This window comes from Litorivivens sp. (genome assembly GCF_041624475.1).
In the GTDB taxonomy this organism is placed as follows: domain Bacteria; phylum Pseudomonadota; class Gammaproteobacteria; order Pseudomonadales; family Spongiibacteraceae; genus Litorivivens.
Map to the genome: position 1 here is coordinate 343,131 of NZ_JBFJUX010000002.1, position 57,671 is coordinate 400,801.

Annotated in this window: 51 protein-coding genes and 3 tRNA genes (2 of these 54 cut by a window edge); 17 read left to right on the forward strand and 37 right to left on the reverse strand. The window is 54.7% G+C overall.

Going from position 1 to position 57,671, the window contains the following annotated elements; all coding sequences use genetic code 11:
* Nucleotides 1-439: the 3' portion of a hypothetical protein gene (locus ABY734_RS04340; RefSeq protein WP_372777769.1), read on the forward strand. Its footprint begins 2 nt before the window's first position; only the last 439 of its 441 coding nucleotides appear in the window; its start codon straddles the left edge of the window (only 1 of its three bases is visible, at nt 1); its stop codon occupies nt 437-439.
* Between the two features lie 10 nt (nt 440-449).
* Here the strand turns inward: ABY734_RS04340 and ABY734_RS04345 are convergent, their stop codons facing one another.
* The 3 genes from ABY734_RS04345 to modA all read right to left on the reverse strand — a co-directional run bounded on the left by ABY734_RS04345 (nt 450) and on the right by modA (nt 2,992).
* On the reverse strand, nt 450-728 hold the full coding sequence (locus ABY734_RS04345) for an EscU/YscU/HrcU family type III secretion system export apparatus switch protein (RefSeq protein ID WP_372777770.1): 279 nt from the start codon (nt 726-728) through the stop codon (nt 450-452).
* Nucleotides 725-2,176 (reverse strand): hypothetical protein, encoded by a 1,452-nt coding sequence (locus ABY734_RS04350; RefSeq protein ID WP_372777771.1) that lies wholly within the window; start codon nt 2,174-2,176, stop codon nt 725-727. Before ABY734_RS04350 ends, ABY734_RS04345 begins: the two co-directional genes overlap by 4 nt.
* 72 nt (nt 2,177-2,248) lie before the next feature.
* A complete protein-coding gene (modA, locus tag ABY734_RS04355) occupies nt 2,249-2,992 on the reverse strand; it encodes a molybdate ABC transporter substrate-binding protein (protein WP_372777772.1) in 744 nt (247 codons plus the stop codon).
* A gap of 376 nt (nt 2,993-3,368) precedes the next feature.
* On the opposite strand from modA, the gene ABY734_RS04360 reads away from it, so the two are divergent.
* The gene (locus tag ABY734_RS04360) at nt 3,369-3,854 is read left to right on the forward strand and encodes a hypothetical protein (protein WP_372777773.1); all 486 of its coding nucleotides are present in this window, start codon (nt 3,369-3,371) and stop codon (nt 3,852-3,854) included.
* A gap of 67 nt (nt 3,855-3,921) precedes the next feature.
* On the opposite strand, the gene ABY734_RS04365 is transcribed toward ABY734_RS04360, so the two are convergent.
* Nucleotides 3,922-4,983 (reverse strand): MBL fold metallo-hydrolase, encoded by a 1,062-nt coding sequence (locus ABY734_RS04365; protein ID WP_372777774.1) that lies wholly within the window; start codon nt 4,981-4,983, stop codon nt 3,922-3,924.
* A gap of 455 nt (nt 4,984-5,438) precedes the next feature.
* Between ABY734_RS04365 and ABY734_RS04370 the strand changes: the two genes are divergently transcribed.
* Complete coding sequence (locus ABY734_RS04370) at nt 5,439-7,244, forward strand: hypothetical protein (protein ID WP_372777775.1); 1,806 nt, start codon at nt 5,439-5,441, stop codon at nt 7,242-7,244.
* Between the two features lie 38 nt (nt 7,245-7,282).
* Here the strand turns inward: ABY734_RS04370 and maiA are convergent, their stop codons facing one another.
* Genes maiA through hppD form a run of 5 tightly spaced genes read right to left on the reverse strand, consistent with a single transcriptional unit; the run spans nt 7,283 to nt 13,029 of the window.
* Nucleotides 7,283-7,918 carry a maleylacetoacetate isomerase gene (gene maiA / locus ABY734_RS04375; protein WP_372777776.1) on the reverse strand — a complete coding sequence of 212 codons (636 nt, stop codon included), beginning with the start codon at nt 7,916-7,918 and terminating at the stop codon, nt 7,283-7,285.
* Nucleotides 7,919-7,927: 9 nt separating this feature from the next.
* Nucleotides 7,928-9,727 (reverse strand): aromatic amino acid hydroxylase, encoded by a 1,800-nt coding sequence (locus ABY734_RS04380; protein WP_372777777.1) that lies wholly within the window; start codon nt 9,725-9,727, stop codon nt 7,928-7,930.
* Nucleotides 9,728-9,779: 52 nt separating this feature from the next.
* Nucleotides 9,780-10,784 carry a fumarylacetoacetate hydrolase family protein gene (locus tag ABY734_RS04385; RefSeq protein ID WP_372777778.1) on the reverse strand — a complete coding sequence of 335 codons (1,005 nt, stop codon included), beginning with the start codon at nt 10,782-10,784 and terminating at the stop codon, nt 9,780-9,782.
* A gap of 3 nt (nt 10,785-10,787) precedes the next feature.
* Nucleotides 10,788-11,924, reverse strand: coding sequence for a homogentisate 1,2-dioxygenase (locus ABY734_RS04390; RefSeq protein WP_372777779.1), 1,137 nt, complete (start codon nt 11,922-11,924; stop codon nt 10,788-10,790).
* A gap of 22 nt (nt 11,925-11,946) precedes the next feature.
* On the reverse strand, nt 11,947-13,029 hold the full coding sequence (gene hppD / locus ABY734_RS04395; RefSeq protein ID WP_372777780.1) for a 4-hydroxyphenylpyruvate dioxygenase: 1,083 nt from the start codon (nt 13,027-13,029) through the stop codon (nt 11,947-11,949).
* Between the two features lie 165 nt (nt 13,030-13,194).
* On the opposite strand from hppD, the gene ABY734_RS04400 reads away from it, so the two are divergent.
* Entirely contained in the window at nt 13,195-13,656 is a 462-nt protein-coding gene (locus ABY734_RS04400; RefSeq protein ID WP_372777781.1) for an Lrp/AsnC family transcriptional regulator, read from the forward strand.
* Between the two features lie 56 nt (nt 13,657-13,712).
* Here ABY734_RS04400 and ABY734_RS04405 read toward each other — a convergent pair whose 3' ends face one another.
* On the reverse strand, nt 13,713-15,056 hold the full coding sequence (locus tag ABY734_RS04405; protein WP_372777782.1) for a class II 3-deoxy-7-phosphoheptulonate synthase: 1,344 nt from the start codon (nt 15,054-15,056) through the stop codon (nt 13,713-13,715).
* A gap of 760 nt (nt 15,057-15,816) precedes the next feature.
* On the opposite strand from ABY734_RS04405, the gene ABY734_RS04410 reads away from it, so the two are divergent.
* The 4 genes from ABY734_RS04410 to ABY734_RS04425 all read left to right on the forward strand — a co-directional run bounded on the left by ABY734_RS04410 (nt 15,817) and on the right by ABY734_RS04425 (nt 21,737).
* The gene (locus ABY734_RS04410; protein WP_372777783.1) at nt 15,817-18,414 is read left to right on the forward strand and encodes an EAL domain-containing protein; all 2,598 of its coding nucleotides are present in this window, start codon (nt 15,817-15,819) and stop codon (nt 18,412-18,414) included.
* A gap of 162 nt (nt 18,415-18,576) precedes the next feature.
* On the forward strand, nt 18,577-20,232 hold the full coding sequence (locus ABY734_RS04415) for an AMP-binding protein (RefSeq protein ID WP_372777784.1): 1,656 nt from the start codon (nt 18,577-18,579) through the stop codon (nt 20,230-20,232).
* Nucleotides 20,233-20,553: 321 nt separating this feature from the next.
* A complete protein-coding gene (locus ABY734_RS04420; RefSeq protein ID WP_372777785.1) occupies nt 20,554-21,348 on the forward strand; it encodes a thioesterase family protein in 795 nt (264 codons plus the stop codon).
* 137 nt (nt 21,349-21,485) lie between these two features.
* On the forward strand, nt 21,486-21,737 hold the full coding sequence (locus tag ABY734_RS04425) for a hypothetical protein (RefSeq protein WP_372777786.1): 252 nt from the start codon (nt 21,486-21,488) through the stop codon (nt 21,735-21,737).
* 21 nt (nt 21,738-21,758) lie between these two features.
* Here ABY734_RS04425 and ABY734_RS04430 read toward each other — a convergent pair whose 3' ends face one another.
* Nucleotides 21,759-22,973: an iron-containing alcohol dehydrogenase gene (locus ABY734_RS04430; RefSeq protein WP_372777787.1), complete on the reverse strand. Its 1,215-nt coding sequence runs from the start codon at nt 22,971-22,973 to the stop codon at nt 21,759-21,761.
* A gap of 236 nt (nt 22,974-23,209) precedes the next feature.
* On the opposite strand from ABY734_RS04430, the gene ABY734_RS04435 reads away from it, so the two are divergent.
* Together ABY734_RS04435 and ABY734_RS04440 are read left to right on the forward strand one after the other, a co-directional pair.
* Nucleotides 23,210-24,313, forward strand: coding sequence for a DUF2855 family protein (locus tag ABY734_RS04435; protein WP_372777788.1), 1,104 nt, complete (start codon nt 23,210-23,212; stop codon nt 24,311-24,313).
* Between the two features lie 3 nt (nt 24,314-24,316).
* Nucleotides 24,317-24,958 (forward strand): glutathione S-transferase family protein, encoded by a 642-nt coding sequence (locus tag ABY734_RS04440; RefSeq protein ID WP_372777789.1) that lies wholly within the window; start codon nt 24,317-24,319, stop codon nt 24,956-24,958.
* Between the two features lie 38 nt (nt 24,959-24,996).
* Here the strand turns inward: ABY734_RS04440 and ABY734_RS04445 are convergent, their stop codons facing one another.
* From ABY734_RS04445 to cyoA, 10 genes are all read right to left on the reverse strand, one after another.
* On the reverse strand, nt 24,997-25,734 hold the full coding sequence (locus tag ABY734_RS04445; protein ID WP_372777790.1) for an RES family NAD+ phosphorylase: 738 nt from the start codon (nt 25,732-25,734) through the stop codon (nt 24,997-24,999).
* Entirely contained in the window at nt 25,712-26,092 is a 381-nt protein-coding gene (locus ABY734_RS04450) for an antitoxin Xre/MbcA/ParS toxin-binding domain-containing protein (protein ID WP_372777791.1), read from the reverse strand. The genes ABY734_RS04445 and ABY734_RS04450 overlap by 23 nt, the downstream gene beginning before the upstream one ends.
* Nucleotides 26,093-26,334: 242 nt before the next feature.
* On the reverse strand, nt 26,335-26,610 hold the full coding sequence (locus ABY734_RS04455; protein WP_372777792.1) for a DUF2970 domain-containing protein: 276 nt from the start codon (nt 26,608-26,610) through the stop codon (nt 26,335-26,337).
* 11 nt (nt 26,611-26,621) lie between these two features.
* A complete protein-coding gene (locus tag ABY734_RS04460) occupies nt 26,622-27,161 on the reverse strand; it encodes a response regulator transcription factor (protein ID WP_372777793.1) in 540 nt (179 codons plus the stop codon).
* Nucleotides 27,162-27,165: 4 nt separating this feature from the next.
* Entirely contained in the window at nt 27,166-28,467 is a 1,302-nt protein-coding gene (locus ABY734_RS04465; RefSeq protein ID WP_372777794.1) for an ATP-binding protein, read from the reverse strand.
* 39 nt (nt 28,468-28,506) lie between these two features.
* Nucleotides 28,507-29,244: an SURF1 family protein gene (locus ABY734_RS04470; protein WP_372777795.1), complete on the reverse strand. Its 738-nt coding sequence runs from the start codon at nt 29,242-29,244 to the stop codon at nt 28,507-28,509.
* 2 nt (nt 29,245-29,246) lie between these two features.
* The gene (cyoD, locus tag ABY734_RS04475; protein WP_372777796.1) at nt 29,247-29,615 is read right to left on the reverse strand and encodes a cytochrome o ubiquinol oxidase subunit IV; all 369 of its coding nucleotides are present in this window, start codon (nt 29,613-29,615) and stop codon (nt 29,247-29,249) included.
* Nucleotides 29,612-30,226 carry a cytochrome o ubiquinol oxidase subunit III gene (gene cyoC, locus ABY734_RS04480; protein ID WP_372777797.1) on the reverse strand — a complete coding sequence of 205 codons (615 nt, stop codon included), beginning with the start codon at nt 30,224-30,226 and terminating at the stop codon, nt 29,612-29,614. Before cyoC ends, cyoD begins: the two co-directional genes overlap by 4 nt.
* Entirely contained in the window at nt 30,226-32,220 is a 1,995-nt protein-coding gene (gene cyoB, locus ABY734_RS04485) for a cytochrome o ubiquinol oxidase subunit I (protein ID WP_372777798.1), read from the reverse strand. Before cyoB ends, cyoC begins: the two co-directional genes overlap by 1 nt.
* Before the next feature lie 56 nt (nt 32,221-32,276).
* Nucleotides 32,277-33,233 (reverse strand): ubiquinol oxidase subunit II, encoded by a 957-nt coding sequence (gene cyoA / locus ABY734_RS04490; protein ID WP_372777845.1) that lies wholly within the window; start codon nt 33,231-33,233, stop codon nt 32,277-32,279.
* 151 nt (nt 33,234-33,384) lie between these two features.
* Here cyoA and ABY734_RS04495 point away from each other — a divergent pair, with 151 nt between their 5' ends.
* Nucleotides 33,385-34,704, forward strand: coding sequence for an MFS transporter (locus tag ABY734_RS04495; RefSeq protein ID WP_372777799.1), 1,320 nt, complete (start codon nt 33,385-33,387; stop codon nt 34,702-34,704).
* 67 nt (nt 34,705-34,771) lie between these two features.
* On the opposite strand, the gene nfuA is transcribed toward ABY734_RS04495, so the two are convergent.
* Entirely contained in the window at nt 34,772-35,398 is a 627-nt protein-coding gene (gene nfuA / locus ABY734_RS04500) for a Fe-S biogenesis protein NfuA (RefSeq protein ID WP_372777800.1), read from the reverse strand.
* 197 nt (nt 35,399-35,595) lie between these two features.
* Between nfuA and metH the strand changes: the two genes are divergently transcribed.
* From metH to ABY734_RS04515, 3 genes are all read left to right on the forward strand, one after another.
* On the forward strand, nt 35,596-39,288 hold the full coding sequence (metH, locus tag ABY734_RS04505) for a methionine synthase (protein WP_372777801.1): 3,693 nt from the start codon (nt 35,596-35,598) through the stop codon (nt 39,286-39,288).
* Nucleotides 39,289-39,787: 499 nt separating this feature from the next.
* Nucleotides 39,788-41,443: a nitrite/sulfite reductase gene (locus ABY734_RS04510; RefSeq protein ID WP_372777802.1), complete on the forward strand. Its 1,656-nt coding sequence runs from the start codon at nt 39,788-39,790 to the stop codon at nt 41,441-41,443.
* A complete protein-coding gene (locus ABY734_RS04515) occupies nt 41,436-41,924 on the forward strand; it encodes a DUF934 domain-containing protein (RefSeq protein WP_372777803.1) in 489 nt (162 codons plus the stop codon). Before ABY734_RS04510 ends, ABY734_RS04515 begins: the two co-directional genes overlap by 8 nt.
* 51 nt (nt 41,925-41,975) lie before the next feature.
* Here ABY734_RS04515 and ABY734_RS04520 read toward each other — a convergent pair whose 3' ends face one another.
* From ABY734_RS04520 to ABY734_RS04555, 8 genes are all read right to left on the reverse strand, one after another.
* A complete protein-coding gene (locus tag ABY734_RS04520; protein ID WP_372777804.1) occupies nt 41,976-42,419 on the reverse strand; it encodes a nuclear transport factor 2 family protein in 444 nt (147 codons plus the stop codon).
* Nucleotides 42,420-42,561: 142 nt separating this feature from the next.
* Complete coding sequence (locus tag ABY734_RS04525; protein ID WP_372777805.1) at nt 42,562-43,434, reverse strand: amidohydrolase family protein; 873 nt, start codon at nt 43,432-43,434, stop codon at nt 42,562-42,564.
* 140 nt (nt 43,435-43,574) lie between these two features.
* Nucleotides 43,575-44,495: a diguanylate cyclase gene (locus ABY734_RS04530; RefSeq protein WP_372777806.1), complete on the reverse strand. Its 921-nt coding sequence runs from the start codon at nt 44,493-44,495 to the stop codon at nt 43,575-43,577.
* Between the two features lie 97 nt (nt 44,496-44,592).
* On the reverse strand, nt 44,593-45,057 hold the full coding sequence (locus ABY734_RS04535; RefSeq protein ID WP_372777807.1) for a pyridoxamine 5'-phosphate oxidase family protein: 465 nt from the start codon (nt 45,055-45,057) through the stop codon (nt 44,593-44,595).
* Complete coding sequence (locus ABY734_RS04540; protein ID WP_372777808.1) at nt 45,054-45,482, reverse strand: HIT family protein; 429 nt, start codon at nt 45,480-45,482, stop codon at nt 45,054-45,056. The genes ABY734_RS04535 and ABY734_RS04540 overlap by 4 nt, the downstream gene beginning before the upstream one ends.
* A complete protein-coding gene (locus ABY734_RS04545) occupies nt 45,483-46,571 on the reverse strand; it encodes an MBL fold metallo-hydrolase (protein WP_372777809.1) in 1,089 nt (362 codons plus the stop codon).
* Nucleotides 46,572-46,603: 32 nt separating this feature from the next.
* Nucleotides 46,604-48,766 carry a molybdopterin cofactor-binding domain-containing protein gene (locus ABY734_RS04550; protein WP_372777810.1) on the reverse strand — a complete coding sequence of 721 codons (2,163 nt, stop codon included), beginning with the start codon at nt 48,764-48,766 and terminating at the stop codon, nt 46,604-46,606.
* On the reverse strand, nt 48,763-49,284 hold the full coding sequence (locus ABY734_RS04555) for a (2Fe-2S)-binding protein (protein ID WP_372777811.1): 522 nt from the start codon (nt 49,282-49,284) through the stop codon (nt 48,763-48,765). Before ABY734_RS04555 ends, ABY734_RS04550 begins: the two co-directional genes overlap by 4 nt.
* A 259-nt stretch (nt 49,285-49,543) precedes the next feature.
* Between ABY734_RS04555 and ABY734_RS04560 the strand changes: the two genes are divergently transcribed.
* A complete protein-coding gene (locus ABY734_RS04560) occupies nt 49,544-50,434 on the forward strand; it encodes a mechanosensitive ion channel family protein (protein ID WP_372777812.1) in 891 nt (296 codons plus the stop codon).
* Here the strand turns inward: ABY734_RS04560 and ABY734_RS04565 are convergent.
* From ABY734_RS04565 to ABY734_RS04575, 3 genes are read right to left on the reverse strand one after another with little or no spacing between them, the layout of a single operon-like run.
* Nucleotides 50,425-51,774, reverse strand: a complete 1,350-nt coding sequence (locus tag ABY734_RS04565; RefSeq protein WP_372777813.1) for an alkaline phosphatase PhoX — start codon at nt 51,772-51,774, stop codon at nt 50,425-50,427. The two genes, ABY734_RS04560 and ABY734_RS04565, sit on opposite strands and share 10 nt — an antisense overlap.
* Nucleotides 51,774-54,044, reverse strand: a complete 2,271-nt coding sequence (locus ABY734_RS04570; RefSeq protein ID WP_372777814.1) for a CFI-box-CTERM domain-containing protein — start codon at nt 54,042-54,044, stop codon at nt 51,774-51,776. Before ABY734_RS04570 ends, ABY734_RS04565 begins: the two co-directional genes overlap by 1 nt.
* Entirely contained in the window at nt 54,044-54,370 is a 327-nt protein-coding gene (locus tag ABY734_RS04575) for a hypothetical protein (protein ID WP_372777815.1), read from the reverse strand. The genes ABY734_RS04570 and ABY734_RS04575 overlap by 1 nt, the downstream gene beginning before the upstream one ends.
* A 317-nt stretch (nt 54,371-54,687) precedes the next feature.
* Between ABY734_RS04575 and ABY734_RS04580 the strand changes: the two genes are divergently transcribed.
* Nucleotides 54,688-55,980: a S8 family peptidase gene (locus ABY734_RS04580; RefSeq protein WP_372777816.1), complete on the forward strand. Its 1,293-nt coding sequence runs from the start codon at nt 54,688-54,690 to the stop codon at nt 55,978-55,980.
* 13 nt (nt 55,981-55,993) lie between these two features.
* Entirely contained in the window at nt 55,994-56,473 is a 480-nt protein-coding gene (locus ABY734_RS04585; protein ID WP_372777817.1) for a YbhB/YbcL family Raf kinase inhibitor-like protein, read from the forward strand.
* A 94-nt stretch (nt 56,474-56,567) separates the two neighbouring features.
* Here the strand turns inward: ABY734_RS04585 and ABY734_RS04590 are convergent.
* The 4 genes from ABY734_RS04590 to pgsA all read right to left on the reverse strand — a co-directional run.
* Nucleotides 56,568-56,655, reverse strand: a tRNA-Leu gene (locus ABY734_RS04590).
* 478 nt (nt 56,656-57,133) lie between these two features.
* Nucleotides 57,134-57,207 (reverse strand) — tRNA-Cys (locus ABY734_RS04595).
* 186 nt (nt 57,208-57,393) lie between these two features.
* Nucleotides 57,394-57,469, reverse strand: a tRNA-Gly gene (locus ABY734_RS04600).
* Between the two features lie 142 nt (nt 57,470-57,611).
* Nucleotides 57,612-57,671, reverse strand: partial view of a CDP-diacylglycerol--glycerol-3-phosphate 3-phosphatidyltransferase gene (gene pgsA, locus ABY734_RS04605; protein WP_372777818.1) — the final stretch only. The gene runs 498 nt beyond the window's last position; only the last 60 of its 558 coding nucleotides appear in the window; its start codon lies beyond the right edge, outside the window; the stop codon is at nt 57,612-57,614.

Below are 57,671 nucleotides of genomic sequence, written 5' to 3' on the forward strand. Positions count from 1 at the left end.
GCCCAGTCACGAGCAACTAAACCAATTTCTGAATGAACTGGTCGCGACCCCTCCCGAAGCTCTGTTTCTGTTTTTACTGAGCGTAGTCGCCTGTGGTGTGGCACTGCTTGCGCTGGCCAGGCGACGTACCGCCCATAAAACCGAGCGCAAGCGGGAAAGAGAGAAATTTCAGGCTGTGTGTCGCCTTGTCGAAACTCAACGGAAGGAAGTAAATTACCTGCAAACGCGTCTGCACAGCCTTGAAAACTACGTCGATAGGCTCAATGCTCATCAACAGCGTGTGCTGGATTCTTCGACCCAGCGCCGCCAGCGCCTGGACGAAGCAATCGGCATTGCAGGACGCTGTGCCGACGATATTGAACTCAGCTCTCGCGCAGGGATCAGTCCCAGCGAAGCCAAGTTGATTGCCAGCCTGTATCGCGGGCCTGCGGCTAACTAGGCGCTGCGCTCTAGTCTTCTACCCAGCGCAGTTCATCCTGCAGGGTATAGGCAAAGGCGAGCGCTTCGGCCACCGCAACGTAGAGTAGTGGCGGAATCTCCTCGCCGATATCCACCTTGGATAATAGCGCTGCTAGTTTTGGATCACGGCGGATCGGAATATCGTGCGCGTCGGCCAGCTTCAGAATCTGATCCGCGACCGCATCTTCACCCTGGGCGCTAACCCGTGGTGTGCTGAAGCCGTCATATTCCAGTGCGGTAGCCGTGCGCGGCGGTTCGGGTTTTTTCATGCGGTCGCGTTCACCCCCGGTAGAGCCACATCAGGCTGTAGCGAATCGGGCAGGGCGCCAAAATGCCCCTCGACCTCGCTGTTGGTAATCCCCGCTTTCGACAGTTTCGCTTGTAGTATTGGGCTTTTTTCTTCCACCCACTGCAATACGAATGCTTCTTCACTAAAAAGTTTTACAAAGGTTCGCCGTTCACTGTGGTCAATGTGTATGGCCAGCTTTCCGGCAAGATCCAGCTCAACGCTGAGCGTCACCAGCCAGCGTTTCTCCTTCTCGTTCTGATCACTTTGCGCAGATTGCTCGCGACGCATGAACAGTTGCCAGTAATCGATCTCCTGACCATTGCGCACCGGTAGATCAAGAAGCCACTGAACCTGCCCCTGTTCCCGGGCCTGCAACGATGCCAATTGCTGCGACTCGATGCGCGCCACACCGCTCTCAAGTGCCCGCACCAGCTGCGGCAGGCTTTCGAGTTTGCTTTCCATGCCGGCCAAAGCTTTGCCTAGCTGAAGTCCGTGCTGGTTGGCGGTGCTGGATGCCGTCTGCTGGTAAGCGCTACTGATTTGCGCTTCTCGTGAAGCCGGGAGGCCCTGAGGATGAGCCGGCAGAGGGGGCGAGGCGGCCGCTCTGGCTGTTGTCGGTGGCAGTGATGCCCCGCTCAACAGGTTTCCCGGCAAGGTCGGCGACGCCTTGGTTTGCGGTGGCGGGGCGCTGGGAGCTGGAGGTGATTGCGGCGTGGGCAGTCTGGCCGGAGGCGCATAGGTAGACGGTTGCGCGTTCTGTCCCGGTGTTGGAGCCGATGTCTGCGGCTGCGGTGCTCCAGCATTTGTTGAGTTTGCCTGGGGTGTGGCATTCGAAAGTACAGGGGAAGGGGGAGGGCGCGCGCCTTCGGTCGGTGATGGTTGCAATTGTCCCAACAATCTCAGGATTGAGGATTTTAAATCCGGCGCTGCAGGTAACCGACCTCGCGCCAGCAAGGCCTCCAGAAAAACACCGCTGCGCTGCAGGGTCTGGCGCAAAGTACCAGCCTGCAGCACATCCCCACGCTGGGGCAGCAGTGCCAATAAGGGCTCGAGCGTTTGTCGCATCTGCGAATTCGCCGGTGTCTGAACCAGTTGCCGAATCGGGCTCGCCTGTTGGGCAGCCACGCGCTGCTGCAACAGAACCGCCACCTGACTCTGCTGCTCGGTTAACGGCCGTAACGCTGCGCGACCTTGCGCGTCAGTTCCCAACACCTGTAACAAGGCGCGCTTTCCTACCTGTAGCGGCGTTTCGCTGGTAGCGTTCATCTGGTGGCGCCCCATTTTCAGGGTGTAGCTGGAGGCGTCCTGCTGTTTTACAACCAGAACGTCCAGAATCGCCCCCACCCGAAAGCTCATTGCTTTCTGCTTGGTATCCACCACACCGGATACTGTGGGGTTGGTAATGTAGAGAGGCTTGTCGAAATTCACGCCGGAACGCTCTTGGGCTTTAAGGGGATATCGACCAAAACCGGGGATTACTTTAGCAAGAAGCGCTTATGCCTAAGGCCTGCTGTAGCCGTAGCGATTGAGGATTTCACCTGTAGAATCAGACTTAAGAAAGCGTAGTAAGACGCTGGATAATAGTGGTTTTTCAGATCGCGATATTGCGACAGCGTCCTGTCGTATAGGTGCGTGAAGTTCCGGCGGCACCTGCCATATCCCACCGCGCTGCGACTGGCTAGCAAGCTGTGACAGCGCCACAAAGCCCAGGTCGGCGTTACCGGAGGCCACAAACTGATAGGTCTGGGCAATGTTTTCTCCCTGTACCCAGCGGCCGCGGGTACGCTCCAGCAAACCCAGGCTGTCCAAAGTCGATTGCGCCGCCTGCCCATAGGGGGCAACGCGCGGATTGGCAAGCGCGAGCCGCGCGAAGCCGGTTTGCAACAAGGCCTTGGGGTCTTCCGAGTTGGGTGACCACAGCGCCAATCCCCCCAGCGCATAGGTAAATCGGGAGCCGGGCAGGGCGTAGCCGCCGGCCTCTAGCGCCTTCGGCTTCTCATCATCGGCCGATAGGAAAACATCAAAAGGAGCACCGTGCCGAATCTGGGCGTACAGCTTGCCGGAAGAACCGGATGCCAGGGTTACTTTGTGTCCGGTCTGCTGCTCAAAGGCATCGGCAATCTCACGCATGGGCGCAATAAAGTTGGAGGCTACGGCTACCAGCAATTCATCACCGGCGCGCGCAGAGTCCGGCAGGATTGCCGATAGCAAAAGCAGCAGGTAAACACTCTTTGTCAAACGCACAGACAGTCAGCACCGTTTCCAAAAGGCAGGCCCTGGATTATAGGCCTGCCTCATACCTAAACTCTACTGAGGGGGTTTTTGGTTTTAATCTGCAACACAACAAACGGCAACACTGTGCTGCGACGGCCGATATACCTTAAAATAGCCGCCTTCGTGCGCCTTAATACGGCACGTGAAGCTCAGACTGGCCTGCTTTTAGTGCGGCGCGGCTTACGGGTGTGCAACAAACGAGTGAAAATTGCACAAAACACACCGGGAAAACCGAGCGTTTTAACCGGGAACTTTTGCCCCGGGCTCAGGACTAATCCACTACGCGAAGACGGCACGGTTTGTGCTACTTAATTTTTGACTTCATTTAGACACTATCCAGGATCTCATGTCTCGTTCTAAAGCTATGTATGGCATCTCTCGCATTGACGACCCGGTTTACCGCACTTACGCATGGCGTGTCAGCCTGCGGCGCCAGAACCGAATGATCGTAAAAAACTTTACTGACAAACGCCACGGCAGCAAAAGCCGCGCACTGGCGGCGGCAAAAGCCTATCGCGACGAGATTGTTGCGAAGTATCCGCCCACCACGCGTAAGCAGTTCTGTTCGACCTTGCGCAGACACAACAACTCCGGTATTCCCGGTGTTTACCGTTACGCAAAACCCTACACGCTGGCAGACGGGAAAGAGCGGAAATTGTGGTACTGGGAAACCACCTGGCCTACTCAGGAAGGCGGCAGCGCCAAAGCAACCTTCAGCGTAAAGCAGTTCGGCGAAGAGAGAGCCAAGCAAATGGCAATTGCCGCGCGCGAAGCCGGCATTCGCAAATTGAAGGGCGTTTACTGGGCCTCAGAGCGGGGTGTGGCGGCCTGATTTCATCGCTAACCATTGACTGGCTCCCTGGCGAGTCAGTCATATCCAAATGTGTAGTAGGTAAGTATTAAAGCCCTTTTCGGGTTTTAGTAATCGCATCTGAGCCGCTGGGCAGACTGAATGACACTCCATCTTCACCGATGGTGTAAGCCTCAAATATATCTTCGGCACCGTTCAGATACAGTGCTTTCTGCCCAGGGATAACGATGGGCGGAACGATGTGGTAGTAAAGTAGATGGCCGACACCCGCAGCTTTTGCGGTTTCTGCGGCCTCTAACGGGCTGGCGTGATAATCGAGAATATCGTGAGTTACCTTCGCCATGACGGTATTGTCCGTTTCCCTGGCAACCTTGTTCATAAGCCGGACGAGATTCGGGGCCAGCGCTTCGTGCACCAAGAGATCAACGCCCTGTGCGAAGCGCTCAATGTTTTTCGATTTAATCGTATCGCCGGTAATCAGCAGAGAGCGATCCTTATAAGTGAATCGATAGCCCACCGCAGGCTCCACCGGGGCATGGCTTACGGCCAATGACTCTATTGTCAGCACATCATCCTGGAAGAGCGTCGTGAGAAAACCGTCTTCAGGCTTCTCGAAAGGTTGAGCTTGGAGACCTGCGCCGCTCGTCGGCGCGACTGCGTCACCATGATGTTCATGACGATAAGTGAAGTCGTATTGGTAAGCCTGATTGAAACCGGCAACCACGTTTTCCACACCTTCCGGCCCGTACACGGGTAGCGGACTTGTGTTGGCACGGCTCGCCCAGCGCAGCGTAGCCATCTCACCGAGCCCGTCGATATGGTCAGAGTGAAAATGCGTAAGAAAGACAGCCTCTATGTCGCCTATGTTATAACCCATTCGCCAGATATTGCGCGTGCCATCAGTGCCGGCATCAACAACAAACATACGCTGACCTGCGATCACCAGCACGCAAGGACCTGACGCTTTAGGGGAGGGCATGGGACCACCGGCACCACAGAGTGCCAAGTGCAGCCCGTCCTCGAGCTCAGCCAGTTTATCGGCTGACATTCGAGCCTTAATACCTATTTCCATAATCTTGCTGGTTATACCGCTCGGCATGCACGCCGAGAGACTCAAGGTCATTAGCAATACGATTACTTTGGCTGGCATGCGGCAATACTCCCTGTTAGCTGGCTGGCGGTCGGTGGCAACAGTCTTCACCGAAACAGCAACCTACATCAAGGCTAAATCTCCTGCGGTTGGGTTTTGTGCTTGGCAAACCGCTAATTGTTAAGAGGCTTGTGTGCAGGTTCGATACTTTGCATGAACGAGGCTATCTACTTTGCTTGGGCATCCAACTAAGTCGGCAGCGCCGCATCAACTGATATGTGATTTAACATAATATACATTATGCGCAGTTATAGGTTTAGAGATCAGAGGGTGTTTCGACATATGGATCGCAGAAATACCCACTTATTCTGTATGCAGTTTATTCGGTACGTATGAGTACCTCTGACTTTGGCTCTTGTAGTTTGAAATTGCTAAAAAAATACACCGCGACTATAACTATACAATAGTTTGCTAATTATCTAGCCGCTAGATAAAGCGGATAAAGAGAGACAATTATGACGTCCTATCGACATTCAGCAATCAACCTACTTCTGATGTTTAGTCTAAGTTTTTTAGTCTCTTGTGCACCAACTGGCATTATGGTCAACGGAGTTGAAACTCAACCATACCAATCCACACTTGCCGCTAGAAAACCCCGAAAGCTTCTTATTGATAAGCCCAACATCCCACTCCCCGTCGACTACCTGAAAATTCCGGTGCTTAGAGAACTCGAAGAGAAATTGCATTTTGTAATTTACAGTCCTGATAAGGACCGAGAAACAAAAATACTAGCGGTAGTGAACAATAGCTTAGACCAGGACGCCTTTTGGAAATCGTATTCATATTTCGATCAGCCAACCTCTAAGGTGGTTACAGAATTATTAGGCGATATACCGAAAAAAAATAAAGAGTGTGAATTAAAAATAAAACATCCATGGTCACAAAAGGGCAGCTTTGTTTTTGTGCATGGAGAGTGTATTGCTGGCACTGCTCACGGGAATGCAGTAATCCACTTCAAAAGTTACGACGGCAAAGTCATAACAATAATTCGGGGAATATTTGATAACGGCGATTTAACTTGGGGGATAGCCACAAAACCGTCAGATGAGAGCTTTCTATACATTGGCTCCTATAAAAACGCTGAGCGTGATGGCTACGGCATACTTCAGTGGAGTGACAATAAGTATATCAGACGCGCGATAGGCACCTTTAAGAAAGGTAAAAGAAATGGCTTTGGTACAATCTTTAATCGTACTAAGAAAAAAGGATCGAGCTTTTGTTTGTATTACGCAGGCAACTATTCAGACAGTAAGCGAAATGGTCTTGGGCTCGCTACCCGAGAATGTAGTTATTTTGTTGTCCCGGAAACGGCACGCCGCAGCCCACTTGATTTAAGGCTTGGTGTATTCAAGGACGGTATGAAGGAGGGACCGTTTGCATCAAACTGGTACGGAAGTGAGACTGGCGGTCTTTATCTCTCTACCGGCATTTACGAAAAAAACGTACTAAATGGCCCTTATAAAAAATCAACTTACCTATTAGGTATGCATAAGTTGTACGAAGCCCAACACTGGGGAGCTCCAGATGGCGTAGAGTTCGGTAATTATAAAAACGGTAAAAAAGACGGGAAGTGGGCTTGGCATACACTAAAAGTTCGCCCTTGGGGCAATGAAATGATGAACGGACTTGAGCTTTACCGGCAAGGAAATTTTATAAAAGATATTTACTCTAGTGAAGATAATTCTTGGCTTCTCAAAGGATTTGTATCTTTGATTGGAACAACGATCATTGCTAATTCTGAAATTAATAGCTCTGAGGCTATTAGCCTAACATCGGCAATGTACAAAGATATTTTCAATGAGACCGGTGGTCACAACATGGCTAGCCTTTTATCAGACAGTATTAAAAGCAGAAGGATAGCCAATAAAGGGCTAGTTAATCGTCTTCCAGAGAACCAAGAGACAGCAGATGCGGCGACATCACGCTCACAAGCCCAAGTTCAAACAAACAGTTCTACTTGCACACCAAGTGGAATCACTGGTTATCCAAAAGAAAATATATACTGGGATGGCTCGTCACTACTTTGCTCTGATGGAAGTACTCCAACATGGGATCGAGGCTATTGGAACAATCTAAGCTGCTCAACCGCTACCGAGCGCGTTGAGGCTAGAAGTTGCACTCAAGACGAGCAACGGCAAGCAGGGCTTGCCTCTTGCAACTTTCGAACAAAAAACGCAGATAAAATATATTGTGAATGCAAATATTCAACTGAAAACCATTCTGAGAGTTACTGCTTAGAAGAGGCGCAGAAAGCATTGTAGTTTCTTACAGGATACGAGACACATGCGCCCGTCGGCATTCAGTCAGGCTGATTATTGTTCGGATGGGCTGCTATAAACGCTGAGTGTTTCCTACACTCCTCAGCTATTTTTCGCAGCGTCGGCCAATTGTCGCCAGAGATATCAAACCGTTCAGCGTTATAGAGCTGAGGTACCAGGCAGCAATCCGCGATTGTAGGCTTATCTCCCAGGCAGTACTCACCGGCAGTTCCTTTTACAAGCTGTTCAAGGGCCGAAAGCCCTTCACTGACCCAGTGCCGATACCACTGTAGCTTCGATTCTTCATTCACACTCAGCTTATTCTTCAAATAGCCCAGTACTCGTAAGTTACACAAGGGGTGAATGTCACAAGCAATCGTCAACGCAATTTGGCGCGCCAGCGCCCGATCCTTAAGAGAATCCGGGAGCAGGCTTACTTCAGGGTAGGCTTCCTCAAGAAATTCAAGAATTGCCAACGATTGGCTGATGCAAACGCCATCGTCTTCCCATACCGGCACTAAGCCCTGTGCATTGATACCAAGAAATTCCGTGCTTCGTTGTGCGCCATCAATTAGAGATACATGCTGGGTTTTGTAGGGTACGCCTTTCAGATTTAATGCGATCCGGACACGGTAGGCTGCTGATGAACGCCAATAGCCATACAGTACTTTTGACATGTCAATCTCCTATGAAGCCTTGAGCTTTCTATGTTCGTCACTCATAGCCTTAAGTAGCCGGTCGATAACCATGCCGGGCTGATCCTGATTCTTCCTGAAGCGTTCAAGCTCGGCCTTCAGTGGGGCAGCCAAGGGATGGTCGCACCCTAGCATGCAGAGTAATTCAGCACGCGCCAGCCACTCTCTCGGGTATTCTTTCAAGTCGTTAAAAAAAGCCTGTAAACCGGATTCGGTAAGCCCGCCCTGCCACTGCCAGGTATTGAGTAGCTGGTAAAGTGCCATTACTCCGGATTCTGGCTGCCAGCCTTTATCGGGCGTGCTTTCTCGGGATGGCTTGGCATACAGCGGAAATTTTTCCCGATCCGCTGCGCCGCCGAAAACCGAGTGAATTTGATCGCCAATAGCCATGTCATAGCGACCCCATTCGGGATCAAACAGCAACTCTCCCTTCGGACCCAGCACCGTACAGCCAGAAAATGTGAAGAGCACATTGCGATGATTGCGGCGCTCGATCTTTTCCAAAACACCGCGAACAATTATCCCTGATACGAAATCCAGAGAAACGCTTGTGCCCTTCTTGATACCCTTTTCTGCCAATTCATCAACCGTGTAGAGCGAGAGGCATTGGGTCAGGTTTTGAACGCGCCCTATGGGTGAACCGAAGCCGTTGGGATGGTCATCTATGCCCTGCCCGTCCAACGCTTCGTTCTGACACGCAAGCTGGGTTGGCCCTTCCGTTGCCATATAGACTGCGTTTCCCATCGCATCTGTCACGATTGATTTCAAACGCCCACTGACCTGTAAGCCCGAGGAATACTCGGCGGTAACAACAGATTTAGAGGCCATTGCCTTGCGCAGTGCCTGGGTACCTCCGATGCGGAAAGCCATGCCTTGGCTGAACTGCTCTAGAACCTGCGATAGATGGCGGCAACTGGTGGTAACGAACAGCTGTGGTTGTTGTGTGGTGATATCGTAATCGGTTTCTATACAGTCAACTGTTAACGGCAATTTGCGCACTACGGTATCGTTCAGGCAACTCGCGCTTTCACCCAGCGAGGACAGTAACCCGGCGCCAAACAGATAATAGTTATCAGGCTCGCCAACCAGACCGTACTCTACGGTCCACCAATGCAATCGCGACAGCAACGCCGCTTCAGAGGGCTCATTCTTGGCGGCCAAACTGGCAGACAGACGCTGTTCTGCGGCTTCAACATCCTCGGCAGTTGCCGAAGTTGATTCTTTGACGATCGACAGGTGGCGGATGGCTTCGTAAACCTCAAAATCAGCATTCGTTGCCAGCGCTTTCATCCCGATTTCACCAAAAAACTGCAGATACTCCGCATAGTCATCGTCTACGATAAACGGGGCATGCCCTGCTGCTTCGTGAACAATGTCCGGCGCCGGGGTATACAGCAGGTGGTCGGCAGATCGCATGTCTTGCGCTATAGGCAAAATACGACGCGCCTGAAACTCCATGAAAATCGCTGGCGGGATAAAGCCGTCTACTACTACGGCCCCCCACCCCAACTGAGCCAGCTTTTCATTCATGCCATCGATCGTGGGGATGCGATCCAGCGTTATGCCGGTTTTTTCAATACCTTCCAGGTAGATTGGGTGGGCAGACTCTGACAATTGTTTCGTTAACATCCGCAACACAAATCGCCAGGTTGTCTGATCCTTGGGGGAGTATTGCGCGTAATCCTGCTCGCGTACGAATACCCGCAGGTGGGAAGGTAATTTGTCTATCAAGTCCCGATACGTCATATCCAGAGCCTCAGCCCCCAGTTGTCCGTGCTTCGACAAATCCACATGGCATGTCATCCCCAAGCGATGTTCCAGATCGCTAGAGTCCAAGGAATGATCAGCCCTTCTCTACCACTTGATCAATCGCGCCAAAAATACTTTCGCCTTCACCATCGAGCATTTCGATCCGTATGCGGTCGCCAAAATGCATAAAGGACGTTTTTGGTGAGCCGTCAGAAAGCGTTTCAACCATCCGGACCTCGGCAATACAAGAATACCCCGCACCGCCCTCGCTGACCGGTCTGCCGGGGCCACCATCCAGTTTGTTGGAAACTGTACCGGACCCGATTATCGTGCCTGCGCACAAATTTCGCGTTTTTGCAGCGTGTGCGACCAGCTCCGGGAAAGAAAAGGTCATATCAAGGCCGGCATTGGGCTTGCCAAAGAGCTCACCATTAAACGTGCTCAGCAACGGCAAGTGCAGTTTACCGTCGCGCCAGTTGTTGCCCAACTCATCCGGTGTCACCGCGATAGGAGAAAAGGCGCTCGACGGTTTGGCATGAAAGAATCCAAAGCCCTTGGCGAGCTCAGCGGGAATCAAATTACGTAGCGACACATCATTAACCAGCATTACCAGCTTTATATGCTCGCCTGCCGCATCCGCTGACACACCGCAAGGTACGTCATCGGTAACCACCGCGATTTCAGCTTCAAAGTCTATGCCCCACTCTTCCGAGGCCATGCGAATGGCCTCTGTCGGAGCGAGAAAATCATCGGATCCTCCCTGATACATCAGCGGGTCACTCCAGAAGGATTCCGGCATTTCGGCACCGCGTGCCTTACGCACTAATTCCACATGATTCACATAGGCCGAGCCATCCGCCCATTGATAGGCGCGAGGCAGCGGAGAGGCTGCCATTGCGGCGTCAAACGCGGTGCCGTCTATCAGCCCGTTATTGAGATCCTGATAAACTTTTTGCAGCTGCGGTTCGCTGTCAGACCATTGGTCCAGCGCCGCCTGCAGGCTCACCGCAATATCTGGGACCGGTACATAGCGCGTAAGGTCTTTGGAGACAACAACAAGCTGGCCGTCGCGACCGTGCTTTAAAGAGGCAAATTTCATTATCTACTCCGCTGCTTCAGTTGACTGTTTCCAGGATTGCGCATAGTCACGCCATTCACAGTGCTCTGCCGCTTCTGTTACATCCAGCGCATCACGAGTATCAATCATCACCGCCACTTCGTCGGTCACCTTGTTGGCATGTTCCTTACCTTTGTTAAAAGCGCCGGGATGGGGGCCATGGGTAAAACCGAAGGGATGATAGCTGGTCATGCCCGGATGAATATTGTCACGGCTGAAGAACTCACCACGGTGATAGAAGATGAATTCTTCGAAGTCGTCATTGCTGTGGAAGAACGGCACTTTTAATGCCCCGGGATCACTTTCGATAGGCCGCGGACAAAAGGTGCAGACAACAAAACGATCGCTCAGAAATGTGGTATGGGCTGAGGGCGGCAGGTGGTAACGATGACTCATCACCGGGCGAATATCACGCCAGTTAACCTTTACCACAGACAGATTGCCCTTCCAGCCGACGGCATCCAGTGGGTTGAAGGGAAAACGGATTCGGGAGGTCGCATCCAGCCGTTTCACCTCAACGGTTGTTTCGTTATCGTGCTGCTGCCCGAGAAAGGCCTGGTCGATCTCTGGTGTATCCAGGACCGCAGGATCGAAGATGGCATTTGGCCCCAGCATGCCTTTGTCGGGAAGTCGGTAGCTGCTGTTGGTCGCCTCGACCATTAGCAAACGCGTGCTGCTTCCCGGTTCCAGCCTCCACAGCGTACCGCGCGGCAGAACAATGTAATCACCATCGCCGTAGCTCAGGCGACCATAGTCGCAGAACAAACTGCCCTCGCCTTCATGGACAAACAGCAGATCGTCGCCATCTGCATTGCGCGCCAGTTGCGCCATAGCCTGATCGCATTGCCAGATGCGAATCTGGCAATGGCGGTTTTTCAGCAGAACGGGGGCATTCCAGGGCGACCCTTGGATATTGAGCTTATTGGTATCGAAGGCTCGGGGCCGAATAGCCCCCTCGATCTCGGTCCACGCCGTGGGTGGATGGCGGTGATAAAAGTGGGTCGCCGGGCCAAAGAAGCCTTCTTTACCCACTTCTCGCTCAAAAGTGCCTTCGGGCAGGTCACAATGGGCCTGCCGAGAGTACGTGCCCTGCCCGATTGAAAACGGAATCCACTGTTTCATGCCCTACTCCCGGCTATTTTGTTCAGCTCGCGGCTTTGTCGGCGTCCGGTGAGGTAATTACGCCCCGTCGAATCTGGTCCAGTTCGATCGATTCAAACAACGCCTGGAAATTACCCTCACCAAAACCTTCATTACCCTTGCGCTGGATGATTTCAAAGAAAATGGGCCCAATCACATTGTTGGTAAATATCTGCAGCAGGTATCCACCTCCCTGCGCCTCACCCCCGTCGAGCAGCACTTTACGCTTGCGCAGCTCGTCTTCATCTTCCGGGTGATCAGGCAGACGTGTGGACAACTGCTCGTAGTAGGTATCTGGGGTATCCTGAAAGCTGATGCCGTTAGCGCGCAGTTGATCAACGGTTGCATAGATATCAGCGGTATCCAGTGCGATATGCTGAATCCCTTCGCCGTTATATTCACGCAGATACTCTTCGATCTGCGATTGATCATCTGACGACTCGTTGATCGGAATACGGATCTTGCCGCAGGGGCTGGTCATTGCCTTGCTCATCAAACCGGTCACTTTACCTTCAATATCAAAGAATCGGATCTCCCGGAAATTAAAGACCTTTTCGTAGAAACCGGCCCACTTGGCCATATTGCCCTGGCGCACATTGTGGGTTAAGTGGTCGATTCGCAGCAGGCCTGCGGAAGGCACAGATTTCACATTGGGCAGCGGCACGAAATCCACATCGTAGATAGACTGGTCGCCATAGCGGTCCACCAGGTACAGCCTACTGCCACCAATCCCTTCAATAGCGGGAATGTTCAGCTCCATCGGCCCGACTTTCTCTTGAACCGGTGTCGCGCCGGCGGCAATGGCCTTTTCGATTGCCTGTGCCGCATTTTTTACCCGAAACGCCATAGCGCAGGCGCAGGGGCCGTGCTTGGCGGCAAACTGCTGGGCAAAAGATTCCGGTTCAGCGTTGATAATGAAGTTGATATCGCCCTGCCGGTGCAAGGTTATATTTTTAGAACGGTGGTGATGGGTCGCTGGAAAGCCCATTTTCGAGAACAGTGAACGCAGCAACTCGGGATCCGGTGCCGCATACTCAACAAACTCAAAGCCATCGGTACCCAGCGGGTTCTCAAACAGGTCTGCCATTGCTCTCTCCCCTTGAATGCAACAAATCGGGCATTGGCGGGATAAGCCGCCACCAACATCATGCTATGCCTGATTGACCGAAGAGATATTTCTTTTTCACCGTAAAAACGGCATTATCGGGAAAGATATAACCTAAAAGTGGCTTAGAAGAGGAATAATGGACCCATGGATATCAACAAAAAGGAGAAAGACATCCTGCGGATACTCCAGCACAATGGCCGGATTTCCAATGCAGAGTTGGCCCAGCAAGTAGGACTTTCAGATTCGCCGTGCTTTCGGCGCGTAAAACAACTGGAAGCCAGCGGCCTGATCACCGGCTATGCCGCCACCGTAGATCAGCGCAAACTGGGGCTGGAAGTTACAGCCTTTGTGCAGGTCACCATGGAAAAACAGACTGAAGCGGATACAGAGAAATTTATAGACTGCGTAGCTGCCGAAGACCACATCGTGGAATGTTTTGCCACCAGCGGCTCCCACGACTATCTGATGAAAGTGGTCGCGCGCAACATAGACCACTTTTCCGAGTTAACCATGCGCCGAATATTGAAATATCCGGGTGTGAAGAACGTCGAGTCGAGCTTTAGCCTGCAGGAAATCAAGAACAATCGCGCGTTGCCCACAGGTTGATAAGACTCCAAACGGGGCCTGCGGCCCCAAATACCTAAATCCCTGTGTTTTTCGGCTTAGTCGCGGAGAAAATCTGCCACTTCAAATGCTAACTCCAGCACTTGATCAGCATTCAGCCGGGGATCGCATTGCGTTTGATAACACTTTGCCAGATCTGCATCTGAAATCTGATAAGCACCACCTGTACACTCTGTTACATGCTGACCGGTCATCTCCAGATGTATGCCGCCTGGGTGCACAGATTCACTCCCCAGAATGGCAAAGAACTGCTTGATTTCTGACAGTATCCGGTCAAAAGAACGTGTCTTGAAACCACTGGAAGCTTTAATCGTGTTGCCGTGCATAGGGTCACAAGACCAGATCACATGCCGGCCTTCGCGCTTAAGCGCAGCGGCGAGAGAAGGCAGGGTTCTGGAAATTCCATCACTCCCCATCCGACTGATTAGCGTAAGCCGGCCAGCCTCATTGTGCGGGTTTAATACATCGACTAACGCTAGCAATTCATCAACACCCATGGACGGACCGACCTTTACTCCGACGGGGTTTTCAATCCCCCGGAAGAATTCCACATGGGCACCATCGAGCTGCCGTGTCCGCTCGCCGATCCAGATCATGTGCGCTGATGAGTCGTACCATCCGCCCGTAACCGGGTTCTGACGTGTCAAAGCCTCCTCATAGGGCAACAGTAAGGCTTCGTGCGAGGTGAAAAACTCGGTCTGACTTAAGGCCGGGTGGCTTTGACTGTTAACCCCGCACACTTCCATAAACGATAGCGCATCCTGAATCGTCCGCGCCATTTGCTCGTAGCGTTCTCTGAGCGGATTGTTCTCGAGAAAACTCAAGTTCCATTGATGTACTTGATGAAGATCGGCCTGACCTCCGCCGATAAAGGCTCGCAGCAGATTTAGCGTATTAGCCGACTGATTATAAGCCTGAATCATACGGCCTGGATCAGGCTCACGGGAACGCTCATCAAAGGTAGAAGCATTGATAATGTCCCCTCTATAACTCGGCAAGCTTTTACCATCGCTTTCTTCCCTATCAGATGAACGAGGTTTGCCAAACTGCCCAGCGATGCGACCGACTTTTAACACTGGCTTGCGGCCCGCATAGGTCAGCACAATTGCCATCTGCAACAAGACATTAAAAGTACTGCGTATAGAATCTGCCGAGAAATCAGCAAAGCTTTCAGCACAGTCTCCGCCCTGAAGAAGAAAAGCCTCCCCCTGCGCCACGCGCGCTAGCCGACTCCGGAGTGAAGAAATTTCGTTCGCCAGCACTAAAGGTGGCATCGCCTTCAATTGCGACTCCACATGACGAAGCGCATCGAGGTCGCGATAGTCAGGCTGCTGCAGGGCATTCTTCTGCCGCCAACTTGAACTATCCCAAGCTCCGTTCATGCGGTTGCCTACTTTGTTGTTTACCAATGTGTAACTCTCATATCTTGGTCATATTTTAGTAACTGCAAAGACTTCCTCTAATAGCGTTGCAGATACTACAACATTGGCCGGCCCTGTTGAACGACGCGCCACTTGCTCGCGCCTCCAGTGCAAAAGCTCGGAAGATCGTAGCCGGCTAGCATGTTCCAGCTAAATCGATCTGGCTTTATGTGCGTCGCATCGAGATGGGCCGAGCGGAGCTGTGTGTTTTCGAGACCAAAATCGGTTTCGGGGTAGTTGTCTGCTGCGTTATTCTGGGGATGTCCGTCCGTGGACCCTAGGCAGTTGCCATCCCAACATAGCCACTCTCACGATTTCACCCGGTGAAGCGTGGGAGAATTCAGCGCATAAGATGCGCCAATCACCTGCCAGCTGGTTCCACTTGAATCGTCATTTTAGTGGTTTTAGTTGGCGCCCACCCCGGGCGCGGTATTTTGTGAGCCCAGTTGAACATCAAATGTTTTGCTGGAATTCCATCATTAACTTGTTGTTTTTAAAGGTTATTTTAAATATTAGGCAAGTTGATCACGCTGGTAGCCCACTTTCTCAGACATCTACTACAATTCTAGGGTAACCGTAGCTTCTCAAATCAGGAGTGGCTTTGTAGTACTTTGGCTTTTTAATAAGCAATGTATCCCAGCACGCCTACACAGAAACTTCCCGTCACAACCGGCTAGCGGCAGGAGATTGCTTCAAAGGACTGCGATTGAATCACGCATTGATGATAATCATTTGTTCGATCCGGCGATTTTCGCTGGTCGTATTCGCCTGCGCTATGGCTATGTCTTCGGCGGTTCTGCAAGCCGAAGTCATACCGGTCGATAATAACGATCCCGTACTGACAATTACAGGCGCTCAAGTAAGCTACGTGCGCGCCCCGCCGCCAGCGTGGAACCCTGAAGCAGCGCGGTCTGCCGAGCAATGGCAGGTCATGGATGGCCCGATCAATTTTGGCTATACCCACGACGCCTTCTGGTATCGCTTTATCCTTGAGAACACGACGCAGAAACCGCTGGAGCGATACTTGGAAGTGTCCTACCCCATGCTCGATCGCTTGGAATTTTATCAATGGCACGCGGGACAGGAGGTTGCTCGCTACCAAACTGGTGATCACCTGCCCTATCACCAACGGCCATTGAAGCATCGCACGTTCGTGTTTCCGGTTTCGCTCGGTGCGGGAGAAAAGCACACTATCGGGCTTCGCGTGCAGACGTCCGGCGCCCAAAACGTGCCTTTAAAATTGTGGCAGCCGCGCGCATTTATTCAGGCCAACGAAGTTGATCTGGTCGGGCGCAGCATGTTCTACGGCATGCTTCTCGCCATGGCAATATTCAACCTCTTCCTGTACGCGTACATGCGAGAGACCAGTTTTCTTGTTTTCTTCGCCGTGCAGCTTTGTCTGCTGATCGCCGTAGCAAGCCTGCACGGCACGATGTTTGCCTATCTGGTGCCTGCAGCCCCCCAGGTGCATGAGTTGCTGGTCCTGACATCAGTGCCATTGACCGGGCTTTTTTTCTGCCTTTTCTGTATAAACTTCCTGAGGTTAAAGCAGAAATTCCGCGCCGGCTACCACCCGCTGCGCATCAGTGTCGGGATATTCCTTCTTGCCGGCCTTGGAGGATTTATCCTGCCCTACGGTCTTTCCACGCGTCTGTCTATCGGCCTGCTACTGCTCGCGTGTCCGGTCATCCTGTGGGTGGGTGCCGTGTTGGCCTGGCGCGGTGACCGGAGCGGCCGCTGGTTTATCTCGGCCTGGCTGGTGCTGTTACTGGCCGCTACCGGACTCATTCTCGACCTTGTTGGTGTTTTTTCCAGCGAACTGATCCAGAACTTCGGTGTTGAAGTGGGCGCCATAATGACCTCACTGGTGTTTTCGTTTGCCCTAGGCGAGCGCTTTCACCGCGAGCGCAAGGCGCTGACAGAGGAGCAGCAGGCGCGTATCCGGGTGATGCGTGAGCATGAGGCAGTTGAACACAAGTTTCTTGAGAGCGTCCGCTTTCATCACCTGACCGGCCTGCCCAACCGCCCTTTGCTGGAACAGTGTCTGACTCAACAGATTCAGGCCGTAGAGGGAAGTGAAGACTGCATTGCCCTGGTTCTTCTGCATTTGCAGGGCTTCGATGATATCAACAAGACGCTGGGGCACCACAATGCCGACCAATTCCTCCAGCGCCTTGCCACTCGCCTTAACCAACAGGTTCGGGAGCTGCCCTATCGGGTGATTGTGGCGGAGGGAAACGGAGAAACATTTGCTGCGGCGCATGTCGAAGGGATTACCTTTGGCTGTGTCTTTCGTGTTCCCGGTCTAGAGATTGCGCAGAGTCTTGTCCAACCGTTGGCGCGCGCTGTGCAGCTACCGATTCGTATCCATGGTCTTGATCTCAGCATCAGGGTTGTCGGCGGGTGTGCCGTGTGTCCGGATCACAGCAAGGATGCACAGACGCTACTTAGACAGGCCTTCATAGCGTTTGATCATTACGATACCGAAACGGGGCTCATCGCCTTTTTCCGGGCAACGGCCGACGGGTACACCGAGCGACGGCTGACGCTGATGACTGCGCTGCAGGAAGCCATTGAAAACGACTGTCTAACCCTATATTTCCAGCCACAGGTCCGAATTGTCAGTGGCGAAGTTACCGGATTTGAGGCACTGGTGCGCTGGACCAATCCCGATCACGGAGTAGTCGACCCGGAGGAGTTTATCCCGATGGCCGAGCGGGCCGGGCTCATGCAGGACCTGACCGACCGAGTACTGGACCGGGCACTGGACTTCGCCTATCGGCTGGAATCAGTCGGCCACTACCTAACCATTTCCGTCAATATCTCGGTGGTCAACCTACTCGATCCGGAATTCCCTGCGTCGGTAGCAAAAAAGCTTGAGAAGCATCGGCTGGAACCTCACAAACTGGTGCTGGAGGTAACGGAAACCGCCGCCATGAAGGATCCGGAGCGGGCTCTACAGGCCTTGCGAAGCCTGCATGATGCCGGCATACGCTTGTCGATCGATGATTTCGGTACGGGCTATTCGTCGCTGACCTATATCCGCAGGCTGCCACTGGACGAGATCAAGATAGATCGATCTTTCGTAGCAGATATTAACCGCAACACTGACGACGGCATTATCGTGCGCGCGACTATCAACATGTGCCACGCTCTGGGCTATCAGGTGGTCGCCGAGGGCGTAGAATCCGCCGCGGCACTCAAGGAGCTCTCGATGCTGCACTGCGACTACGCCCAAGGTTACCACGTATCGCGGCCAATGCCGGAAACAGCGGCGCTGGAGTGGTTGCAGCAGAAAACAGCGAAGAACCCCGCTTGAACCCGCCGCGCCCCCGACCGAGTCAACACACGAATGTAAAGAAGTTAACAGTCCTAAATCACATGACCTATTAATCTTGAGGCCTGTCCGCAGACATGCTTAATTGGTCCCGGAAAAGCAAGACTTCACCAAACAACAGATAATGAAAGGTAGTTTTTGCCCATGACGACAATCGGTTCATCGTACGTGCTGCCCGTTGAGCAGCTTAAAGCCAACCTCAAAAACAAGCCCGACGACATCTGGCTGCACCAGCCCACCAACGGCGTGTGGAAGAGCTACACGATCGCCGAAGTCGTTGATCAGGGCAGCCGGGTCGCGAATGCCCTACTAAAACAGGGCATTGAGCCCGGTGATCGGGTCGCGATTCTCGCCAAGAACAGTTACGCATGGCTGGCGGCGGATTTGGGCATGATGCTGGCAGGCATTATACCCGTGCCCATCTATTCCACGGCCTCCTCCGACACTATTGACTATGTGATTGAGCACAGTGAGTCCAAGCTGTGTTTTGTGGGTAAGCTGGATGACTGCAGTGCGGCACAGGCAAGCCTGAGTGATATTCCCGTTATTACCTTTCCGGACGCCAACGGTGAATACGCCGGCGCTCAGAGCTGGCAGAGTATTCTGGATGCCTCAACGCCTCTGGATCGCTACCAAGAGCCCAAAGCCGACGATATGGCGACCATTGTTTACACCTCGGGCAGTACCGGCAAACCGAAGGGGGTGTTACTGACTCACGGTAACCTGGGTGCGGCTGCGGTCGAAACGAAAAACCGCATGGTTGGCGGTGATGAGCGGCATCGCATGATGTCTTACCTGCCCCTGGCTCATATAACAGAACGCTCCGTGGTTGCTATGACATCGCTCTATGGCGAGGTTGAGCTGTTCTTCTCGGAGGGCCTGGATACCTTTGTTGACGAGCTGCACCACTGCCAGCCCACCGATTTTATTTCTGTGCCCCGACTCTGGGCCAAATTTCAGGCAAAAGTGCTGTCACAAATACCCGACGAGCAGCTGCAGGAAATGTTGGCCGGTGACGGTGGCGATGCGGTGGCAGCGGCCATCCGCGACAAGCTGGGCTTCGGTTCGTGCAAGGCATTTGGTTCAGGCTCCGCCCCAATTTCCCCCGGCTTGCTCGACTGGTTCCATCGCATCGGGGTTGATATTGCCGAGGGCTGGGGCATGACAGAAACCTCCGGGCTGGCCTGTTCTAACCAACCCTTTACTGTTGAGGGCATGGGCACGATCGGTACCCCCCTTGCCTGCAACGAGATGAAAATCTCCGACGAGGGTGAAGTACTTATTCGTGGCGCAGCGATCTTTAGGGAGTACTACAAAAATCCGGCTGCAACCAAAGAATCCTTTATTGATGACTGGTTCCGCACTGGCGACAAAGGCGTTATCGACAAAAACGGTGCCTTCAGCATTACCGGCCGGGTAAAAGAGCAGTTTAAAACCGCTAAGGGCAAATATGTGGCGCCCGTGCCCATCGAAAGCCGTCTGTCTACCAACTCACTGATTGAACAAGTCTGCGTGTTGGGTGCGGGGCGCCCTGCCCCGATGGCGATTGTTGTGCTCAATGACCAGGGGCTGAGTAAAGACCAGATCAAGGCCAACCTGGAGCAGACCCTGAGTGACGTTAATGAGCAGCTGGAATCGCACGCACGCCTCGATCGTATCGCCATTTCGGATACCACCTGGGACGTGGAGAACGATTTGCTCACGCCAACCATGAAGCTAAAGCGGGATAAGATTGAAGCGTTTTACAGTGATTCAATCGACTGTGAATCAGATCGCGGAGTGTATTGGATAGATCAATAAGCTCGTTATCTCTGCCTTGATGTGCCAAAAGCCCTCTGTGTAGAGCTTTTGGCACACTCCCGATCTGGATGTGGCAAAAAAGTAGTTATTCTCAAGTAGCCGCCCTGAAAGCGGCCATACCTCAGATCCCTGCGCAAACACCGCCCTTTCGATGCTGGCTTTGGCTGGCAGGGATTGGGCCAGCCCCTCCGGTTGTCGCCCATACCAGCGGTAAATATTTAAATTAATGCATTCACCGTATTCAATGCGCATCCGTCGGAGCGCAGGGGCGCAATCTGCGATAATATCCGCGATTGACACACTTCCGGAGCCCGCCAGTTCATGATCGACCCCCGCTACACCGCGTTTTTTCATTCCCCAGATGGTGAATTATTTTATGGCAACGACCCCGCCCGTGGGCCCTGGGATGCTAATGGCTGTCATGCTGGCCCTGTGACCGCGCTGGTCGCCCGCGCCGTTGAGCAACGCCTGCCCGACAAGCAACTGGTACGGCTGTCGGTTGAACTGCACCGCCCCGTCCCTATGTACGGATTCCGGATCACTGCCCGGGAGACCAAGCAAGGCCGCGGCGTCTCCATGGCGAGCGCTGAAATTCACGACTGCAACGGCAAACGGGTGGCGGTCGCACAAAGCCTGCACATTGTTGTTCGCAACTTGGGTCCGGTACCTACACACCATGCCCCCACACCTGACTTCGACAATGCTCAAGTAGGCGAATTTGCCGTCGCCAAACCCCGTCACGGTTTGCCGTCCTTTCGCGATGGTGTTGAGGTCCGTTACCCGCCAGGCGAGAAAAACAGCATCGGGCCGACCACGTTTTGGATGAAAACCCTGCCGATACTTGAAGGCGAAGAACCCAGCCCGTTCCAGCGACTGTGTCCGCTGGCGGATTGTCCCAACGGAAGTTCAAGAAACCTGGAACTGGATCAAATGGGTTTCGTAAACCCGGACATCACTATTGTGATGTTCCGACCCCCGACCTCCGAATGGCTGGCCCTTAGCTCCCGCTCATTCTGGGAATCTACCGGCATAGGGCTTGCCGAAGGTAGCCTGTTCGACCGCGAGGGACCGGTGGCGGAAGTCATGCAAACCCTGTTTTTGCAGCCGGCAGAATAGAATCTACGGGGTTGCCCCATTTTGATCTCTCGCCTCCGGGCTATCCGCTATCCGCTATCCAACTAAGCATATTCCCTGATTAACGCACTGACGAGTGCCCCCTAAGCTGGCCCTGAAAATTGCCAACGAACGGGGGCATGCTGGTGAAACATCTAATTCGCGCTGTTTTAATCATCGGCCTGGCCGTCGCGTCACACCCAATACAGGCATTGGGCGATACCTCTACAACCACTATTGCCATAAGCGTCACCATTCCCGAACGAGTCGTTCTTGAAGCGACGCTGGATAATGGTCAGCGTCTGCAAGTCGCTACCCGCCAGCGACGAGGCGAAGTTGTAAGCCTTGTTGCCGGGCGCACTGCACATGAATTCATCATACGTCCTGAATAAGCCTTCAACCGCACTCAACGCTCACGCCGGCAACAGTTTGCGGACGATTTCTTCGCATTCCTTGCGCCGCATATACTTGGGTACCGGGTAGCCGTAAAGCCCATGTGATTCATTCAGCGCCCGGCTTACCAATTCGCTCACCATCTCTTCTTTAAGGCCATCAGCATGGCTGGGCATGCCAATGTTCGACTTCAGCTCTCGCACCGCAGTTACCAGCTTACGCGCGCGCTCCTGATCTGAATCTGTGTCCTGCCCCACGCCTGCTGCCTGGGCTATTCGGGCCAGTTCCGGTGCTGCCCTGTCCAGGTAAAAATCGAGTATATGCGGCAGGAACAGCGCATTCGCCAAGCCGTGCGGCAAGTGACACAGCGCGCCCAGCTGATGCGCAAGGCCGTGCACATAACCCACATTAGTAATGGTAAAAGCTGAGCCCGCATAATAACTGGCGATAGCCATGGCCTCGCGAGTTTGCAGATTCGTTCCATCCTTAACCGCTGCTTCCAGATTATTGAAAATCATGCTGACAGCGGTCAGGGCTTTTTGCCGGGTTTCGTCATTGGCTTCTCGCGACAATGCAGACTCTATAGCGTGGGTAAGCGCATCCATGCCGGTTGCTGCGGTAATCGCCGGTGGCAGCCCGGTCATCAGACTTGCATCAAGAGCTACGGCACTGGGTACAAGCTTGGGGTCAACGATAAAACATTTAGTGCTGGAGGCCGTGTCCGTGATCACCGAGACCATGGTGGCTTCAGAGCCTGTCCCTGCCGTCGTGGGCACACAGTAAGTGGGCAGTCCCCGCTGGGAAACTTTAAAAAAGCCCAGTACATCACGCGGAGCCTGGTCGGAACCGGCGCTCAGCGCAATGATTTTTGCGGCATCCAGGGAAGAGCCTCCTCCTATCGCCAATACCGCATCGCAGTTTTGTGTGCGGCAGTGCTGTATACCTCCATCAACCTGTGCAAAATCCGGGTCGGGCAATATGGCATCGTAGACTTCTACGCCGATGCCCTGCTCTTCCAGCGCCTTGGTGGCCTGTGCGACGATGCCGAGCTCTACCAGCATCTTGTCAGTAACCACCAAAACGCGTTTGTGGCCGAACCCCGCGATTGCATTACACAGAGCGGCTGAGCTACCAGCTCCGGTAAACACCAGCGGTGCTGGCAGCGCAATAAACTTCATCAGAACACGGCTCAGCAGGCCCATAAATTTGCTGTATAAAACGGTAACCAGGTGCATAGTTTACAGAACCTCTTATTTTAGCTGCCCAATATTACCGCGTAAGCACGCTGGATGGCGACTCGACTGCTTATTGCAACAACTACACTGTTTTTCACACAATACCGACTGGCCTGCGCGTATCTGTATTTCTAGGTCTGTGATACCGTTCTCGGGTGATGCGCAGCCCCCTTGTCAGCCAATTCACCTTACCGATTTCGGGGAGCGTCCATTCGGTGAAGATACGGAGTTGAACAATGACCAGTTACACGGAACTGTGGGTCGAAAAATCTGATTTTCGAAAGACGCGGGTTGTAACAGATCAACTGCGCGCCATAGAAGAAGGCGAAATAGTTGTCGCCATAGACAAGTTTGGACTGACCGCAAACAACGTCACCTACGCGGTCATGGGCGACGCCATTGGTTACTGGAAGTTTTACCCGGCCCCTGACAATTGGGGGAAAGTGACCGTTTGGGGCTGCGCCAATGTTGTCGAGTCACGTTGCGAGGATGTTGAGATTGGTGAGCGGCTGTACGGTTTTTTCCCCATGAGCAGCCACGCAATTCTGCAGCCCGGCAAGATTCGCAATGACAATTTTCGGGATATCGCGCCACATCGAACTGAACTTCCGGGTTCGGCCTTGTACAGCAATTACCGGCGTACACAGCGTGAACCTGAACTTGTGCAACAATTTGAAAACGAGCGCTGCTTGCTGTTTCCACTCATGGCAACGGGTTACGTACTGTACGACTATCTGGTCGACAACGACTGTTTCGGTGCAAAGCAAATCATTATTGGCTCAGTGTCCTCGAAAACCGGCTTTAGTCTGGCGACCTTACTACACGACGATCCATCTGTATCCGCCAAGGTTATTGGGCTTACCTCTCCGGGTAACACTGGGTTTGTAGAGGCGCTGGGGTGCTGTGACCAGATTGTTATTTACGGACACGAATCGAGTATCGACCCAGGCCTGCCGGCCGCCTATATCGATATGGCTGGCGATGCGAAGCTGACGCAGACGCTGCACAATCACCTGGGAGACAACATGGTCGAAAGCGCCATGGTCGGCGCCAGCCACTGGGAAGACGGCGGTCCGATGGGTGAACTGCCTGGCGCGAAACCCAATCTCTTCTTCGCGCCCGCGCAAATTGCCAAGCGAGACAAGGAATGGGGCCCCGGCGAGATGAGCATGAAAGCGATGCAGGCCACCATGAAAATCGCGGAAAAGGCCAAAAGTCACATGCAAATTGAGTGGGTTCTAGGGGCGGAAGCCGTCGAGCATAGCTGGCATAATCTACTGGATAATAAAGTTCCCGGCAGCACAGGCATTATGGCTTCACTGCTGTCTCAACCGGAGTAAATCATGATTAAGATCTACGGCGTCCTTGGCTCACCTTTTGTACGAAAAGTACTGGTGTTACTCGATATTAAACAAGTCCCCTACGAGCTGGTTGCGCAAATGCCCTTCGCGCGCGATGAAAATTACCAGAAGCTCAACCCGCTGGGAAAAGTACCTACCATGGTTGATGGCGATCTTACGCTGGGTGACTCCAAGGTTATATGTCGCTACCTGGAAGCGGCCTATCCCGATTTACCGCTCTACCCCGCAGAGGTAAAAGAACGAGCGCTGGCCGACTGGTATGAAGACTTGTGTACCGGAGCGGTAGCGGAGTTGGCCGCGGGCATTTTCTTTCAGCGCTTTATGCGTCCCTTCGCCTTTAAGCAAGAACCCGACGAAGAGCTGGTTGCCAAGATCATCGACAAAAAACTGCCGCCTTTGCTGGACTACCTTGAAAGCAAAGTTCCTGCCGAGGGCTTTGTCTTTGGTGATTTCACCATGGCGGATATGAGCATCGCCAGCCCCTTCTACAACGCGGGTTACGCGGGCTATGAAGTGGACGCCTCGCGCTGGCCGAACCTGGCCGGACTGATAAACCGGGTCAAAGAAATCCCGCAAGTCAGCACCATACTGGCCAAAGAGGCGAAAACTCTGGGCTTGAGTTAAGCCTACTTGCGGAGAAGGCCGGGGCCATCCCGGCCTTTTCAGTCCTCCCTGTTTTCCTGCCAGTTCAGACTGTTTGCAGTAAACTCGATAAATCGCCGGGTAGCATCAAACGACGCTCTTACGACACCATCAGATAGCGTTATGCTAACTGTTCTGGCCGCACTGTTTCGGATCGACGGTGACCCGAAACCTGCCGGATGTATAACGGCGTGACAGGTCCGATTGCTTGAGGAAGGCGGGGTTCGGGCGCTGTTATAGACAATGAGCTCAACCCCCTGCGCCAGCGCCTTTTCTGCAATGCGATGACACTCACCGTAATGCTCTGGGTCTTCAATGCGCTTTCGACGCCGGTTAAACGCAGCACCGCTGAGGTCTAGCGCCTTATTGCTTGCAAGATTGGCCTGTATCAGACTCACGGTCAGTGTATGCGGTTTATCGCCATCGTAGGCGGCGAAAAATTGCTGACGATGGTAGGTGAACTCCCGCAACGCCACATCCTCTTTCGCCGCTCCATACCAGACACCTCGCCGCCCTTTAGGGCCAAAGCGGCTTTCGTAAGCACGAAAATACCGAAAAGGTGTCGCTGCCAGCCAGTGCAGATGCTTTGCATCATCGGGGATTGCTGGCTTACTGTCCTCAAGTAAGCCCTCGAGGATGTCGTGATCACGGAGATTGCCGGCAACCAGATTTTTGGTGGCGATGGTGGCCTGATGCTCAACACAGCGCCAGGACCTGCACCTTACCGTCCGCAGCTTAAATAACGGCCCGGTTGGCATCGAGGTACTGGAGCGTCAGGTACAGGCCTTCGGGTTTGGTGACCAGCACAGAGGGCGTACCGCCCAGATCCCGGTTGTCACTGTGAAACCAGCCACGCAGGTGCTCCGGTCGAGTCCCCACGATGCCTGCGAGCGAGCGAAATACCCGAATAAAGGCGATACCCAGATGATAAGGGGTTTTGTCTTCGTCCAGCACAGCGCCGTGACGCCGATAGTTGCTCACCATACTGGGAGATACCCCCAGAACGGCGGCAAGATCCTTGTCTCGCAACTGCAAACCTTCGGCGGCTGCAAGCACGGACTGGGTCAGTACCCGTTCCCGGTCGTTGCCCTTCGGTTTGACTTTGGGCGTCGCCATAGGCTGCCTTGCGCCTCTTTATAAATAAATATAATGTGATTCTTATTTATATATGAATTAGCGCAGGCTTGTCAAAGCCACCCAGGCGCCTAGTCGCCCGGCAGGCACCATCCGGGGTGCGGCGGGACACATTACGCGAGCAAATCGTCAAGGAAATCAGCAACCTCTGGCTTTAAATTCGCACCACAATACCTCAGCCCCTGCTGAGGAGTTGATCGCAGTTTATTGATTTAAATGGTTATTTACTTACTGAGAATGTGGATGAAGAACTGAGATGTCAAAAAACAAAACGAGAAAAACAACACGGTAGATGCCAGCCCGGCTATGACTACCGGCAGTGGGTTGGTTTCGGCTAGATCCATTAGGCGTTTGCGCCCAGCATGATTCTGAATGGCAAATATCAAGGCGATGCCCTGAATAAGCACTTCGAAAAAGCCCAGCGGTTTGTCCGCACCCTTTTCACTTTGCGTGTTTGGTTGTTGTTGATCCAATGTATCTTCGCGTTTCGGGTCGTTCATATCCTGTCCGTCTATTTAACCTGTTGTTTGGCGAGCTTACGGGCAAGTGTGCGCCGATGCATACCCAAACGCCGCGCGGTTTCGGATATATTGAAATCCGTTTCTGCCAGGGTCTGGTGGATTCGCTCCCACTCCAGAGTCTTAATGGAAGTCGCCCGGCCCTTGATTTCAACGTCAGCGTTGCCCTCTGCGCTGTTGAAGGCTTCTTCAATGTCGTCGGTATTGGAGGGCTTTGCCAAATAATGGCAGGCTCCCAGTTTGACGGCCTCGACCGCGGTGGCAATGCTGGCGTAGCCGGTTAACACGACAATCAGCGTATCCGGGTCATGCTCATGCAGGGCCTGCACACAGGCGAGCCCCGAGGCTTCTCCATCGAGCTTTAAATCAACAACCGCGTGGGTAGGCGAGCATTCCTGTAGCGCCTGCTGGGTTGTTTCAAGACTACTGGCATTGACAACAGTGTAGCCGCGGCGTTCAAAAGATCGACCCAAGGTACGTGCGAAAGCGGCATCATCTTCCACCAGCAACAGGGTTTTTTCACTGTCGGTCATGCCCTTAATCCTCCTTTAGCAGCAGGGCTTCCAGGGGGAGTCGCAGAATCACTTCCGCGCCCTCCCCCGGCAGATTATTGGTTTGCACTTCGCCACCCAGGGTTCTTACCACGTTGAACACCAAGAACAGGCCAAGCCCACTGCCGGGCCGCCCCTTTGTCGATTGATAGGGCTCACCGAGTCGCTCGAAGACCTCTCCCGCAAAGCCAGGGCCGCGATCAAATACACGAATCAGCATATCATCCTGCTCCCGGGACACTTCCAGCCCAACCCACAGGGGCGAGGCTTCCAGCGCATTATCGAGGAGATTGCACACGGTCTGCTTCAGCACCGAATCGGAAGCGATATCCAGATCTTCCCCAAAGCGGTTTTCGAAATGCAGCTCACGGCTTTTACGGGTTGCATTCCACTCAGCGATCAATTCGTCAAAAAATTCATGCACGGTGGTTTCGCCTGAGGATTCCCCCCGGGTTTCACCGGCTGACATCAGTATGCCACTGACGATGGATTTGCAGCGGCGTACCTGGGCCTGCATCTCTTCGATATCCTGATTAAGGTCGGGGTTGTCTGCAAGCTCCGGCATATGACGCCAGTCACCGAGCAGCACGGCAATGGTAGCCAAAGGCGTGCCCAGCTCGTGGGCAGCCCCGGAGGCAAGCAAACCCATTCGCAGAATATGTTCTTCCTCGGCGGCGCGCTGACGCAGCTCAGCCAGTCGCGCATCCCGCTCGCGGTGGGTGCGGGTAATCCGGTTGACGAATATGACGAGTAAGGAGGCATTGAGCAGCAGGCAGATGAACATGGCCTGCACATAGAAGCTTTCAAAGCCCAGATGGTAGTCGAGCGGCAGATCCAGCGGTTTGGCTGATTCCGCCAGCCAGAGAAAACAAAGCGTGGCGACACCGAGTAAGGTCCAGGCTAAAGGCGCTGCCATCAATACGGCCGCCAGCCCTACCTGCAAGACATAGAGATAAACAAAGGGGTTGGTCGCGCCGCCGCTGAAGTAGAGCTGGAAGGTCAGCGTGGCCATGTCTACCAGCAGGCCGAAGAAAAGCTCTGCTGCATGTATGCGCCGCCCTACTCGCAGGCTGATTTCATACACACCATTAAAAACAACCAGCCCGGCCAGTACTGACAGCATGGCGGTGAGTGGCAACGACACGCCAAAACTGAAGTGCGCCACAAGAATTGTCAGCAGTTGGCCAAGCACCGCCATCCAGCGCAATTGCACCAGCTGGCGCATAAGCTTGCTCTGGGTATCGTCGTTACTGCCGTCGCTGCGCAGCCGCCTTACCAGTCTCAGCATGGAACGTTGCCCTGCCCTTGTGAAAGTTTCATTGCCTTTCTACGGCCGGGTTTTACTGTGATGAAGGTGATCTCTGAACAGAAAGACACACGCACCCGCCGCCATCAACGCTAGGGTATACCATGTGAGCGCATAGACCCTATGGCTATTACTGAAGTTGATAACGGTCAGGCCGCCAAGCGGATTCTGGACAGATTGCTCGCCATCGAAGTCGACGTTGCCGGCACTGCCGGGCTGTCCGGTGTCAGCATCAACAAAATACGGAGCCAGAGATAAGCTGAGAGCGCTCCCGATCGCCACTACATCCCTGGAATACCAGCGTTTCGCTGCAGGGTCGTTAGCTCGCAGAAAACCGCCATCGGGCTCCGTCAAACGCAACAGCCCTGATACGGTGACTTCACCCCCGGGCGCTGGTGCAGGCTGCGCGCCCTGGCCGATATAGCCGCGATTGATTAATACGGTTCCGTGATTATCCGTCAGCAGCGGTGTCAGCACCCAGTAGCCACTGCCTTTTTCTGTCGCGGCGACGACCAGCGTGTTGTATTCAGCGAGGAAACGGCCGTAAAGAGAGACGTGTAAATATTCGTGCGACTCGCGGGAAAGCTCGCGCCATTGGCCCGGTGTGGGCGCCGGCACTGCGGGGGCGGAAACTCGCTGCTCGACGCGGCTAATCAGCGCTTTTTTCCAACTGAGGCGATCCAGTTGCCAGTTTCCCAGAGCGATGAAAGTCGCGCAGGCAGAAAGGTTCAGCAGAATAAACGCCCAGCGCCAGATCATCGCTACTGCATCATGCCCGGCATCATGTTCACGTTCATGTTGTACATAACCCAAAGCGAACCAAACAGGGTGATAAACAGCAGCACCGCCGTGAACAGCAGCGAAAGCATGTTCCAGCCGCCTTCTGAGTGAAAGTTCATGTGCAGGAAATACACCATGTGCACCACAATCTGCACAGCGGCGAAGGCAAGAATGATCAGGGAGGTGGTGGCTTTCGATTCAAATACGCCACCCATTACCAGCCAGAATGGAATCGCGGTAAGAAAAACCGAGGCGAGAAAGCCAATCATGTAACCACTGAATGAAGCGTGCGGAGCCTCTTCGTTGTGATGGTGCTCGGCGTGGTTATCCTGGGTGTGAACGTCGCTCATGTCATAGACCCCATCAGATAAACAAAGGTAAATACCCCGATCCAGATCACATCGAGGAAGTGCCAGAACATGGACAGGCAGAACAGTCGGCGGCGATTTTCCTGAATCAGGCCGTGCTTCGACAATTGAAATAGCAGGGTAACCAGCCAGATCAGGCCAATCATCACATGCAGGCCATGAGTACCGACCAGAGCAAAAAACGACGACAGAAATGCGCTGCGCTGTGGTCCGGCGCCGATGTGGATCAGGTGATAAAACTCGTAGAGTTCCACGGCCAGAAACGCCGCGCCAAACAGCCCGGTAATGCCCAGCCAGATCATGGTGCCTTGTTTTTTACCCTGCTGCATTTGCAGCATGGCAAAGCCATAGGTAATGGATGAAAACAACAGGAAAGCGGTATTCAAAGCGACCAGTGGCAGGTCAAAGAGCTCCCCGCCCGTAGGACCGCCCGCGTAACTCTGACTGAGCACACCGTAGGTCGCAAACAGCGCGGCGAAGACAAGGCAGTCGCTCATCAGGTAAAGCCAGAAACCCAGCAGCGTACCATTCGGCGCGTGGTGATCGCGAACCACAAAGTCCAGGTTTGAATTAACTGCGACAGACTGTGACATCAGGCGATCACCTCCCCTCGTTGCAGCTCGACCTTGGCTACTTCCTCCACGGGAATATAGTAGTCGCGCTTGTAGTTAAAGCTATGGGCAATAATCGCTCCGATCAGGCCGACAAAAGACAGTCCGGCAATCAGCCACATATGCCAGATGAGGGCAAAACCCAACACCGTGCTGATACCGGCAATCACAATACCGGCCGCTGTGTTTTTCGGCATATGAATGGGCAGGAAGCCTTCATTCGGGTGCTGATAGCCGTTCGCCTTCATTTGCCACCAGGCGTCATTGTCATAAACACGGGGGGTAAAGGCGAAGTTGTACTGGGGCGGCGGCGAGGTGGTTGACCACTCCAGGGTCCGACCATCCCAGGGGTCGCCCGTTTCATCGCGCAACTGGTCACGCTTGCGGTAGCTGACGTAGAACTGCATCAGGAAGCAGAAAATACCGATACCGATCAGGATCGCACCCACCAGTGCAATCTGGAACCAGATCTGCAGCGAGGGATCATCAAACTGGCTCATGCGACGTGTTACACCCATCAGCCCCAGAACGTAGAGCGGCATGAAGGCAAGATAAAAGCCAACCAGCCAGAACCAGAAGGTCAACTTGCCCCAGAATTCATCAATCTTGTAACCGGTAACTTTCGGGTACCAATAGGTAATCGCAGCGAACACCCCAAACACCACGCCACCGATAATCACATTGTGGAAGTGGGCAATCAGGAAGAGGCTGTTGTGCAACACAAAGTCCGCAGGTGGCACCGCCAGCAACACACCGGTCATGCCGCCGATCACAAAGGTCACCATAAAGCCGACGGTCCAAAGCATCGGTACATCGAAGCGGATGCGTCCGCGATACATGGTGAACAGCCAGTTGAACACCTTGGCGCCGGTGGGTATCGAAATGATCATGGTGGTGATGCCGAAGAAGCTATTGACGGTAGCGCCGGATCCCATGGTGAAGAAATGGTGCAGCCACACCAGATAGGACAGGATGGTAATCACAACCGTGGCGTAAACCATGGATGAATAACCGAACAGGCGTTTACCGCTGTAGGTAGCGACAATCTCGGAGAACACCCCGAAGACCGGCAGGATCAGGATATACACTTCCGGGTGGCCCCAGATCCAGATCAGGTTCACGTACATCATGGCATTGCCGCCAAGATCATTGGTGAAGAAGTTCATATCCAGGTAACGGTCCAACGACAGCATCGCGAGAACCGCAGTCAATACGGGGAAAGCCGCCACAATAAGGATGTTAGTACACAGCGAGGTCCAGACGAATACCGGCATCTTCATCAGCGTCATGCCGGGTGCCCGCATTTTGACAATGGTGACCACGAAGTTAACGCCGGATAGCAGGGTTCCCACCCCGGCTATTTGCAGTGCCCAGATATAGTAATCCACCCCTACCCCGGGGCTTTGTAATATTCCGGTTAAGGGCGGATAGGCGAGCCAGCCGGATTTGGCGAATTCCCCCACAAACAGTGACAGCATCACCAGAATGGCACCCGAGGCTGTCATCCAGAAACTGAAGTTGTTGAGAAAGGGAAAGGCCACATCGCGGGCGCCGATCTGCAGCGGCACCATGTAGTTCATCAAGCCCACCACAAACGGCATAGCGACAAAGAAAATCATGATGACGCCGTGGGCCGTGAAAATCTGGTCGTAGTGATCCGGCGGTAAGTAACCCATCGAATCACCGAAGGCAATAGCCTGCTGAATACGCATCATAATAGCGTCGGCAAAGCCGCGCAGCAGCATCACAATGCCCAGGATCATATACATCACGCCAATGCGCTTGTGATCGATACTGGTAAACCATTCACGCCACAGATAGCCCCACAGCCCTGCTCTGGTTACCGCAACCAGCAGCGCGGTTCCGCCGATGGCCACCATGATAAAGGTCGCGACAATAATCGGGTCGTGAAAAGGAAATGACTCAAGCGTTAGCCGGCCAAAAATGAGTTTGCCAAGGTCAAATGAATCAGACATTGCAACGACACTCGCTGAGGAAATCAATTGAATCGGTCATTCGCCGGGATGAATAATCAGTGCGCATCATGATTTTCCGCCTCTGCAGACTGATGCCCGGTGTGCTGGTGACCGCCCATCATGTCTTTCATACACAACGTACCCGGATCGACGCAGCGGTTGAGGATTTTGTCGTATAGACCGGGCATAACGGAGCGGTAATAACGAACCGGTTCGTATTCGCTGGGCTTCTCCAGCTCTTTATAAACCGGGCGTGTCAGGTCTTCGCCCTGTGTTTTAACGCGGGCTATCCAGGCCTCAAAGGCCTCATCTTGCATGCCATGAAACTTGAAGCGCATACCGTTAAATCCGGCACCGGAGTAATTCGCTGAAAACCCGTCGTATACGCCAACTTCGTTGATGACGGCATGCAGTTTGGTTTCCATGCCCCCCATGGCATAGATCTGCCCGGCCAGCGCGGGGATGAAAAAGGAGTTCATCATGGTTGTGGACGTGATTTTGAACTGAATCGACCGATCCAGCGGCGCAGCCAGTTCGTTTACGCTGGCGATGTCGTACTCGGGGTAAAAGAAGAGCCACTTCCAGTCCATGGCAACCACCTCGACCACCAGGGGTTCCATATCGGCTGGGACGGGCTTGCCTTCATCAATGCGAGATAGCGGACGATAAGGGTCTAGCTGATGGGTGCTGACCCAGGTCATTGCACCCAGAGCAATAATGATGGCCAGGGGGGCCGCCCAGATGACCAACTCCAGATGGGTTGAATGATCCCAATCGGGGCTATAGGTTGCCTTCTTGTTGGAGGCGCGATAGCGCCAGGCGAACCAGAACGTGAGGGCGATGACCGGCACCACGATAATCAGCATCAGGATGGTGGCCCAGACAATCAGGTTTGCCTGCTGCGCTGCAATGTCACCCGACGGAGACATCACCACCCAGTCGCAGCCGGTCAGGAAAACCGGTGCCAGAGCGGCGAACAACAGCGTTTTACTGAATCTTTGGTTAGTAAACATTGCCACAGATCAACCCATCGAGTGGAAACTGGCGCAAACTTTACGCCAATCGGTCGGTGCGGTGAATTGGACAATTTGTCCTATAGCTGACCCGCAGCAAACGCGGTAGTCTGTGCCCAGATCGAGCGAACTCACCGGGATTTGCCTGACCATGGCCACACTCAACGCCAATAGCAACGCGACTTCAGCCTCAGATTTTCAGACGCCGGATGGCCACTCGCCTGTGGCCCCCGGCGAAATCGCCGTCGGCGTCATCATCGGACGCGCATCGGAACACTTTGACTTTTTTGTGTTCGGGATGGCCTGCGTACTGGTCTTCCCGCAAGTGTTTTTCCCGTTTGCCGAAACCCTACAGGGGATGCTTTACGGCTTCGTGATCTTCGGCATGGCCTTTGTCGCGCGGCCTTTTGGCACCGCCCTGTTCATGAGCATCCAACGGCGCTGGGGGCGCAGTGTAAAACTCACCGCCTCGCTGTTTCTACTCGGCACTGCCACAGCCGGCATCGGTTTTCTGCCGGGCTACGCCAGTCTGGGCGGCACCGCCATTTTCCTGCTTGCCCTGTTTCGCATACTGCAGGGCTTCGCCCTGGGCGGCTCGTGGGATGGTTTGCCGTCACTTCTCGCCCTGAACGCACCGCGTGCGCGCCGAAATTGGTACACGATGTTCGGCCAGCTCGGTGCGCCGATTGGTTTTCTGCTGGCCAATGTGCTGTTTCTGTACCTGATTCTCAATGTCAGTGCCGAGGATTTTCTGGCCTGGGCCTGGCGTTACCCCTTCTTCGTGGCCTTTGCCATCAATGTGGTCGCCCTGTTTGCCCGCCTGCGTCTGGTACTGACCGAAGAATATACCCTGGCGCTGGAAGAAAGCGCACTGGAGCCCATCAGTACCCGTGAAATGCTGGACGAAGAAGGCCCGACCATTTTTCTCGGCGCCTTTGCGGCGCTGGCCAGCTACGCCCTCTTCCACATTGTGACCATCTTCCCGCTGTCCTGGATCCTGTTGAATGGATCGCAGGTTATCAATGACGTACTGACGGTTCAGGTGTTTGGCGCGCTGATTGGTATTCTTGCCACAATTGCCTCGGGCGTGCTCGCCGGCAAGATCGGTAAGCGCCGCACGGTGGGCTGGATGGCCGCGGTGATCGGGGTGTTTGCCCTGTTTGCGCCCTATCTGATGGGCGGCTCGCCGGGGCTGCAAAACACCTTTATTCTGATTGGTTTCGCCTTGCTGGGTGTTTCCTATGGTCAGTCGCAGGGAACCGTAACTGCCAATTTCAAGCGTCGCTTTCGCTACACTGGCGCCGCCCTCACTTCCGACTTTGCCTGGCTGTTTGGCGCCGCTTTTGCGCCCCTGATTGCGCTGGGCCTGTCAGTACAGTTTGGCCTCGAAGCAGTCAGCCTCTACCTGATTTCCGGCGCTTTCTGCACCCTGCTGGCGCTGTATATCAACCGCAAGGTCGACGTTCAGTAGTTTAAAAGAGAAACAAAAAAGGCGACGCTGCTTGCACAGGGTCGCCTTTTTTTATCGGCATATCGCGCTATTTGAAGTAGGCGTTTTCGGTATTGGTGTGATCTGTCATGTCACGGACACCTGCCAGTTCAGGCACCTGTTCGACCAGCGATTTCTCGACACCTTCCTTCAGCGTTACATCAACCATCCCGCAGCCCTGGCAACCGCCACCAAACTTGAGAATGGCGAATTTGTCTTCGGTGATTTCCACCAGTGAGACTTCACCGCCGTGGGCTGCCAGTGACGGGTTCACCTCGTTATACAGAATGTAGTTGACCCGATCTTCCAGCGGACTGTTTTCATTAACCCGTGGCAGACGTGAATTGGGCGCCTTGATGGTCAGTTGGCCACCCATGCGGTCCTTGGCGTAATCCACCGTGGCGTCTTCCAGAAACGGCACGCTGCGGGTTTCTACATAAATAGTCAGTTTCGGGTAAGGAATCTGAATATCGTCGTCCTGGGCGTCGCCCTCACGACAGTAAGCGATACAGGTTTCCGCTTTCGGGGTTCCTGGCTGGGTGATAAACACACGCACACCAAGCACATCATCGCCCTGCTTTGACAACAGTTCCGCCAGGTAGTCCTGGGCAGATTCGGTGATGGTCATTTTGACTTCAGTGCCGTCTGTGGCGGCAACCGCTTGACCTTCCGACATAATTACCTCTTGAGTTTGCACCCGCGATGCGCTGCTTAGGGCGCCGTCTAACCGAGTATTCGCGGGCGTAGTCTGATAGAATTCGCCAGTTTAACACGAAGCCCAATTCTCACATAAGCGCAGAGCGGTTTATGGGGGCTTTTATTTGCTTTTTCAAGCAGTTAATTCCATACAGTTTTTAAGGATTTAGCAAGACAATGGCCAATCGAGCACAACGCATTCAGGCACTCAAAGACGCCCTACAGAACCGTATTCTGGTCATCGACGGCGCGATGGGGAGCATGATTCAGTCCTATAAGCTCGAAGAAGCGGATTACCGCGGCGATCGCTTTGCCGATTTCCATCTCGATATCAAGGGCAACAACGATCTGCTCTCTATTACCCGGCCGGATGTTGTCAAAGACATCCATCAGGCCTATCTGGATTCCGGCGCGGATATTATCGGCACCAACACCTTTAACTCCACCCAGGTCGCCCAGGGCGACTACGAGATGCAGTTTATCGCCGAGGAGCTGAACCGGGCCGGGGCCAAAGTCGCTCGCGAAGCCGCTGACGCCCAGACCGCCGCCACGCCTGACAAACCCCGCTTTGTCGCCGGCATCCTCGGGCCAACACCGAAAACCGCCTCTATTTCACCGGATGTGAACGATCCGGGCGCACGCAATATCAACTTCGATCAGCTGGTGGAAGATTACTACGCAGCCACCAAGGCACTCGTGGAAAGCGATGTAGACTTGCTGTTGATTGAAACGATTTTCGATAGTCTGAATGCCAAGGCGGCTATCTACGCCATTCTCAAGTATTTCGAGGATAGCGGCGAAGAAATTCCGATCATGGTTTCCGTCACCTTCCCGGACGTCAGCGGCCGCACCCTGTCCGGGCAGACCCCAACCGCCTTCTGGAATACCATCGCCCACGCCAAACCACTGATCGTCGGCACAAACTGTGGTCGTCGCATTTCCGAGATCCGGCCCTTCTTTGAAGAGCTGGCGGACGTGGCCGAGTGCTATGTCAGCGGCCACTTCAATGCCGGCCTGCCCAACGAATTTGGTGAGTACGACGAAACCCCCGACGACATGGGTCGAGAGCTTCGGGAGCTGGGCGAGCGTGGCTACCTGAATCTGGTCGGCGGCTGCTGCGGCACCACCCCGGCCCACATTGAGAAAATCGCTGCCTCCGTTGCGGACGTAAAACCGCGCGAGATTCCGACAAGAGCAATCGCCTGTCGGTTAAGCGGGCTGGAGCCTTTTACCATTACCCCGGATTCGCTTTTCGTGAACGTCGGCGAGCGCTGTAACGTCACCGGCTCGGCCAAATTCAAGCGCTTGATTCTGGAAGACGACTACGACACCGCGCTGGCAATTGCCCGGGAGCAAGTCGAAAACGGCGCGCAGATTATCGACGTGAACATGGATGAAGGCATGCTCGATGCCGAAGCAGCCATCGTCAAGTTCCTGAACCTGATCGCCTCGGAGCCGGAAATCTCCAAAGTGCCCATCATGGTGGACTCCTCAAAATGGGACGTCATCGAAGCCGGCCTGAAATGTATTCAGGGCAAGGCGGTGGTGAACTCCATTTCCATGAAGGAAGGCGAAGCCGAGTTCATCGAGAAGGCCCGCATCTGCCGCCGCTTTGGTGCCGCGGTTGTGGTCATGGCCTTTGACGAAGACGGCCAGGCGGACAATCTGGAGCGACGCAAGGAAATCTGCTCGAAATCCTACGACATTCTGGTCAACAAGGTCGGCTTTCCGCCCCAGGACATCATTTTTGACCCGAACATCTTTGCCGTCGCCACCGGTATTGATGAGCACAACAATTACGCCGTGGACTTCATCGAGGCGGTCAAATACATCAAGGCTGAGTTGCCGCATGCGCTGGTTTCGGGCGGCGTATCGAATGTGTCGTTCTCCTTTCGGGGCAACAACCCGGTGCGTGAAGCGATTCACTCGGTGTTTCTGTATCACGCCATCAAGGCCGGCATGGACATGGGCATCGTAAACGCAGGGCAACTGGCGGTTTACGACGATCTGCCCGAGGAGCTGCGCGAACTGGTTGAAGATGTAATTTTGAACCGGCGCGATGACGGCACTGAGCGCCTGCTGGAGGTTGCGGAAAAATACCGCGGCGACGGCACTACAGCCTCCAAGCAGGAAGACCTGAGCTGGCGCGAGCTGCCGGTATCCAAGCGCATCGAACACGCGCTGGTTAAAGGCATCACCACCTATATTGAAGAAGATGCAGAACTGGCCCGCCAGGAAGCCGCCAAACCCATCGACGTGATCGAAGGGCCATTGATGGATGGCATGAACGTGGTCGGCGATCTCTTTGGCGCCGGCAAGATGTTCCTGCCGCAGGTGGTGAAATCCGCGCGCGTCATGAAGCAGGCTGTGGCCTACCTGCAGCCCTATATAGAGGCCGAAAAGGAAGAAGGCGCCAAGCCTAACGGCAAGATCCTGATGGCCACCGTCAAGGGTGACGTACACGATATCGGCAAGAATATTGTGGGCGTGGTGCTGCAGTGCAACAACTTTGAGGTCATCGATCTCGGGGTAATGGTTTCCTGCGACAAGATTCTCGATGCCGCCCAAAAGGAAAACGTCGACATTATCGGCCTGAGCGGATTGATCACGCCCTCATTGGACGAGATGGTGCATGTTGCCGCCGAAATGCAGCGCCTGGACTTCAACGTTCCGCTGATGATTGGCGGTGCCACCACCTCAAAAGCGCACACCGCGGTCAAGATTGAACCGAAATACAAAAACGACGCGGTTATATACGTGCCGGATGCTTCGCGCAGCGTTGGTGTCGCGACCCAGCTGATCAGTGATACGCAGAAAACCGCGTTTGTTAAAGAGCGCAAGGATGAGTATGCCCGTATCCGTGAACGTCGGGCCGGCAATGAGGCCAGAGGCCGCCGCCTGCCCTACCCCACAGTCGTGGAAAAGGGCTTCAAAACGGATTGGGAAAACTATACTCCCCCTACGCCGACGTTTACCGGCACCCGCACCTTTGACGACTACCCGCTGGATCAACTGCGGGAAACTATCGACTGGACGCCCTTCTTTATCACTTGGGGGCTGGCCGGAAAATACCCGAAGATCCTCGACGATGAAAAAGTCGGCGAAGCGGCGCGCAACCTGTTCAATGATGCCCAGGCTATGCTCGATCGCATTATTGACGAAAAACTGCTGAAAGCCTCCGGCGTCATCGGCTTCTGGCCGGCGGCCAGCGAAGGTGATGACATTGCCCTTTACGATGAGGACGGCGGTGAATTGGCCACCCTCCACCACCTGCGCCAGCAAACCGAAAAGCCGGACGACAAGCCCTACATGAGCCTGGCGGACTATGTCGCCCCTAAAAAGAGCGGTGTAAAGGATTATGTCGGCGGTTTTGTCGTAACGGCAGGCATTGGCGCGGAAGCGCTGTCAGCAGAGTACGAAGCCAAAAACGACGATTACAGCGCCATTATGGTCAAGGCGCTTGCCGACCGGCTGGCTGAGTCATTTGCTGAACATATGCACAAGCGGGTACGGACCGAGTTCTGGGCTTACGTGGACAGCGAAAACCTGAGCAACGAAGAGTTGATCAAGGAAAAGTATCAGGGCATTCGGCCAGCGCCGGGCTACCCTGCCTGTCCTGACCACACCGAAAAGCCAACCCTGTTCACAATACTGAATGCAGAAGCGGAAACCGGTGTCGCGCTGACTGAGCACTTTGCCATGACGCCAGCGGCGTCGGTGAGCGGGTTTTATTACTCTCACCCCGAGTCGCGTTATTTTGCGGTGGGCAAAATCGCTAAAGACCAGGTGGAGAGTATTGCCGAGCGCAAAGGTAAATCGTTTAAGGAAATGGAGCGTTGGCTGTCGCCGGTACTGGATTACGATCCCTAGACGCTCTTATCCCAACCCTCTCCCCGCCCGGAGAGGGTGTGGGTGTGCAACCGGCACGAATAAAAAAAGCCTCTAGAGAGGCTTTTTTTATGCTGTGGCGATACTTACTTGGGCATGCTGGCCAGCCAGAAAGTAACAGTACCAACCACCAGCGCAATGATCGCGATGCTGGCAAAGGCATCGGCCAGGGCGTCTTGACGAGATTCTTCAGACATCGGTGTTTCCTCAGGCTAGTGTTAAATCCGGCGGCATTGTAGCGGATTCAGTCAAGCTGACCAAGTCGCAAGCGGCCCAATGATGACGCCCAGTCCTAAGCATATGAAAAACTGATCTTTCCCCTCGAGCCTGCATCTACGTACCATAGCGGCCACAGCAGTTAAGCGTCCCGTAAGCTCGCGCTGACAAAGGGTTTTAGTGTAAAATTGCGCGCCCTCAAAGTCAGCTCCACAGGCATTTCAGGGGCTAACCAGGATCAAACCGGACCTAAATCGGAAGCACGATGTATATATACGATCAATTCGACCGACAGATTATCAATGAGCGGGTCGCCCAGTTTCGGGATCAGACCCAACGTTATCTGGCGGGTGAAATCACCGACGAGCAGTTCCTGCCTCTGCGCCTGCAAAATGGCCTTTATATTCAGCGCCTGGCACCGATGCTCCGCATCTGCATACCCTACGGTACCCTGAATGCCAACCAGCTGCGCAAACTGGCCGACATTACCCGCAAGTATGACAAGGGCTACGCTCACTTCAGCACCCGCCAGAATATTCAGCTGAACTGGCCCAAGCTGGAAGAAGTTCCGGATATCCTCGCCGATCTGGCGACGGTGGAAATGCACGCCAACCAGACCAGCGGCAACTGTATTCGCAACTTTACCGCTGATCAGTTTTCCGGCGTGGCTCAGGACGAAGTTGAAGATGCCCGCCCCTGGTGTGAAATTTTGCGTCAATGGTCAACCTTCCACCCCGAATTTGCCTTTTTGCCGCGTAAATTCAAGATTGCCATTTGTGGCTCCAAGCGGGACCGCGCAGCCGTGGCCTTCCACGACATTGGCCTGGAAATCATCAAAGACAGCGCTGGCGAGACTGCGTTCAAGGTGTTTGTCGGCGGCGGCCTGGGCCGCACCCCGGTTATCGGCTCCTTGATCCACGATTGTCTGCCCAAACAGCATGTTATTTCGTACCTCGATGCTATCCTGCGGGTCTACAACCAGCTCGGTCGCCGGGACAACAAATACAAGGCGCGGATCAAGATTCTGGTCAAGGCTATGGGTGCAGAAGCCTTTAAGCAGAAAGTCGAGGACGAATGGCAGGCCATCAAAGACGGACCGATGACCCTGACGCAGGACGCCATCGACCATGCTTTCAGCTTTTTCCAGCCCCCCGCCTATGAAGCGCAGGACGCCGCTGCGGCCCAGTCGACACTGGATGACCAGCGTCTGGCCGAGCCTCGCTTCGCTGCCTGGTTAAGCCACAACACGGTAGCGCATAAACAGCCCGGTTACGCCGCCGTTAACGTTTCCCTGAAAGAAACCGGCGTCGCGCCCGGCGATATCACCGCAGAGCAGATGGAAGCGGTCGCTGCGCTCAGCGAAGAGTTCGGCTTTGGTGAGATTCGAAGCACCCACGAGCAGAATCTGGTACTGCCTGATGTACGCAAGATTGATCTGTTTGCCCTCTGGCAAAAGCTGGATGCCCTGCGTTTGGCCTCTCCCGTAATCGGCACCCTGAATGACATGATCTGCTGCCCTGGCGGCGATTACTGTGCACTGGCGAATGCCAAATCCATCCCGGTGGCCGAGGCTATTCAGCGCCGCTTCGATGATCTGGACTATCTTTACGATCTGGGCGAGATTGAACTGAACATTTCCGGTTGCATGAACGCCTGTGGTCACCACCACATCGGCCATATCGGCATTCTCGGGGTAGACAAAAAGGGACAGGAGTTTTATCAGGTCTCCCTTGGCGGCAGCCAGAGCAACGATGCCGCTATCGGCAAAATTCTCGGCCCTTCGTTTGCACAGGATGAAGTGCCCGAAGTGATCAGCAAGCTGCTGGAAACCTACGTCAACAACCGTACCGAGGAAGAACGCTTCCTGGATACCTACCGTCGTATCGGTATTGAGCCTTTCAAGGAGCGTGTATATGCCTGAGCGTATTATCAAAGACGGCGCCATTGTTGAAGACAACTGGCAGGTGGTTCGCGAGCTGGAAGGCGATTTGCCCTCCGGCAATATCATTGTACCGGCCCAGCGCTGGCTCGATGAGAAAGACGCCCTGCAGGCACGCGGAAACGTGGCAGTATGGCTGGCCAGCGATCAGTCGCCCAAGATGCTGGGCGATGCGATCAATGGTTTTGAATTGATTGCCGTGGACTTCCCGGCCTTTGCTGACGGTCGCGGCTTCAGCTACGGGCGTGAATTGCGTGAGCAACATGGGTTCAGTGGTGAATTGCGCGCCATCGGAAACTTTATGCGCGATCAGTTGGCCTATCTGAGTCGCTGTGGTTTCAACAGCTTTGCTCTGCAGAACACAGATCTCGATGCTGCCCTGAATAGTCTGCAGAACTTCTCTGTGCACTACCAGGTGTCAGTCGACAATCCCCAGCCTCTGTTTCGGGCCCGCCAGGGCTAATCGCTACGCCCTGGCTGAGCCAGGGCGCGTGTCCCTTCTCTAAAATAAAGGTTAGAAGGTCATAAAGTCAGGGGTATTGAACTTCCAGCTTTTGACTTCAGCCCGCTCTTTGATACGCCAGCCTTTGTCTGTTCGCACGTATTTATCGACGTACCACAAACCCAGCATAAAGACATGGCTCTCCCCTTCGCCCATCGCCATTTCCATCGGGTTAAAGCACATCACTCGGCCCTCGGCGGTATCGCCATTGACCTTGATCTGCATATTGGCATTGAGGTGCTGGGAGTTCGGAAAGGCCGGCAGGGCCTCTTTCAAAAAAGTGATGGTGGCTTCCAAATCACCCACCGAGCCGTCGAAGGCGCTGTAATCGATATGGGCGTCGGCGGTAAAAACATCGCGCAGCTCGTCGGCCGCTTTGCGGTCAATAATATCGGCGTAGTGGTAAAGCAGATCCTGGATTTCAAAACGATCAGATATTTCCTGCTGAGACAGCATGGGGTAGCTCCTTGTTATGGTTAACACCTAATGAGAGTAAGCCTAGCTTAGGAGCTGCGCGGGGTTTTTGCCTCACCCTAATGGGGGGAACCTTTTTTCGCAAAACAACGGCGAAAAAAAGGCCGCTTGCGCGGCCTTGTGATCAGTCTTCCAGCTTGAACACCCGGCGGGCGTTATCGCCGAGGAACTTGGGCCACACCTCGTCCTTGAAGGGCACGTTGGGCATATCCTTGAAAATACGATCCAACGACAGCCCCATCGGGAAGTAGCCCGCGTACATGATCTTGTCAGCACCGCGCTTGTTGGCGAAGTTAATAATCTCTTCCGGATAGTGCTTGGGCGCAAAGGCGCTGGTCATGTAGTAAAGGTTCGGGTACTTGAGCATCAGTTTCCAGGCCAGCTTTTCCCAGGGCTCGGCACCGTGGCGCATGACAATTTTCAGCTCGGGGAAGAACCAGCAGATTTCATCCAGCAGTTCGACTTTTTGCGGCGCCATCGGCAGGCGCGGACCCGGCACACCAATGCAGGGGCAGAACGGCAGATCCAGCTCAACCAGCTTGGCGTAAATGGGGTACCACTTGTTTTCGTTGTAAGGCACCTGCGGGCACAAACCCGAAGCAAAGGCCGTTACCGCCTTGATGCCGTATTCCTTGTGCAGGCGCTCGATCTTGCGCACCTCTTCCATACCGTTGTTGGGATTGGCTTCATAAGCGGCGAAGAAACGTTCAGGGAAGCGCTCAAGGGCTTCTTTGGCAACAACATTGTTGTCGTCGATACCAAGCATGGCGCGCTGAATGCCGTGCTTGTCCATCTGCTCAACGGTGTAGGCAATGTAGTCGTCTTTACCGCCGACCTGCGGCACATCCTTGAACATGTACTGGGCGGGGAACTTGAACATCTCCCGGCTTTCCTGATCCATGAGCAGGGGCTTCATGAATTCATACCACTGGCTGTTGTCTTCACCTGGCACATTGAGCATCAAATCGATGATCGGGAAATCGGTAGGCATGGGCATGGTAACGTCCTCATTATCATTGTTCAGCGCGACAAAACGCCAAGAATGACCGTATTTTTGCGCAACGGACCATTCTCTCTCAATAGCAAACTACGTCAGATATACCCGCAAATCCGGTCACTTGCGTTAATTCAGGTGGGTCAGTTGATTACGCCGGTTTCAACAATGGTGCGATTGCGGCCCTGATTCTTGGCGCGATACAGGGCCATATCGGCCAATATCATCAGGCTGTCGAGCTCTTTCTGGTCGGTCAGCCCGACAATACCAATACTGACAGTGACCGGGCGCAATTCGCCCTTGTCGTCGCTTAGCAGATGCTCCTTACACAGTCTGGTGCGCAAGCGCTCAAATGTTCCGTAGGCATTCATGGGTTTGGAATTAGGCAGACAAACTGCAAATTCTTCGCCGCCGATACGCCCGACTACATCGTGCAGCCGCAGGCTGCCCTTGAGCAACTTACCAAAGGCCTTCAAAACTTCATCGCCCTTAGGGTGACCGTATTCGTCGTTGATCAACTTGAAATGGTCAATATCAAGAATCGCAATCGACAAGGGTTCCTTCGATGACTTCGCCATCTCGAATTCGGCATTGGCTCGATCAAAAAAGGCCCGACGGTTCAGCAAGCCGGTCATTTCGTCGCGATAGGCAAGATCCCGCAGCTTCTCGACGTCGCGACTCAACTGGATGGTGTCTTTCTGGGTGCGCAGAACATTGTTGATCCGCGCAACCAGAGCAGTAAAACTGAAGGGCTTGGTGACGTAATCGTTGGCCCCGGATTCCAGGCAGCGTGCCAGATTGCTGTCTTCGGTATTGGCGGTAAGAATGATAACCGGGAGCTCGGTATGTTCGTCACTCAGACGAATCTGCTGCAGAACCTGATGGCCGTCCATCTCGGGCATGCCAATGTCCAGCAGTACCAGATCCGGACGCTCCTGATCAATCAAGGCCAGCCCCTCGCGACCGCTTTGTGCGGTCACCATATCGAACCCCTCGTCCTCCAGACCATTCTTGAGGATATCGAGGTTATAGGGTGTGTCGTCGATAGCGAGAATTTTAGTCATAAAAGGGAGTTACCCACCCAATATGCAGATATGGCTTATAGTCTAGCTGTTCTTTCACTTTACTTCTCAATAGTTTGTTTCCACAGGTATTTTAAACTCAGTAAGCTACGTCGAGTTTACTGTGATCCCAGCTGACTATCCGCTCTGCAATTATACGTATCGCCGTCTTCTTTGAGACCATGCTTCGGGTGGCTTCGACCAGCATCTCTTCGGGATAATCCCGTGTGTTGTTGCGTATCAGCACCGCCATATGTAGACGGTGAACTTCTTCCGGGTCGCGAATCAGCTCCGCCCGCCCGTAGACTACCGCGGCTTTAAGCTCTTCGTATTCCGTGCCGCTCTCAAACAGAACGCTAACCCGGTTGTCTCGTTCGAGATTTTTGACTTTCTGGGATTTCGTGAAGGTTTCCAGCACGATGTCACCATCATCGAGAGCAAACCACAGTGTTGTCATGTGTGGCCAGCCATCTTTGCCGTTGGTGGCCAGCTGGGCATTTTTCTGTCCGGCAATGAAATCCCACACTTCGTCATCGCTCATCTGAATCAGATCACGTCGTTTCACGCCGCGGCCTCCATTTCAGCCTTAAGTGCCCTGCTGAGACTCTGCGCCAGCTCAGCCAGTTCCGCGTCATCACCGCGGGCTCGACCATGAATATTCAACGCCCTACCTTCCGTTTGCGGAATCAGATGCATATGATAGTGAAACACGGTCTGTCCGGCTGCGGCCCGGTTGAGCTGATGTACACCGAGACCATCGCCCCCCACAACGCGATCCAGAACCCGCGCCAAAGGCACGGATAATCTGGCAACGGCGGCAATATCAGATGGATCTGCAGTGAAAATATCGTCACTGTGGTGTTTTGGAATAATCAGCAGATGCCCCCGGTGGGCCGGGAACAAGTCCAGAAACGCCAGTAACTGTTCATCCTCATAGACCTTGTGCGCGGGTGCGGAACCTTCAGCAATGGCGCAGAAAATACAAGTCATTCAGACCTCCATTGGCGCAGCATCTTTATGATGGCTTCTGTTGCCTCGTTTGGCCACCGATTTGTCTAGGGTCTGGTACCAGTTCACACCGGTGTCATCTTTGCTGCAGGACAGGCGCCCGATCTCAATCAGATAGTTGAGATGCGCGATCGCCTCGCCCAGCGCGAGATTCATCTGGGCAACACCAATCTCCCGATCAAACAGCACTTCCAGCATATCGATCGCTTTTTTCGGCTCGATACAGGCTTCTTCGACTGCTTCCAGATGATCCTGGTGGTGCTCCTGAAGGTAGTTCAGACGGGTTTGAACACCGTAAAATGGTGTGTTGTGCGCGGGGAACACCAGGGTATCGTCAGGCAGATCCCGACTGAAGCGCTGCAGCGAGCTAAGCCAGCGTTTCAAGGGGTTGGCATTGGGCTCTGAGGGCATAACGCTGATATTGCTGGTGATACGGGGAATGATCTGGTCACCTGAAAACAGCAGTTTGTCACGCTCATTATAGAGGCAAACATGCTCCGGTGAATGACCGCTGCCAATCATGACCCGCCAGTCGCGACCGCCAATGGTCAGCACATCGCCTTCACTGAGGCGGTTAAAGGCCATGGGCATCGGCGTCACAATATTGCCGAAGCCTTTGAATTTCGCCCGCACCCGCTCCAGATAATCCTCCGATACCCCGGCTGCAATATAAAACGCGTGTGTCGTCCACGAGATACTGCTGAAGTCAGATGCGGAAAAGGTTCGGGCGTTGTAGTACTCGCCAAAGCTCATATACAGCGGCGCCCGCCACTTGTCACACAGCCAGCCCGCCTGTCCAACGTGGTCCGGGTGCATGTGGGTGACGATGACGCCCAGTACCGGCTTGCCCTGCATCGGCCCATCGAACAGCTGCTGCCAAGCCTCCTGTGTACCGTCCAGGCCCATGCCGGTGTCGATAATCCACCAGCCATCCCGGTCTTCAAGTACGTACAGATTGATGTGATCCAGAGCCATAGGCAGCGGCATGCGCAGCCAGTAAACGCCCTCAGCTACTGCGATCCACTCGCCAACTTCTGGAGTATTTTCAAAGGGGTACTGAATATCTCTCATGCTATTCCTTGATTAGTGCCAAAGGCTTAGCCTCAGGCAAGTCGCAGCGGCAGCTCGCGCAGACGCTGACCGGTGGCCGCAAACACGGCATTTGCCAGGGCGGGAGCTACTGGCGGCAGGCCGGGCTCACCAACCCCCGTCGGCGCACTCTGCGAGACTACGATATGCACTTCAATTTCCGGGGTTTCCGCCAGCGACAGCATGGGATAGTCGTGGAAGTTGCTCTGCATTACCCGTCCGTCTTCAAGGGTAATCGCTCCTTTCAGGGCCGCGGTCAGGCCAAACACGATACCGCTTTCCATTTGCGATCGCACCACGTCCGGGTTGACCGCAAGACCACAGTCGACCACACAAACCACCCGATGCACTTTGATCGCACCATCTCGCACCGAGGCCGTAACCACCTGGGCAACCGAGGTATGAAAGCTGTCGTGGGCGGCAACACCCTGAAACTGGCCCGGTTCTGTCTGCCCCCAAACCGCCTTTTCGGCGGCCATCTTAAGCACCCCGTAGCGACGTGAATCGGGTGACATGTGTTGCATACGAAACGCTACCGGATCCTGCCCTACCCGGTGCGCAAGCTCGTCGATAAAGCTCTCGGTAAAGAAGGCGTTCTGGGAGTGCCCCACCGACCGCCAGAACCCAACTGGAATCGGCGTATCGTCATGCACCGCCGACACTTTCATATAGGGAAAGTGATAGCCGGTGTGACTGATACCTTCAGCCATCGAGGTATCAACATGCTTGAGCAGACCGCCAAGGCTGCGGGGGATTGCCGGCGGCAGCCACTCGGGCATGGATGCCTCGGCAAAGAGGGGCATGAGTTGTGACATGATGCTGGGCACCACGGTTTTGGCGGTAAAACTGGTGACTTCCCCCTTATCAACAGTTGCTGACATTACGGTAGTCGCCGCCGGTCGATAGTAGTCGTGCTGGATATCGTCTTCACGACTCCAGACCATTTTGATCGGTTTGCCGGTTTTCGCCGAAATACGGGCGGCCTCGACAATATAGTCCGGTACCAGACGGCGACCGAAACCACCACCCAGCATCTGATTGTGCACGATAATCTGCTCACGCGGTCGCTCCAGTGCGGCCGCCACGACCCCGATTACCGTGTCGGGCACCTGAGTACCCGTCCAGACTTCCACCTTGTCGCTCGTTACATTGACCAGCGCATTGGGCGGCTCCATCGGGCTGTGGGACAACATCGGCGCTCGGTAGGTCGAATCAAGGCGCTCGCCTACGGCCATGGCGGCATCACCTTCCTCGCTGACCTCGCGCCCGTCTTCCTGTAACAAAGCATCGTGGCGCTTGCGCAGTGCAGCGTCGTCAAGGCCGGCAAGAGGACCTTTGTTCCAGACAATGTCCAATGCGTCCGCCGCCTTGCGCGCAGGCCAGTAACCATCGGCTACCACAGCAACCCCGCCGTTCACTTCAAATATCGACGCAACACCCTTAACCGCTTTGGCTTTGGCGTCGTCGAAAGAGCGCACTCGGCCACCCAAATGCGGGCAGCGGCGCATAACCGCCGTCATTGCACCCGGCAACTGACAGTCGATGCCAAAGGTTGCGGTACCCGTGACTTTACCCAGCGCATCGAGGCGCACGCCTTCACGGCCAATCTGACTGAATTCTGCGGCTGGTTTCAGCGCCGCGTCTTTCGGAGGCGAGATACTTCTGGCTGTTTCGATCAGCTCGGCAAACGCGAGACGTTCCCCATCGGCATTAATCACAACGCCTCCTTCGACGCGCAGATTACCGCCGGTGCCCCACTGACGGGCCGCCGCCTGGCGCATCCACTCTCGCAGGCTGGCCGCTGCCTGACGCACCGGTTCATAGTTATTGCGCAACGACACGCTGCCGCCGGTCATCATCATTTGAAATTCCGGATCGCGGAACTCCGGATGATAGTAAGCCTGCTCGACGACGATATCTGCGGCATCCATATTGAGTTCTTCCGCCGCCAGCGTAGTCAGGCCGGTATAGACGCCCTGCCCCATCTCGGCCCGCGGCAGCTGAAAGACGACTTCACCGCCCGGGCGCACCTGCAGAAAGGCATTGGGGCGTAACTCTCCGGGCTTGGCTCCCGGATAGGCCGCTTCCTGACCGCAACCCGTCAGGTGAATACCAACGGCAATACCGCCACCCAGCGCCGCACCGCGCTTGAAAAAATCTCTGCGACTCAGGCTCATACGGACACCTCCTGGACACTGGTACGAGGCTCAACAATGGACACAGCACCGTCCTGACGGATCAGAGAGGCGGCCTGCTTCACGGCCGTGCGAATTCTGGGGTAGGTACCGCAGCGGCAGATATTACTCATGGCCGCGTTTATTTCATCATCTGAGGGGTTGGTATTCTGTTCGAGCAGCGCTACCGCTGCCATGATCTGCCCCGACTGACAATAGCCGCACTGGGGCACACTGTTTGCCATCCACACCTGCTGTACCGGGTGCAGTTCATCAAGACTGGGGGCGATACCTTCAATGGTCGTAATCTGACGCCCGGCCACAGCCGAGACTGGAAAACTGCAGCTGCGAATCGGGTAACCGTCCATATGCACGGTGCAGGCACCACACAGGCCTTTGCCACAGCCAAATTTTGTTCCTGTGAGCTCGAACTGTTCCCGAACCACCCACAACAGGGGGGTATCGGGCTCAACATCAACACGCTGTTCGCGGCCATTGAGCGTAAATGCAATCTCAGCCATTGTTCCCTTCCGTTATACAGTGAATCGCCGTCACACAAAGTCGTAACGACGTAGTCAAATTTGTTACCGACTCTATGCCCGGTTAGCGGCTAATGATACGCGAATACTCAGCCAATCGACGACAATTAACGTAAATTCACCTGCGTTGGTGTGATATGTCAGCATGACCGACCAAGCGCAGGACAACGCGCTTTTTCCTAACGTCAGCCAGCCCAAATGAACTATATTGGGAATAACCTTCTGTTAATCGCGAGATACCATGCTGGATCTGTCTTTTAGCGGCTTTATGGCCGTCCTTCGCTACCCGCTGGTCGATCTGGGCAAAGGGCCGGTGACACTGGCGTCGATCCTGCTGGGCATCATCGTCATCGCGGCCTCTCTCTACCTGGCGAAACTGGTTAAGCGCAGCGTCCATTCCTTGAATCGCGGCCGCTACGCCCTTACCCCTAGCTCTATATACACCTTGGAGCGGATCTCTCACTATCTGGTGATGATTGCGGGTGTCTTGATTGGCGTTTCCGTGATGGGGGTCGACTTCGGCAAATTGGCGCTGATCGTGTCCGCACTGTCGGTGGGTATCGGTTTTGGCTTACAGGCCATCGTCAGCAACTTTGTTTCGGGCTTGATTATCCTGCTGGAGCGCTCACTCAAAGTCGGTGACTTTGTGCAGTTAGACAGCGGGGTAACAGGAGTCGTATCGGAAATCCGTGTGCGCGCAACTGTCATCACCACCGCTGAAAACTCTGAAGTTATTGTTCCCAACGCTGAGTTCGTAAACGGCAAGGTCACCAACTTTACCCACACTGAAAACTTCTGCAGGCAGCGAATTCCCTTTGGCGTCGCCTACGGTACGGACAAGGAGCTGATGACAGAGAGCGTGATCGAAGCAGCACTTGCTCAAGAAATGACCCTCTCTGACACCAAAGATCACCAGCCCCAGGTAGTCATGAAAGCCTTTGGAGATTCCAGCCTCGACTTTGAGCTGCTGGTATGGACCAAGCCGGAATACTCGACCCGGCCATCACTGGTACGCGGCACCTATCTTAGCGCCATTGACGACGCCTTCCGGCAGGCCGGCATTTCGGTACCCTTTCCTCAGCGCGACCTGCACTTCATCACCGACCGGCGCGCGCCGGGTAATCAAGCCTGACCCGAAAGCAGGCCCGCTGGCAGAATCACTTCGAAGGTCGCCCCACCCTTCCGATAGCGTTGGGAGCTGAAATACAGCCTACGGCCATCGGGAGAAAAGGCGGGGCCGCAGATTTCCGAGCCGGGATGATGGATTTCCAGCAAGGTTTTTGCCCCCTTATTCGGGTTTAACACCACCAGCCGCGCAATGTCACTGGAATGTGGGTCCTCCGCGACCAGAATATCGCCCCACGGACTCACCGTCAGGTTGTCGACGCTCGCCAGAGCGCTATTGGTCTGGGCATTGTCGAAAACCAGTTCCACCACTTGATTGGCCACATCCAGACACCACACCCGATTGTCGTATTTGGTCGTCCAGAAAACCAGGCTGTCAGGCCGCTTGCCACCTTCAGGGCGCAACTGGTTGCCCAAGGTTTCGGGCAGAGTGTAAACCCATAGGCCTTCTCCGCCGGCAAAGATGGTGCCGGGCACAGTATTTCCCTTGCGCCGCAATTTCTTGCGTTGTTTGTCCTGACGCAACTCGGGTGCCGACACGTCAACCCAGCTCACCGGCAGCTGGCCGCGCAGCAATACGTCGCTTTCCGGATAGCAGTCGTCGGCATAGCCGGCGATATTCATCACTTGCAGGCGGCCGTGTTCCAGGCCCAGTCGGCCGTTCCCCAGACGGTCCTCCGGTGAAGCCACCCAGCGATAAAAGCGCCCATCGCGGCTATCTTCTGTGAGGTAGGCCGTACCGCGCTTCTCATCAAGGGCAAAGGCCTCATGGGCAAAGATACCGAGCGCCGGTTTTGCCACACCCTGCCCCGGCCTAAAGGGGTCGCACTCAAAGCACTGCCCGCTGCGGGACTCTTCGCAGGAAATCCAGGTTTGCCAGGGCGTGGTTCCGCCGGCGCAGTTCTGGGTGGTACCACTCAGGATGGAATAGGCGCTATCAACCTCACCCCGCGGGTTAAAACCAATAGCCCCGCAGCCACCTAGCGGCACAATCGGCACTTCCGAATTGGAGGTATACACCCAGCCGCCGTCCGGGCGAGAAAACACCGCACCACCATCGGGATAGGTGTGCCACTGGTACTCACTGCGCGTGCTGTCCGCTCCCGGTGTTTCGACTCGGTCACCGGCTACCGCAAGCAAACGTGCTTCACAACCTTCCGCCAATGCCAGGCCTAATTCATCCACACCTTTGAGCTTGCCAAGATGCCACAGCGGGCCGGCTGGCAATGGCAGCTGCGTATTGCCGACAACCTCCAGGCAGGCCGACAGCGCCCGACTGCCCAGCGATACTGACGCCACACTCAGAAACGCCTGCTTGAGCAGGGTGCGTCGAGCTATTGGATTCATTAAAACCTCGATTGGGAAATTGACAGCAAGGCCCGTGCCCTGCGCCGCACACGGCGCTGTATTATCAGGGCTAACATTATAAATAAGGGGATGCACAGTACGAGCGGATAACGAATCGAGAAGACGACCGGTTCCAATACCGTCCGCACCAGCCACCTCAGTAGCGCGCTTTCCTCAATGAGCTGCGCCACTGAGGGAGAGTAACGATAATACTGTTCAACAAACCAGCGTCCTGCCTCACTGCTCTGCAACACCTGATCACGGAAGCCGCGCAAAACCCGAACTTCCTCCTCCCAGTAACTGCCATAGGCTGCTGTGGCGATAAAGCAAGAACCCGAACCGCCCCCGGATGAGGGCGCTATGGCCGGTCTTATCGGATTGTTGCGAAGATAGTCCAATGCCGCTGCCGCATCGATCAGGCCTGCGCCCGATACATCGTCGTTACCCGCTGCTGCGCGAATCCCCGCCACATCGATGGCGGTAGCCTTCAGCGCCTCGATTTGCAGCGCCAGGCTTGAAGCCGGTTCAGCGGCCCTCAACAGAGCAATCACCGCAGCTGCGTTTGGCGCTGCCGCTGAGGTCCCGAAAAAGTTGGGCGCCCCGTCGGGCTCACCAAAACCCGGTGACTGCCCCGCCTGAAAGTCCCTCCCAAAAAATGTGTTATTACTGCCGTCGACGGCCGCCAGCGTAGGGGCAAACCGTTGCTGGGGGGCGTAGTCGCCGTTTGGGTTAAAGGGTATCTCGAGAACCCCGCCACGGGATGTATAGGGCTCCGGGTCTATTGCCGGACTACTGAAACGCTCGGGGGCAAATTCCGGCGATTCCCACCAGGCAACGGCGGCGACACTGATCACCCCATTTGCGGCGACATGCCCCCAGGCTGTCGGGCCGTCATAAGCATACTCTGCACTTTTCACTGGCCCGACCAGAACCAGCCTGAATTCCAGGGGTACTCCGTTTGCCTGTGGAATATTTTCCTGACTACCGGCGTAATGCTCGATGGCTAGATAAAACATGGTTTCAGCACTGACCTCAGCTTCCAATGCAACAAATTCAACCGCATCGCCGAAGGGATTGTTAGTCGTGCCTTGGGTCGCGATACTGCGCTTGTAAAAATCCGGGTGCGAAGGATCGAGCGCTGCTGCAGTTTCGGAACGGGTCGCATAGAGGTCGAGGTCTATTTGCGCGCCCTTGCCCCTGCTGACCCGATCATGGGGCTGATTCCACTGCAGCACCGCAAAGGCCGACTCACCAGCGGCAAGCGTTACCGCCAGAAAACCATCGCCCCCATTCCAGTCGTGAAGATCATTGCCCGTTGGGGTGAAGTTGACGTCGCCGCCCGGTTCGTCATCGACGGGATCAATGTCCCTAAAAATCTGTCTGTAGCCCTGGTCTCCCTCATTTCCCACAGCGCTTACGTAGGGAATACCGACTGCCGCACAGCGCGCTGCGGCCTGTGCAACAAAACCGTCCTGGTAATAAGGCTCCTCCAGAAAACCAATATCATCCACCACAACGCTGGCGCGATTGTCGCTACACAGCGTATCAATAGCCGTAGCAAAGGCCGCTTCAGAGCGCCCCGCCGTATGAAAGGCAATACCCGCCTGTGGGGCGACATCATAGGCAAGCTCGGCCATCGCCGCGCCTTCATCGGTGCCGCTGCTTTCGCCTTCCTCGAGTAATTGAACAACTACCGGCAGGTCGCCCGAATCCTGAGGGCGAGCTCCCTGCAGACTACCCGCCACACCCGCTGGGGGCGAGGTATCCCCGTCACGAACATCGCTGGTGCGGGCAAAACTGTCGGAAATTACGCCAATGGTTTGTCCGCTGCCGCCGCCAAGTGCTGCGCCATCGCTGCGCAGCGCTGTCGAGGCGCGACTTTGTACGCTGCCAGCGCGGGTCACGTAAGGAGATGGCGGTGCAACTTGCCTCACCTGAGGCATTCGAAGAACTGAATCCAGCTGTTTCGCGTTGTGCACGCGAACTGTTGCGCTGCCGTACTTTTCAGACACAAACTCAGTGCTAAGGCCCAAGCCTCGCAGGCGCGCACGCAACTCGTGATCGATAGCACCGCGCAGCTCCAGTAAGAGGGGAAAGACCTGGTTGGACAGGCGCCCTTCGCTGGCGTCCCCATCTTGAGCCGACAGGCGTGCGACCAGAGATGAGCGCTTGGCCGCAACCGCATCAGAGGTAAGCTTGGGACTGGCATCGCTTATCGCCAGGGCGATCGCAGGACTTAAAAGCACAAGCGCAAGAAGAGCACGTAACATTATCGGGATATCGCCGTTTGCATTGCCTGTACGCGAAAAACACCGCCGATAGCGGTAACCGCATCGAGCTCTGAAAAATTTCTGACGAGCACATCAAGGCGCTGATAGCGCGGGTAGCGGTGCAACACCACAAGCCCCTGCTCGGACAGAGAGACTTCAAGCAAATTCGCATCTCCCTCGTAGGCGATCTGCACCAGCAGGCCGTCCTGGGTCGGATTCAAACCCGCTGCCCTAGCCGCAACAATCAGCGACTCGCGCCGATCCAGCGACGCAAGTACGGGGCCAAGTTTGCGGTGTGGTTTCGCCAGCGGCGCAGCGCCAGCCATTGCCGCAGTCTCACGTTCCGGCTCTGCGGGACTGCTGCAGGCCGGCAGTAAAGTGCTCAGGAGCAGGCCGACCAACAGGCCTTTGGATACAACTCGGGATAAACCTGAAATACTCACTTCACTGGCTGCCAGTCATCATGCAGAATGATTGTCACCTATAGATCGGTCACAACAAAATGCCGTTTGGGTAATATTTCACAACACCGCGAGAAACGGATTCGAGCCCTTTATCGTATTCGCGGTGTCAGAAAACTCGCGCGTCAGGCGCGCGATAGCTGCATACCGAACGACAACATAAAAAACCTGCGGAGAAAACAATGAAGCCAGGAATTGCTGCCTTAAGTGCCGCGCTGCTGAGCGTGTTCATGGTCAACGCCGGTCACGCGGGCTTGCTCGACAGCGTCGACAAAGTTACCAAACCGGCTACTCAGGCTCTGGAAAAAGTGCCGGCTGGCGAAGGTAGTATTCGTCCGGTTTCCAACGCCTTGCCTAACCGCTATATCGTGGTGTTGAACGATGGCGTTGGCGTAAAGCGCAGCATGTCTGCGCTGATGGCCCGTTACGGTGGACAGGCCGACCTGAGTTTTACATCGGTGTTGAATGGCTTTGCAGCCTACCTGAGCCAGGTACAGGCGAAAGCTCTCAGTCTGGACAAGGCTGTGCGCTATATCGAGCAGGACGCCATTGCTCGCATCTCTGAAAAACAGGTGCAAAAAAGCGCCACCTGGGGCCTCGACAGAATCGACCAGGCGGACCTGCCACTGGATCGTCAGTTTTCCTACACCCTGACCGGCAAGGGAACCCACACCTACATCGTCGATACCGGCATACGCGGCGATCACAAAGACTTCAGTGGCCGTCTGGGCAAAGGAGTCAATACCAGCGACGACCCGAAGCAACCACCGGGCAGCCTGCTCGACCCTATTTTTGCCGCCCTCTTCGGTGACAAGGAAAATCCGGACGATCCAACCGCAGACTGCAATGGCCACGGCACGCACGTTGCTGGCTCCGCCGGGGGCAGTGAATGGGGAGTGGCAAAGAACACCACTCTTTACCCGGTCCGGGTGTTGAATTGCGAAGGCGCCGGCTCCAACTCTACGGTTATCGCCGGACTGGACTGGATTGCCAAAAACGCCAAACGACCGGCAGTGGTCAATATGAGTCTCGGCGGCGGTGCCTCATCCGCTATCGATGAGGCCGTGGAAAACCTGGTCAAACGCGGAATCACAGTGGTGGTGGCCGCCGGCAACGACAACAAGGACGCCTGCCAGGCTTCACCGGCGAGAGCCAAATCGGCGATTACCGTCGCCGCCAGTGACAGCCGCGATCGCCGCGCCGACTTTTCTAATCACGGCCGCTGCACCGATATCTTCGCTCCGGGTAAAGATATTACCTCCGCCTGGATAGACAGCAGCCGCGCTACCAAGACCATCAGCGGCACCTCTATGGCGAGCCCGCACGTCGCTGGCGTGGCGGCACTTTTGCTCGAGGAAAGCCCGGACAGGTCACCCGCCGATATTGAGCGCGAACTGCTCAGGGCGGCCGCCAGCGGCAAGATTGGCGACCGCAAGGGCAGCCCCAACAAACTTCTACAATCCATCAAACGATAAACCGGAGAACGCTATGGGATTTGCACTATCCGATATTCAGTTAAACAGCAGCGCCTTCAAGCAGGGTGAGGCCATTCCCGCCAAACACACCGGCGAGGCCGAAGATCTCTCCCCCGCTCTGAGCTGGGAAAACGCACCTGAGGGCAGCAAAGCCTTTGCCGTAATCTGTCACGACCCGGATGCGCCGCTGGTATCCGCCAACGGAACCTACGGTTATGTCCACTGGGTGCTCTACAACCTTCCGGCCGACTGCCGCAGTCTTGAAGAAGGCACCAACAAAGGCACCGCAGGTAAAAATGATTTTGGCAACACCAACTACGGCGGCCCCATGCCACCACCAGGCCATGGCGTTCATCAGTATTACTTTTGGATTCTGGCTTTGGATAGCGACGAAGAATTGCCGCCCGGCCTGACCCTGTGGGAATTTCTGGCTAAAGTCGAAAGCAAGGTTATCGGAATGAATCGGCTGGTGGGGACTTATCAACGCGGCTGATTTCACCCAGCCAACCTAGCGGAACTACTGAAGAAGGCAATACAAAAAGTTGCCCTCCGGCTTTGCTGCCGTTTCAGTTGTGTCAGTTAATCATTGGTGCCCGGAGCCGGAATCGAACCGGCACGCCAGCAATAGGCGGGAGATTTTAAGTCTCCTGTGTCTACCAATTCCACCATCCGGGCAAGGACGCTGTTACAGGGCGCATGCTCTGCAATTCCGCTTGAACATCAGCTGATTGTAACTGATAGGAGGGATTGGAAGCGCGGAATGCTACAGCAGCGCGTAACCATTTTCAACGACTTACAGCCGGCCGAATGTGAGGGTCTGCCAAAGCAATCTATTTATTGTAGACAGCTTAAACCCACTTGCTAGAAAAGAACGTAAAGTTCATCTCTCAGAAAGCATACTTCAGTCGGCGCCTTTTCCGTGCCAAACAAAATCAGAAGCGCGGAAAGATCTTTTCTAAAGATGCACATCAAAACAAAGCAGAGGATACAACTGGCGCGACAGATCGTTGGCCAGGACATTTGAAAACCGGAGGGCAGTTTGAGAGATTACTTTCGGCAGCTGCCAGAGCTACCTATTTCGGGCAGCTAGTCCTTAGTCCGCAGCCAAGAACTTGCCGTAAAGTTCCTTCCGGCCATGCCGAAGGGTTAAAAATGGAGGCGCGGGTCGGAATCGAACCGGCGTACACGGAGTTGCAGTCCGCTGCATAACCACTCTGCCACCGCGCCTAAAATCGGTTTTGTTCTACACCGAGAGGTGTACGCCGGTTCGATTAACCGGCCCTTTCTTTCGCCGCGGGCGCTGGAGTTGCAATCCACTGGATAACCACTCTGCCACCGCGCCTAAAATCGGTTTTGTTCTACACCGAGGGGTGTACGCCGGTTCGATCAACCGGCCTCTCTATCAGAGAGTTTTGGAGCGGGAAACCGGGTTCGAACCGGCGACCTCAACCTTGGCAAGGTTGCGCTCTACCAACTGAGCTATTCCCGCTTTTCGCTCTACCTACACGCCGCTGAATAACGGCCTGTTTAACGAAGGCGGTTATTCTATGCTGTGTCAGCGAGGAGTCAAGCCGCGATCTGCAATTGATTGAAATTTAAGGCCCGATTGCTCAATTTGCCATCAATGGAGCTTATTTCTCAGAACGCGTCAGCTCCGGCCAGGCCGCGCGAAGGTAAACCACCATGGACCA

What these genes read in the sequence shown, in the direction of transcription:
- cyoA (WP_372777845.1), bottom strand. Translation starts at nt 33,233, where the DNA reads ATGTTTACTAACCAAAGATTCAGTAAAACGCTGTTGTTCGCCGCTCTG.
- ABY734_RS04470 (WP_372777795.1), bottom strand. Translation starts at nt 29,244, where the DNA reads ATGATCTGGCGCTGGGCGTTTATTCTGCTGAACCTTTCTGCCTGCGCG.
- ABY734_RS04585 (WP_372777817.1), top strand. Translation starts at nt 55,994, where the DNA reads ATGGGATTTGCACTATCCGATATTCAGTTAAACAGCAGCGCCTTCAAG.
- ABY734_RS04365 (WP_372777774.1), bottom strand. Translation starts at nt 4,983, where the DNA reads ATGCCAGCCAAAGTAATCGTATTGCTAATGACCTTGAGTCTCTCGGCG.
- ABY734_RS04435 (WP_372777788.1), top strand. Translation starts at nt 23,210, where the DNA reads ATGACCAGTTACACGGAACTGTGGGTCGAAAAATCTGATTTTCGAAAG.
- ABY734_RS04345 (WP_372777770.1), bottom strand. Translation starts at nt 728, where the DNA reads ATGAAAAAACCCGAACCGCCGCGCACGGCTACCGCACTGGAATATGAC.
- ABY734_RS04445 (WP_372777790.1), bottom strand. Translation starts at nt 25,734, where the DNA reads ATGCCAACCGGGCCGTTATTTAAGCTGCGGACGGTAAGGTGCAGGTCC.
- cyoB (WP_372777798.1), bottom strand. Translation starts at nt 32,220, where the DNA reads ATGTCTGATTCATTTGACCTTGGCAAACTCATTTTTGGCCGGCTAACG.
- cyoC (WP_372777797.1), bottom strand. Translation starts at nt 30,226, where the DNA reads ATGTCACAGTCTGTCGCAGTTAATTCAAACCTGGACTTTGTGGTTCGC.
- ABY734_RS04450 (WP_372777791.1), bottom strand. Translation starts at nt 26,092, where the DNA reads ATGGCGACGCCCAAAGTCAAACCGAAGGGCAACGACCGGGAACGGGTA.
- ABY734_RS04425 (WP_372777786.1), top strand. Translation starts at nt 21,486, where the DNA reads ATGCTGGTGAAACATCTAATTCGCGCTGTTTTAATCATCGGCCTGGCC.
- ABY734_RS04560 (WP_372777812.1), top strand. Translation starts at nt 49,544, where the DNA reads ATGCTGGATCTGTCTTTTAGCGGCTTTATGGCCGTCCTTCGCTACCCG.
- ABY734_RS04415 (WP_372777784.1), top strand. Translation starts at nt 18,577, where the DNA reads ATGACGACAATCGGTTCATCGTACGTGCTGCCCGTTGAGCAGCTTAAA.
- ABY734_RS04525 (WP_372777805.1), bottom strand. Translation starts at nt 43,434, where the DNA reads ATGCCCATGCCTACCGATTTCCCGATCATCGATTTGATGCTCAATGTG.
- maiA (WP_372777776.1), bottom strand. Translation starts at nt 7,918, where the DNA reads ATGTCAAAAGTACTGTATGGCTATTGGCGTTCATCAGCAGCCTACCGT.
- ABY734_RS04515 (WP_372777803.1), top strand. Translation starts at nt 41,436, where the DNA reads ATGCCTGAGCGTATTATCAAAGACGGCGCCATTGTTGAAGACAACTGG.
- ABY734_RS04455 (WP_372777792.1), bottom strand. Translation starts at nt 26,610, where the DNA reads ATGAACGACCCGAAACGCGAAGATACATTGGATCAACAACAACCAAAC.
- ABY734_RS04495 (WP_372777799.1), top strand. Translation starts at nt 33,385, where the DNA reads ATGGCCACACTCAACGCCAATAGCAACGCGACTTCAGCCTCAGATTTT.
- ABY734_RS04360 (WP_372777773.1), top strand. Translation starts at nt 3,369, where the DNA reads ATGTCTCGTTCTAAAGCTATGTATGGCATCTCTCGCATTGACGACCCG.
- ABY734_RS04370 (WP_372777775.1), top strand. Translation starts at nt 5,439, where the DNA reads ATGACGTCCTATCGACATTCAGCAATCAACCTACTTCTGATGTTTAGT.
- ABY734_RS04575 (WP_372777815.1), bottom strand. Translation starts at nt 54,370, where the DNA reads ATGGCTGGCGCTGCGCCGCTGGCGAAACCACACCGCAAACTTGGCCCC.
- metH (WP_372777801.1), top strand. Translation starts at nt 35,596, where the DNA reads ATGGCCAATCGAGCACAACGCATTCAGGCACTCAAAGACGCCCTACAG.
- ABY734_RS04550 (WP_372777810.1), bottom strand. Translation starts at nt 48,766, where the DNA reads ATGAGCCTGAGTCGCAGAGATTTTTTCAAGCGCGGTGCGGCGCTGGGT.
- ABY734_RS04405 (WP_372777782.1), bottom strand. Translation starts at nt 15,056, where the DNA reads ATGAACGGAGCTTGGGATAGTTCAAGTTGGCGGCAGAAGAATGCCCTG.
- ABY734_RS04510 (WP_372777802.1), top strand. Translation starts at nt 39,788, where the DNA reads ATGTATATATACGATCAATTCGACCGACAGATTATCAATGAGCGGGTC.
- ABY734_RS04555 (WP_372777811.1), bottom strand. Translation starts at nt 49,284, where the DNA reads ATGGCTGAGATTGCATTTACGCTCAATGGCCGCGAACAGCGTGTTGAT.
- ABY734_RS04420 (WP_372777785.1), top strand. Translation starts at nt 20,554, where the DNA reads ATGATCGACCCCCGCTACACCGCGTTTTTTCATTCCCCAGATGGTGAA.
- ABY734_RS04545 (WP_372777809.1), bottom strand. Translation starts at nt 46,571, where the DNA reads ATGAGAGATATTCAGTACCCCTTTGAAAATACTCCAGAAGTTGGCGAG.
- ABY734_RS04565 (WP_372777813.1), bottom strand. Translation starts at nt 51,774, where the DNA reads ATGAATCCAATAGCTCGACGCACCCTGCTCAAGCAGGCGTTTCTGAGT.
- ABY734_RS04570 (WP_372777814.1), bottom strand. Translation starts at nt 54,044, where the DNA reads ATGTTACGTGCTCTTCTTGCGCTTGTGCTTTTAAGTCCTGCGATCGCC.
- cyoD (WP_372777796.1), bottom strand. Translation starts at nt 29,615, where the DNA reads ATGAGCGACGTTCACACCCAGGATAACCACGCCGAGCACCATCACAAC.
- ABY734_RS04410 (WP_372777783.1), top strand. Translation starts at nt 15,817, where the DNA reads ATGATAATCATTTGTTCGATCCGGCGATTTTCGCTGGTCGTATTCGCC.
- nfuA (WP_372777800.1), bottom strand. Translation starts at nt 35,398, where the DNA reads ATGTCGGAAGGTCAAGCGGTTGCCGCCACAGACGGCACTGAAGTCAAA.
- ABY734_RS04460 (WP_372777793.1), bottom strand. Translation starts at nt 27,161, where the DNA reads ATGACCGACAGTGAAAAAACCCTGTTGCTGGTGGAAGATGATGCCGCT.
- ABY734_RS04530 (WP_372777806.1), bottom strand. Translation starts at nt 44,495, where the DNA reads ATGACTAAAATTCTCGCTATCGACGACACACCCTATAACCTCGATATC.
- hppD (WP_372777780.1), bottom strand. Translation starts at nt 13,029, where the DNA reads ATGGCAGACCTGTTTGAGAACCCGCTGGGTACCGATGGCTTTGAGTTT.
- ABY734_RS04390 (WP_372777779.1), bottom strand. Translation starts at nt 11,924, where the DNA reads ATGAAACAGTGGATTCCGTTTTCAATCGGGCAGGGCACGTACTCTCGG.
- ABY734_RS04540 (WP_372777808.1), bottom strand. Translation starts at nt 45,482, where the DNA reads ATGACTTGTATTTTCTGCGCCATTGCTGAAGGTTCCGCACCCGCGCAC.
- ABY734_RS04520 (WP_372777804.1), bottom strand. Translation starts at nt 42,419, where the DNA reads ATGCTGTCTCAGCAGGAAATATCTGATCGTTTTGAAATCCAGGATCTG.
- ABY734_RS04580 (WP_372777816.1), top strand. Translation starts at nt 54,688, where the DNA reads ATGAAGCCAGGAATTGCTGCCTTAAGTGCCGCGCTGCTGAGCGTGTTC.
- ABY734_RS04440 (WP_372777789.1), top strand. Translation starts at nt 24,317, where the DNA reads ATGATTAAGATCTACGGCGTCCTTGGCTCACCTTTTGTACGAAAAGTA.
- ABY734_RS04385 (WP_372777778.1), bottom strand. Translation starts at nt 10,784, where the DNA reads ATGAAATTTGCCTCTTTAAAGCACGGTCGCGACGGCCAGCTTGTTGTT.
- ABY734_RS04400 (WP_372777781.1), top strand. Translation starts at nt 13,195, where the DNA reads ATGGATATCAACAAAAAGGAGAAAGACATCCTGCGGATACTCCAGCAC.
- ABY734_RS04465 (WP_372777794.1), bottom strand. Translation starts at nt 28,467, where the DNA reads ATGCTGAGACTGGTAAGGCGGCTGCGCAGCGACGGCAGTAACGACGAT.
- ABY734_RS04430 (WP_372777787.1), bottom strand. Translation starts at nt 22,973, where the DNA reads ATGCACCTGGTTACCGTTTTATACAGCAAATTTATGGGCCTGCTGAGC.